The organism is [Clostridium] citroniae WAL-17108 (assembly GCF_000233455.1).
Classification (GTDB): Bacteria; Bacillota; Clostridia; order Lachnospirales; family Lachnospiraceae; genus Enterocloster; species Enterocloster citroniae.
Genome location: NZ_JH376420.1, coordinates 511,518 through 569,188, shown reverse-complemented (window position 1 = coordinate 569,188; position 57,671 = coordinate 511,518). Strand labels below are relative to the sequence as shown.

51 protein-coding genes and 1 other RNA gene (2 of these 52 cut by a window edge) are annotated in these 57,671 nt (G+C 50.7%); 42 read left to right on the top strand and 10 right to left on the bottom strand.

Translation table 11 applies throughout. The annotated features are described in order from the left end of the window. Nucleotides 1–1,094, bottom strand: partial view of a dihydropyrimidinase gene (gene hydA, locus HMPREF9469_RS02475; RefSeq protein ID WP_007858831.1) — the 5' portion only. The gene continues 292 nt to the left of window position 1, outside the view; only the first 1,094 of its 1,386 coding nucleotides appear in the window; it begins with the start codon at nt 1,092–1,094; its stop codon lies beyond the left edge, outside the window. A 93-nt stretch (nt 1,095–1,187) separates the two neighbouring features. Further along, on the bottom strand, nt 1,188–1,925 hold the full coding sequence (locus tag HMPREF9469_RS02470; protein WP_007858829.1) for an isochorismatase family protein: 738 nt from the start codon (nt 1,923–1,925) through the stop codon (nt 1,188–1,190). 250 nt (nt 1,926–2,175) lie between these two features. Between HMPREF9469_RS02470 and HMPREF9469_RS02465 the strand changes: the two genes are divergently transcribed. From HMPREF9469_RS02465 to HMPREF9469_RS02455, 3 genes are all read left to right on the top strand, one after another. Beyond that, on the top strand, nt 2,176–3,651 hold the full coding sequence (locus HMPREF9469_RS02465; protein ID WP_007858827.1) for a helix-turn-helix domain-containing protein: 1,476 nt from the start codon (nt 2,176–2,178) through the stop codon (nt 3,649–3,651). A gap of 74 nt (nt 3,652–3,725) precedes the next feature. After that, on the top strand, nt 3,726–4,586 hold the full coding sequence (locus tag HMPREF9469_RS02460) for a DegV family protein (protein ID WP_007858825.1): 861 nt from the start codon (nt 3,726–3,728) through the stop codon (nt 4,584–4,586). Nucleotides 4,587–4,609: 23 nt separating this feature from the next. Next, nucleotides 4,610–5,899: a CapA family protein gene (locus tag HMPREF9469_RS02455; RefSeq protein WP_007858823.1), complete on the top strand. Its 1,290-nt coding sequence runs from the start codon at nt 4,610–4,612 to the stop codon at nt 5,897–5,899. A gap of 108 nt (nt 5,900–6,007) precedes the next feature. Here the strand turns inward: HMPREF9469_RS02455 and trpB are convergent, their stop codons facing one another. Continuing rightward, nucleotides 6,008–7,225 carry a tryptophan synthase subunit beta gene (gene trpB / locus HMPREF9469_RS02450; protein ID WP_007858822.1) on the bottom strand — a complete coding sequence of 406 codons (1,218 nt, stop codon included), beginning with the start codon at nt 7,223–7,225 and terminating at the stop codon, nt 6,008–6,010. A gap of 133 nt (nt 7,226–7,358) precedes the next feature. Here trpB and HMPREF9469_RS02445 point away from each other — a divergent pair, with 133 nt between their 5' ends. The 4 genes from HMPREF9469_RS02445 to HMPREF9469_RS02430 all read left to right on the top strand — a co-directional run bounded on the left by HMPREF9469_RS02445 (nt 7,359) and on the right by HMPREF9469_RS02430 (nt 9,283). Then, nucleotides 7,359–8,054: an aspartate/glutamate racemase family protein gene (locus tag HMPREF9469_RS02445; protein WP_007858821.1), complete on the top strand. Its 696-nt coding sequence runs from the start codon at nt 7,359–7,361 to the stop codon at nt 8,052–8,054. A 167-nt stretch (nt 8,055–8,221) separates the two neighbouring features. Next, entirely contained in the window at nt 8,222–8,581 is a 360-nt protein-coding gene (locus HMPREF9469_RS02440) for a DUF2089 domain-containing protein (RefSeq protein WP_007858820.1), read from the top strand. A 40-nt stretch (nt 8,582–8,621) separates the two neighbouring features. Beyond that, nucleotides 8,622–9,008: an SHOCT-like domain-containing protein gene (locus HMPREF9469_RS02435; protein WP_007858818.1), complete on the top strand. Its 387-nt coding sequence runs from the start codon at nt 8,622–8,624 to the stop codon at nt 9,006–9,008. A gap of 11 nt (nt 9,009–9,019) precedes the next feature. Continuing rightward, nucleotides 9,020–9,283 carry a hypothetical protein gene (locus HMPREF9469_RS02430; protein WP_007858816.1) on the top strand — a complete coding sequence of 88 codons (264 nt, stop codon included), beginning with the start codon at nt 9,020–9,022 and terminating at the stop codon, nt 9,281–9,283. 87 nt (nt 9,284–9,370) lie between these two features. Here the strand turns inward: HMPREF9469_RS02430 and HMPREF9469_RS02425 are convergent, their stop codons facing one another. Continuing rightward, on the bottom strand, nt 9,371–10,567 hold the full coding sequence (locus HMPREF9469_RS02425) for an NADP-dependent isocitrate dehydrogenase (protein ID WP_007858815.1): 1,197 nt from the start codon (nt 10,565–10,567) through the stop codon (nt 9,371–9,373). Between the two features lie 93 nt (nt 10,568–10,660). Next, a complete protein-coding gene (gene mnmL / locus HMPREF9469_RS02420) occupies nt 10,661–11,665 on the bottom strand; it encodes a tRNA modification radical SAM protein MnmL/YtqA (protein WP_007858813.1) in 1,005 nt (334 codons plus the stop codon). A 434-nt stretch (nt 11,666–12,099) separates the two neighbouring features. Here mnmL and HMPREF9469_RS02415 point away from each other — a divergent pair, with 434 nt between their 5' ends. After that, on the top strand, nt 12,100–13,395 hold the full coding sequence (locus HMPREF9469_RS02415; RefSeq protein ID WP_007858812.1) for a galactokinase: 1,296 nt from the start codon (nt 12,100–12,102) through the stop codon (nt 13,393–13,395). Between the two features lie 91 nt (nt 13,396–13,486). Then, nucleotides 13,487–14,230 carry an SIR2 family NAD-dependent protein deacylase gene (locus HMPREF9469_RS02410; protein ID WP_007858811.1) on the top strand — a complete coding sequence of 248 codons (744 nt, stop codon included), beginning with the start codon at nt 13,487–13,489 and terminating at the stop codon, nt 14,228–14,230. 91 nt (nt 14,231–14,321) lie between these two features. Here the strand turns inward: HMPREF9469_RS02410 and HMPREF9469_RS02405 are convergent, their stop codons facing one another. Together HMPREF9469_RS02405 and HMPREF9469_RS02400 are read right to left on the bottom strand one after the other, a co-directional pair. Then, a complete protein-coding gene (locus HMPREF9469_RS02405) occupies nt 14,322–15,779 on the bottom strand; it encodes a nicotinate phosphoribosyltransferase (RefSeq protein ID WP_007858810.1) in 1,458 nt (485 codons plus the stop codon). A 183-nt stretch (nt 15,780–15,962) separates the two neighbouring features. Then, nucleotides 15,963–16,163, bottom strand: a complete 201-nt coding sequence (locus HMPREF9469_RS02400; RefSeq protein ID WP_007858809.1) for a hypothetical protein — start codon at nt 16,161–16,163, stop codon at nt 15,963–15,965. A gap of 300 nt (nt 16,164–16,463) precedes the next feature. On the opposite strand from HMPREF9469_RS02400, the gene HMPREF9469_RS02395 reads away from it, so the two are divergent. The 9 genes from HMPREF9469_RS02395 (at nt 16,464) to HMPREF9469_RS02355 (ending at nt 30,048) form a co-directional block, all read left to right on the top strand. Further along, on the top strand, nt 16,464–17,129 hold the full coding sequence (locus HMPREF9469_RS02395) for a hypothetical protein (RefSeq protein WP_007858808.1): 666 nt from the start codon (nt 16,464–16,466) through the stop codon (nt 17,127–17,129). Between the two features lie 11 nt (nt 17,130–17,140). Continuing rightward, nucleotides 17,141–17,770, top strand: coding sequence for a hypothetical protein (locus HMPREF9469_RS02390; RefSeq protein WP_007858807.1), 630 nt, complete (start codon nt 17,141–17,143; stop codon nt 17,768–17,770). A gap of 3 nt (nt 17,771–17,773) precedes the next feature. Next, complete coding sequence (locus tag HMPREF9469_RS02385) at nt 17,774–18,514, top strand: hypothetical protein (RefSeq protein WP_007858806.1); 741 nt, start codon at nt 17,774–17,776, stop codon at nt 18,512–18,514. A 629-nt stretch (nt 18,515–19,143) separates the two neighbouring features. After that, on the top strand, nt 19,144–22,278 hold the full coding sequence (ileS, locus tag HMPREF9469_RS02380) for an isoleucine--tRNA ligase (RefSeq protein ID WP_007858805.1): 3,135 nt from the start codon (nt 19,144–19,146) through the stop codon (nt 22,276–22,278). Nucleotides 22,279–22,338: 60 nt separating this feature from the next. Beyond that, nucleotides 22,339–24,792, top strand: coding sequence for a glycogen/starch/alpha-glucan phosphorylase (locus HMPREF9469_RS02375; protein WP_007858803.1), 2,454 nt, complete (start codon nt 22,339–22,341; stop codon nt 24,790–24,792). A 111-nt stretch (nt 24,793–24,903) separates the two neighbouring features. Next, entirely contained in the window at nt 24,904–25,758 is an 855-nt protein-coding gene (gene metF / locus HMPREF9469_RS02370) for a methylenetetrahydrofolate reductase [NAD(P)H] (RefSeq protein WP_007858801.1), read from the top strand. Between the two features lie 28 nt (nt 25,759–25,786). Further along, nucleotides 25,787–26,437, top strand: a complete 651-nt coding sequence (locus tag HMPREF9469_RS02365) for a vitamin B12 dependent-methionine synthase activation domain-containing protein (protein WP_007858799.1) — start codon at nt 25,787–25,789, stop codon at nt 26,435–26,437. 53 nt (nt 26,438–26,490) lie between these two features. Next, nucleotides 26,491–27,525 (top strand): threonine aldolase family protein, encoded by a 1,035-nt coding sequence (locus tag HMPREF9469_RS02360; protein ID WP_040415384.1) that lies wholly within the window; start codon nt 26,491–26,493, stop codon nt 27,523–27,525. Between the two features lie 57 nt (nt 27,526–27,582). Next, complete coding sequence (locus HMPREF9469_RS02355) at nt 27,583–30,048, top strand: homocysteine S-methyltransferase family protein (RefSeq protein ID WP_007858795.1); 2,466 nt, start codon at nt 27,583–27,585, stop codon at nt 30,046–30,048. 26 nt (nt 30,049–30,074) lie between these two features. On the opposite strand, the gene HMPREF9469_RS02350 is transcribed toward HMPREF9469_RS02355, so the two are convergent. Then, complete coding sequence (locus tag HMPREF9469_RS02350) at nt 30,075–31,322, bottom strand: GGDEF domain-containing protein (RefSeq protein ID WP_007858793.1); 1,248 nt, start codon at nt 31,320–31,322, stop codon at nt 30,075–30,077. Nucleotides 31,323–31,601: 279 nt separating this feature from the next. Between HMPREF9469_RS02350 and HMPREF9469_RS02345 the strand changes: the two genes are divergently transcribed. Together HMPREF9469_RS02345 and HMPREF9469_RS02340 are read left to right on the top strand one after the other, a co-directional pair. Further along, on the top strand, nt 31,602–31,832 hold the full coding sequence (locus HMPREF9469_RS02345; RefSeq protein WP_007858791.1) for a hypothetical protein: 231 nt from the start codon (nt 31,602–31,604) through the stop codon (nt 31,830–31,832). 283 nt (nt 31,833–32,115) lie between these two features. After that, a complete protein-coding gene (locus HMPREF9469_RS02340; protein WP_007858789.1) occupies nt 32,116–32,928 on the top strand; it encodes a DUF368 domain-containing protein in 813 nt (270 codons plus the stop codon). Nucleotides 32,929–32,962: 34 nt separating this feature from the next. Here HMPREF9469_RS02340 and HMPREF9469_RS02335 read toward each other — a convergent pair whose 3' ends face one another. Beyond that, on the bottom strand, nt 32,963–33,853 hold the full coding sequence (locus HMPREF9469_RS02335) for a DegV family protein (RefSeq protein WP_007858787.1): 891 nt from the start codon (nt 33,851–33,853) through the stop codon (nt 32,963–32,965). 251 nt (nt 33,854–34,104) lie between these two features. Between HMPREF9469_RS02335 and HMPREF9469_RS02330 the strand changes: the two genes are divergently transcribed. From HMPREF9469_RS02330 to HMPREF9469_RS02245, 18 genes are all read left to right on the top strand, one after another. Next, nucleotides 34,105–34,788: an HAD family hydrolase gene (locus HMPREF9469_RS02330; protein WP_007858785.1), complete on the top strand. Its 684-nt coding sequence runs from the start codon at nt 34,105–34,107 to the stop codon at nt 34,786–34,788. A gap of 31 nt (nt 34,789–34,819) precedes the next feature. Further along, nucleotides 34,820–35,839, top strand: coding sequence for a metal ABC transporter substrate-binding protein (locus HMPREF9469_RS02325; RefSeq protein ID WP_045092653.1), 1,020 nt, complete (start codon nt 34,820–34,822; stop codon nt 35,837–35,839). A gap of 66 nt (nt 35,840–35,905) precedes the next feature. Then, entirely contained in the window at nt 35,906–36,682 is a 777-nt protein-coding gene (locus tag HMPREF9469_RS02320; protein WP_007858782.1) for a metal ABC transporter ATP-binding protein, read from the top strand. After that, on the top strand, nt 36,679–37,500 hold the full coding sequence (locus HMPREF9469_RS02315) for a metal ABC transporter permease (RefSeq protein WP_007858780.1): 822 nt from the start codon (nt 36,679–36,681) through the stop codon (nt 37,498–37,500). The genes HMPREF9469_RS02320 and HMPREF9469_RS02315 overlap by 4 nt, the downstream gene beginning before the upstream one ends. 139 nt (nt 37,501–37,639) lie before the next feature. After that, nucleotides 37,640–39,013 (top strand): TrkH family potassium uptake protein, encoded by a 1,374-nt coding sequence (locus HMPREF9469_RS02310; RefSeq protein WP_007858778.1) that lies wholly within the window; start codon nt 37,640–37,642, stop codon nt 39,011–39,013. A gap of 53 nt (nt 39,014–39,066) precedes the next feature. Beyond that, a complete protein-coding gene (locus tag HMPREF9469_RS02305; RefSeq protein ID WP_007858776.1) occupies nt 39,067–39,723 on the top strand; it encodes a potassium channel family protein in 657 nt (218 codons plus the stop codon). 284 nt (nt 39,724–40,007) lie between these two features. Then, nucleotides 40,008–40,850 (top strand): MerR family transcriptional regulator, encoded by an 843-nt coding sequence (locus HMPREF9469_RS02300; RefSeq protein ID WP_007858773.1) that lies wholly within the window; start codon nt 40,008–40,010, stop codon nt 40,848–40,850. Nucleotides 40,851–40,964: 114 nt separating this feature from the next. Next, nucleotides 40,965–42,005 (top strand): NAD(P)H-dependent amine dehydrogenase family protein, encoded by a 1,041-nt coding sequence (locus tag HMPREF9469_RS02295; RefSeq protein ID WP_007858772.1) that lies wholly within the window; start codon nt 40,965–40,967, stop codon nt 42,003–42,005. Between the two features lie 235 nt (nt 42,006–42,240). Continuing rightward, nucleotides 42,241–43,392, top strand: coding sequence for a CobW family GTP-binding protein (locus HMPREF9469_RS02290; RefSeq protein WP_007858770.1), 1,152 nt, complete (start codon nt 42,241–42,243; stop codon nt 43,390–43,392). A 10-nt stretch (nt 43,393–43,402) separates the two neighbouring features. Beyond that, nucleotides 43,403–44,359: a TIGR03943 family putative permease subunit gene (locus HMPREF9469_RS02285; protein ID WP_007858758.1), complete on the top strand. Its 957-nt coding sequence runs from the start codon at nt 43,403–43,405 to the stop codon at nt 44,357–44,359. Between the two features lie 304 nt (nt 44,360–44,663). Further along, nucleotides 44,664–46,754 (top strand): BglG family transcription antiterminator, encoded by a 2,091-nt coding sequence (locus tag HMPREF9469_RS02280; RefSeq protein ID WP_007858756.1) that lies wholly within the window; start codon nt 44,664–44,666, stop codon nt 46,752–46,754. Between the two features lie 32 nt (nt 46,755–46,786). Next, entirely contained in the window at nt 46,787–47,257 is a 471-nt protein-coding gene (locus tag HMPREF9469_RS02275) for a PTS sugar transporter subunit IIA (RefSeq protein WP_007858754.1), read from the top strand. Further along, nucleotides 47,258–47,575 (top strand): PTS fructose transporter subunit IIB, encoded by a 318-nt coding sequence (locus HMPREF9469_RS02270; protein ID WP_007858752.1) that lies wholly within the window; start codon nt 47,258–47,260, stop codon nt 47,573–47,575. Nucleotides 47,576–47,590: 15 nt separating this feature from the next. Further along, complete coding sequence (locus tag HMPREF9469_RS02265) at nt 47,591–48,688, top strand: PTS fructose transporter subunit IIC (RefSeq protein ID WP_007858750.1); 1,098 nt, start codon at nt 47,591–47,593, stop codon at nt 48,686–48,688. 71 nt (nt 48,689–48,759) lie between these two features. Continuing rightward, nucleotides 48,760–49,647 (top strand): ketose-bisphosphate aldolase, encoded by an 888-nt coding sequence (locus HMPREF9469_RS02260; protein WP_007858748.1) that lies wholly within the window; start codon nt 48,760–48,762, stop codon nt 49,645–49,647. Further along, a complete protein-coding gene (locus HMPREF9469_RS02255; RefSeq protein WP_007858746.1) occupies nt 49,634–50,824 on the top strand; it encodes an iron-containing alcohol dehydrogenase in 1,191 nt (396 codons plus the stop codon). The genes HMPREF9469_RS02260 and HMPREF9469_RS02255 overlap by 14 nt, the downstream gene beginning before the upstream one ends. 343 nt (nt 50,825–51,167) lie before the next feature. Continuing rightward, nucleotides 51,168–52,877 (top strand): DEAD/DEAH box helicase, encoded by a 1,710-nt coding sequence (locus tag HMPREF9469_RS02250; RefSeq protein WP_007858744.1) that lies wholly within the window; start codon nt 51,168–51,170, stop codon nt 52,875–52,877. A 206-nt stretch (nt 52,878–53,083) separates the two neighbouring features. Next, on the top strand, nt 53,084–53,830 hold the full coding sequence (locus tag HMPREF9469_RS02245) for an alpha/beta fold hydrolase (protein WP_007858741.1): 747 nt from the start codon (nt 53,084–53,086) through the stop codon (nt 53,828–53,830). 15 nt (nt 53,831–53,845) lie between these two features. On the opposite strand, the gene HMPREF9469_RS02240 is transcribed toward HMPREF9469_RS02245, so the two are convergent. Next, nucleotides 53,846–54,940: a DUF362 domain-containing protein gene (locus HMPREF9469_RS02240; RefSeq protein ID WP_007858739.1), complete on the bottom strand. Its 1,095-nt coding sequence runs from the start codon at nt 54,938–54,940 to the stop codon at nt 53,846–53,848. Nucleotides 54,941–55,102: 162 nt separating this feature from the next. Here HMPREF9469_RS02240 and ybaK point away from each other — a divergent pair, with 162 nt between their 5' ends. The 4 genes from ybaK to ssrS all read left to right on the top strand — a co-directional run. Then, on the top strand, nt 55,103–55,570 hold the full coding sequence (ybaK, locus tag HMPREF9469_RS02235; RefSeq protein ID WP_007858732.1) for a Cys-tRNA(Pro) deacylase: 468 nt from the start codon (nt 55,103–55,105) through the stop codon (nt 55,568–55,570). Nucleotides 55,571–55,624: 54 nt separating this feature from the next. Further along, nucleotides 55,625–56,071, top strand: coding sequence for a cytidine deaminase (gene cdd, locus HMPREF9469_RS02230; protein ID WP_082082592.1), 447 nt, complete (start codon nt 55,625–55,627; stop codon nt 56,069–56,071). A gap of 16 nt (nt 56,072–56,087) precedes the next feature. Further along, on the top strand, nt 56,088–57,413 hold the full coding sequence (locus HMPREF9469_RS02225; protein ID WP_040415377.1) for a pyrimidine-nucleoside phosphorylase: 1,326 nt from the start codon (nt 56,088–56,090) through the stop codon (nt 57,411–57,413). 92 nt (nt 57,414–57,505) lie between these two features. After that, a non-coding RNA gene (gene ssrS, locus HMPREF9469_RS31025) (6S RNA) lies at nt 57,506–57,671 on the top strand (it continues 11 nt past the right edge of the window).

Here is a 57,671-nt window from a genome sequence, read left to right as displayed (position 1 = left end):
GTGGCAAACAGTTCCACAAATTTCTGCCGGGTGATCGTTCCCGTGCACACGCCGTAGGTCCACAGCAGGGCCAGACGGTCCTGGACGCCGGGGCAGCCGTTGGGTATGTTGGAAAAGTTGGTTCCTTTCTTTTTGGCTCCTTCAAACCCGCCGTCCAGGGCGCAGTGGTCGGAACCCACGGCAGTGAGCCATCCTTCCCGCACCGCCTGCCACAGGGCGTCCACGTGTTCCTGGGGCCTCAGCGGCGGCGAGCAAATGTACTTGGCTCCCTCAAAACCGGGCTGGTCAAGATAGTCGGTGGTAAGGGTCAGGTAATGGGTGCATGTTTCGCCAAAGACAGGCCATCCCTGGCTGTGCGCTTTGCGGATCGCCTCCATGGCTTCCTTTGCGCTCACATGGACCACAAAAAGAGGGCAGTCCGCGGCCTTGGCCAGGGCGATGGCGCGGCCGGTGGCCTCCTCCTCGGCAATGGGAGGACGGGCATGGTAGTGATACACTGGGGCGGTCTTTCCCTGGCTCAGATAATGGTTAGTCAGGATGGTTATGATATCTGCATTTTCCGCATGGACCATCATGGTAACGCCTGCCTCTTTGGCGTTCATCATGGCGTTTAAAATCGCCTCGTCATCACAGTAAAAAGCAGTTCCCTTATATGCCATGAAAAGCTTCAGGGTGGCCACCCCCACTTCGGGCAGATGCCTGACTTCCTCAAATACGGATTCCTTGGGGTCCATGATCACTGCATGGAATGCAAAATCCACAGAGGAAATGTCTTCTGCCTTGGCGGCCTGTTGGCGGATGGCATCTAGCAGGGGCACGTCTTTTTCCTGGGGGGCAAAGTCCACAATGGTTGTGGTCCCGCCCACGGCCGCAGCTTCAGCGGTTTCAAAAAGCCGGCCTCCGAAGGAGCCGTAGTGGACATGTTCATCCACGCCTCCCGGCAGGATGTATTTGCCCGCGGCATCCACGGTACGGTCTGCATCCATATTAAGATTGGATCCAATCTGGCGGATGGTCTCTCCTTCAATGTAGAGGTCGCCGGTGAATTCACTGGTAGCTGTGAGAATCGTTCCATTTTTAATCAGAAGGCTCATGATAACTCCTTTCATGGATACATGATGCGCCCGGGTCCCAGGCGCGGGACCGGCGTATCATGATCAGACAGCTTACTTGGCCGGATTGGATGATTACTGATCCATGGACCTTTCATGCTTGGTGTAAACGTTAGAATCGATCCCTTCCAGATATTCAACCACTTCATCTACAGGAACCACATCGGCAAACTTGGCTTCCATATCAAACAGGTTCCACTCGATCACGCCCGGTACACGGTCGCCCACAGTACCCTCGGGTACGATGGTCTTAAACCCGTAACCGGTGGAATCCATGACCGTATGGCGTACACATGCACAGGAGGTGGCGCCCATGACAATGAGGGTATCCACGCCCAGGAAATTCAGGGTCTGGGCAAGATGGGTTCCAAAGAAATTGGACGCATATTTTTTATGGATGACCGGCTCCTCCGGAAGTGGTTTAAGCTTTGGATCGATCTCCAGCCACTCAGAGTTGATATCCAGGGCGCTCATAGGGATCTTTTCATCCCAGCGGGGAAGATCCCACTGCTGCTTGCCTACATATCCTGTGGTGGTATGGAAAATAGGAACCCCTGCCTTGCGGCCTGCTTCCAGCACCTTCAGGGCATTGGCGCATACTTCCTCGGAATGGTCACAGGTAAAGGGGTGTCCTTCACTCATCCATGCCTTGGCCATATCCACGGTGGTGATGGCCGGAGCTTTTCCAAAACCCATTTTACGCATGAATCCGCGTTCTTTATAGATCTTGCGCGCCTCTGCAAATGCTTTTTTAAGAAGTTCCTCATCAAACTCATAATGATCCACAAATTTATAATCCTTGTTCTCTGCCATGAAATATGTACTCCTTTCTTAACGAAACGCTGACGGGTATGGAATCTGTTCCGGATCAGATCCATGAAATAGTGAAGATAACCAATAATAAGCCTATTATCATAATGTTTTTGTGCACTTTGCTGTCGTAACTATAGTATAACAATGTCATTTCAATTTGAAAAGGGACTTTGGACCTTTGTCAGATACTGTACCGTGACAGCTGCCTGTCATGTGAAACAAGCATTTAATGATTGGAAGGAGATCTGCCATGACAGAGAAGAAGCTGTCCACCCTGGGTTATCTTATGGACAGGCTGGGCCTTTCCACAGCGGGACTGGCCCGCAGGCTCCATGTGGATGCCAGCCTGGTGAGCAAATGGCGCAGCGGCAGCCGCCGCCTCAATGTGAAGTCCGTATATTTTGAGGAGATATGCGCCATGCTTTTAGAGCAGGACGGCACGGCCTTAGATGATGCCCTGCATTCCCTGGTCCTGCTTAAGGACAGTGAGGATTCCCCGGACACTGCGGTGCTCCTTCGGCGGGTCCTCACCGACCGGCATTTTACGGTTCCCAGGGCATTTACCCTGAGGACAGAGGCGGTGTGTACGGCGGAGATCGCAGTGTATACCAGCGGCGAAGGGCGGCGGCAGGCCATATCAGACCTGTTGGATGTGGCTGAGGCCATGGAGATGCCGGGAGAGATGCTTTATGTGGATTCCGAGCAGAGCAGGTGGCTGCTGGAGGATCCGGTCTATGCACAGGAGTGGGTCGGGCGGATGCTGGGGCTTTTGGACCGGGGATTTATCTTCCGGGCGGCCCTTCACTTTTCCGTGTCAGTGGACGGATTTGTATCATTTTTCCACCTGTGCAGCCCTCTGATCTTCCACCGCAATGCCCACTGGTTTTACCACCAGTATTATGATGAAAATATATACTGGTTTTCCTTTTTTATCCTGGAACATGCCATGAGCGTTTCTGGGATGTCCATGTCCACGGAACAGACCTCCACCACGGTCTACACGGATGCGTATTCCATACTCCAGCACAGGAATGTGTTCCATATGGTGCTGACCAGCTGCCGGCCCATGTTCATGGATCTCTCCACCTATATGGGACGGGAGGCTGTAAGCAGGTTAAACAGTTCTGTGCGCCAGGGCGAAAAGCTTCTTTCCTATCTGCCGGCGCCTGCATTTATGACAGTGGAGGAAACGCTGTTAAATGATATCCTGCAGGAAAATGAAGTCACAGGCCAGGCAGCTTCCCGGTGCAGGGAGATCAACCGGCTTCTCAGGGCAATGACGGAGCGGCATCTGGCGGCAGGGGAGGAGATCATACAGATCCTGCAGCTGGATGAGATGCAGCGCCGGATCCGCACCCGCTATATAAGCACCAGCCTGTCGCTGATTTGCAAAAAGCAGGTGGTGATCTCCCCGATCCACTGTGCCAGGGGGCTGGAGGAATTAGCCGGCCGCATGGAGCGGTATCCTTTCTGCCGCCTGTTCCTCACAGACGGCACGGACCATATCTGCCTGCCGGACATCAACTGCTGGTGCCACGGCACATCCTGGATGGTCCAGATGGACGCACATGGCTTTCGGGTCTGCCATGAGTCCACACTCTCCGGCGCAGCCTATATAACGCTGGAACAGGGATGGCGCAGGGTTCCTCCGGGCCGCAAGGATCCGGCAGCTGTCCTGTCCGTGCTCCGGTCTCTGATTACATATATTAAGGATTGCATTTTATAATACATACTGTTATAATAAGTAGTAATCAATACTACATGTTAAAATGCATGGATAAGAAACCGGAGGACTTTTGTATGACCTACAAGATTATTGGGGACAGTTGTCTTGATTTGACTGATGAGTTAAAGAAGGATCCAAGATTCCAGATGATACCGCTGACATTGCAGGTTGGAAGCGCGCTGGTAGTGGATGACGAGACATTTGACCAGAAGAAATTTATAGATTTGGTAAAGGCCTGCCCGGAATGCCCGAAGACGGCATGCCCTTCACCGGAGACATTTAAGGAAGCATATGAGGAAGCAGATGCAGAGGGAGTGTTTGTGATCACTCTTTCAGGCCATCTCAGCGGAAGCTATAATTCGGCGGAGCTGGCCAGGAAGCTGTTTGAGGAGGAGCGGGCTGAAAAGGGTCATGGGGATCAGGAGAAGAGGGTGGCTGTGATCGATTCACTGTCCGCATCCTCAGGTGAACTGAACATTGCCATGTATATCCAGGCCCTGTGCGAAGCTGGTCTGGAATTTGACCAGGTGCTGGAAAAGGCTCTTGCGTACAGGGACAGTATGAAAACATATTTTGTTCTGGAAAGCCTGGATACGCTCCGCAAGAACGGAAGGCTTTCAGGGCTTCAGGCATTTTTTGCCACGGCCCTGAACATTAAGCCTGTGATGGGCGCTGATTCAGGAACTATCATCAAGCTGGACCAGGCCAGAGGAATCAATAAGGCGATTCAGAGAATGTGCGATATTGCGGTGAAGGAAGCCGGGAACACCGTGGATAAGATCGCAGTGGTATGTCATGTAAACCACCCCCAGCGGGCAGAGTACATGAAATCAGAGCTGGAGAAGCGAGGGACTTTTAAGGATATTGTGATCACCACAGCAGCCGGAGTGGCTACTGTGTATGCCAATGACGGCGGCATTATCCTGGCAATATAACTTGAGATGACAGGAAGTTGTGAATGAGAAGAAGCTGGATATTGGCAGTGGTGCTTGTACTGGGAGTGCTGCTGTCGGGAATAACAGGATACCTGATATGGCATACGGTGCATAACAGCTATGTGAAGGCCGAAGTGATGGATGGCGGTCCGGGGGCATCAGGCAATGCCGGTCCGGCAGACGGCTCCGGCCAGGACAGCGCCGGCCTTCACGGCAACCAGGGCGCGGGCGGACAGGGAGAAGGATCCCGGGGCATCGGCGGACCGGAAGGTTTTCAGGATGGCCGGCAGGACGCCGGACAGGGAGTGGAAGGCCTTGACAACGGTGGTGAAGAAGGTAGTATGACAGAGGATGGCGGAGCGGATCCAGAGCCGAAGGATTCCACCATCCGTTTTGTGTTTGCCGGCGATATCCTTTTATCAGACCATGTGCTGGCGGCCTATAACAAGACCGGGACCATTGGCAGTGTTGTGGACCAGGGCTTGAGGGACGTGATCGATGGCAGCGATGTGTTTATGGCAAACCAGGAGTTTCCGTTCAGCAACAGGGGAAGCGCTGCCGCAGATAAGCAGTTTACCTTCCGCCTGCCTCCGGAGAAGGTGTCCTTGCTAAAGGAGATGGGGATTGACATTGTAACCCTTGCCAATAACCATGCTCTGGATTTTGGTACGGATGCCCTGCTGGACACCTGCGACACGCTGGATGAGGCGGGAATATACCGGGTAGGGGCAGGCGCAAACCTGGAGGAAGCCAGGAAACCTGTGATCATGGAGATCAAGGGAAAGACCATAGGATTTCTGGGCGCATCCAGGGTGATACCCGTGGGTTCCTGGAATGCCACGGCCACAAGCCCGGGCATGCTGACCACCTACGATCCCACCATGCTGCTAGAGGATATCAAGAGCGCAAAGGAAACATGTGATTTTGTGATTGTGTACGTGCATTGGGGAATTGAGCGGGACGAGTATCCCCAGGATTACCAGCGCACCATGGGAAAGCAGTATATTGACGCGGGGGCGGACATGGTGATCGGCAGCCATCCCCATGTGCTTCAGGGCATGGAATACTACAATGGTAAACCCATTGTGTACAGCCTGGGCAATTTTGTATTTGGAAGCAGCATCCCTAAGACAGCCCTTCTCACAGCTGACTGGGATGGAGAGAACCTGTCCCTTGTGTTCGTACCCGGGACATCCTCGGGCGGCTACACGCGCCCATTGACGGGAGAAGATGAAAAGCAGGCATTTTACCAGTATCTCACGGGACTCTCTTATGGGGTAGTGATCGATGGGGAAGGGTGCAGGCAGGAATAAAAAGATTTGATCCTATATGGATATATTAAGGGCGTGCAGCACGAATCCCATCGTGTGCACGCCCTTTTGTCATAGATGGCCGGTGCGGTATCCTGAGTCCGATCAGGATCAATCCACAAACTGCTCCCCATAGCCGTAATGCTCAACCACATAGTCGATATCCTTATCGCCTCTGCCGCTTAAGCAGACCAGGATGGCACCCTGGCGCATTTCCCTGGCCCTGCGCATGGCATAAGCAACCGCATGCGCACTCTCAATGGCAGGGATGATCCCCTCATACCGGGACAGCTTAAAGAAGGCGTCCATGGCTTCCTCATCGCTGACCGTATCGTATTTGACCCTTCCAAGATCATGAAGGAAGGCGTGCTCCGGGCCCACGGAAGGATAGTCCAGGCCGCTGGCAATGGAGTAGACCGGGGCCGGCTCACCATTTTCATCCTTGAGCATAATGCTCTCAAATCCATGCATGACGCCTTTTTCACCAAACTTCATGGATGCCGCGTGGTCACCCAGATGTTCTCCCTTGCCAAGGGGTTCCACTCCGGTGATGTCCACCGGGTCATCTAAGAAGGGTATGAACATCCCGATGGAGTTGCTTCCTCCTCCCACACAGGCGCAGACCTCATCCGGGAACATTCCTGTCATCTCGTAGAACTGGTCCCTTGCCTCATAGCCCACCACGGATTGAAAATCCCGCACCATCAGTGGGAACGGATGGGGACCCAGGGCAGAGCCGATGCAGTAGATAGAGTCCTTATAGTTTTTTGCATAGGATTCAAATGCGGAATCCACTGCCTCCTTCAGAGTCTTAAGCCCATGGGTAACCGGAACCACCTTGGCGCCCAGTATCTTCATCCTGGTCACATTGGGGGCCTGTTTTGCAATATCCACTTCACCCATGTGGATCTCGCACTCCAGTCCGAAAAACGCGGCGGCGGTAGCCAGGGCCACCCCGTGCTGTCCGGCTCCTGTCTCCGCGATCAGGCGCTTCTTTCCCATGAACTTTGCCAGAAGTCCCTCGCCCATACAGTGATTCAGCTTGTGGGCCCCGGTGTGGTTTAGATCCTCGCGTTTCAGATAGATCTGGCAGTTGCCGATCTTCTTGGAGAGACGCTCGCAATGGTACACAGGGGTAGGCCTTCCCTGGAATTCCCTGCGGATCCTTCGCAGTTCATTGATAAACTGGGAAGAATGGCAGATGGTCTGGTAGGCGTCTGCAATTTCCTCAAATGCGGGAATCAGTTCCGGGGTCAGGTAGGCGCCGCCGTAAGCGCCAAAACGCCCGTCTTTGTCCGGATAGTTTTTTAGGTATGTTCTGTAGTCCATAAATTTCTCCTTTTTCAAATCGTTATGAATCCCATTATATCTTTAATGGACGGGCTTTTCAATCCATATTATTTGTAGTATCCTGATATTCAGGGAAACATTTTAAAAAATCATTTTCAGGAGGTGTTTTTATATGAAAAAACTGGGTCTGGTAGGGGGCATGGGGCCGGAGTCCACGATCCCTTATTACCGTGGGATCGTCTATGGCGTCCGTGAACGGATGGGGGAAAATGTAATGCCGTTTTTGTCCATGGAAAGTGTAAACGTGTTTGATATCCTGGTATTCTGCAGGGAGAGGCGATATGATGACCTGGCTGAATATCTGTTAAAGGCGATCGGGAACCTGGCCGCGGCAGGGGCTGACTTTGCCGCCCTGTCAGCCAATACGCCTCATATTGTATTTGACCAGGTACAAAAGCAGTCGCCCATTCCGTTGATCAGTATTGTGGGGGCTGCCTGCGGGGAGGCGGTCAGGCGGAATCTGACGAAAATCGGTTTAATGGGAACCATATTTACCATGGAGGAGGATTTTTTTAAAAAGCCATTTACAGATAAGGGGATCCAGATCGCAATTCCCAGGGAAGATGAGATGGAGTACATAAACAGAAAAATCTATACCGAGCTGGAATTTGCAGATGTCAGGGAGGATACCCGGCAGGAATTTCTGTCCATTGTGCGCAGAATGAAGGAGGAGGATGGGATCCAGGCTATCGTTCTTGGATGTACGGAGCTGCCGTTGATCCTTAATGACCATATTTCCCCTGTTCCCTGCCTGGACACCATGAAGATACATGTCAGGGCCTTGGTAAAGGAAATTATAGATGGATAAGATTGAGAGCAGATTATAAATAAATAAAACCAAGAGTGAATGAAATTCAGTATAAATATTAATATAATCAATAAAATAATTAAAAATATTAATATTTATATTGACATTTATGAGATTGTGGTAGTATACTGACATCAGGCAGCAGGGAAAAGAAGGGAAGTGATGAGATGAAAAAGGTTATCAGCCGTTGTCCGGTATGCAACAGTGAGCTGACCGTGGCAAGGCTTAAGTGTGATTCCTGCGATACGGTGATTGAGAACAATTTTAAACTCAGTAAATTTGATTATCTCTCCGATGAGGAACTGTATTTTACAGAGACATTTATCCGGTGCAGGGGGAATATCAAGGAAGTGGAAAAGGCCATGGGGATATCGTATCCCACGGTACGCTCCAAGCTGGAAGCAGTGATCAAGAAGCTGGGATATGAGACGGGAACCGATGATCAGGCGGCCAGAAAGGAAGAGATCCTAAGGGCGCTGGAGAATGGGGAGATAACAGCAGAACAGGCCATTGCCCAATTAAAGTAGCAGCCAGAAACCACGATTTCAAGAATAAGGAGCATTCATTATGGATGAAAAACTAAGAATATTAAAGATGATAGAGGAAGGCACCATCACGGCGGAGCAGGGAGCGGAGCTGATCGCGGCCATGAATCTGGATTCACAGGCACCGGAGACAGGGATCGAACGGATCAACTATGATAAGAAGATGTTTCGCATTATTGTGGACAGCGTTTCCGGGGACAAGGTCAAGGTCCAGTTTCCTGTTGGAGCCATTAAGAAGGTACTGAAGGCAACGGGCAAACTTCCCATACCGGAAAAGGATCTTCAGGGTGTGGATCTTGCCAGTATGATGGAAGCCATTTCCGAATGTCTGGATGATGAGCTGGAAGGGGACTTTGTCAATGTGGAGGCTGCGGACGGCTCCACTGTAAGGGTATATGTTGACAAATAGGGGCCGAAGATATGATTGTTAAGATCAGGACAAAGGGGATGCGCCTGTTTCTGCCTGTGCCGGTGAAATTTATGGGTTTGGCCATGAGATGGATGCCTGAAAGGATTATGGAGGATATCAGGGCCAATATACCGGAGCCATATGGCGGCCTGGTTACAAAAGATCATATCCTTATGGTGCTGGAAGAATGCCTGGATGTGATCAAAGAAAGCAAGGGCCTGGAAGTAATCCATGTGGAGACAGGGGACGGCACATATTTATCAGTTAAACTGTAAAAAGCGATATACGGGACTTAAGAATACCGCCCGGTCACTGGATTCCAGCGGCCGGGCGGTGTTTTTGTATATATGCTTATTTTAGTATTAAAGCCTGCGTGCAATGGCCTTGATAAAGTCCTCGCTGTTTAACACAACCGGATCCGGCAGGGAAGTGATAAGGGCCAGGTCCTTGGTCATTTCGCCGCCCTCAATGGTATCCAGGGTGGCCTTCTCCAGTTTGTCGGCAAATTCCATCAGATCTTGATTGCCGTCCAGTTCGCCCCGTTTCCTCAGTGCGCCGGTCCATGCAAAGATGGTTGCCACTGAGTTGGTGGAGGTTTCCTCGCCCTTTAAGTGCTTATAGTAATGGCGCTGTACTGTTCCGTGGGCTGCTTCGTACTCGAAGTTACCGTCCGGGGATACCAGAACAGAGGTCATCATGGCCAGGGAACCAAAGGCCGAGGAGATCATGTCGCTCATCACATCACCGTCATAGTTCTTGCAGGCCCAGATATAGCCGCCCTCAGATTTCATAACGCGGGCAACGGCATCATCAATCAGAGTGTAGAAATAAGTAATGCCCGCATCCTCAAACTTCTTTGTATATTCACTGTCAAAGATCTCCTGGAAAATGTCCTTAAAGGTATGGTCATACTGTTTGGAAATGGTATCCTTGGTGGCAAACCAAAGATCCTGCTTGGTATCAAGGGCATAGTTAAAGCAGCTTCTGGCAAAGCTTTCAATGGACTTGTTAACATTGTGCATACCCTGTACGATTCCGGGGCAGTTAAAGCTGTGGATCAGCTCGCGGCTTTCAGTCCCGTCCTCTGCCGTGTATACCAGTTCCACCTTGCCGGGGCCGGGGATTTTCATTTCAGAAGCCTTATACACGTCACCGTAGGCATGTCTTGCAATGGTGATGGGCTTTTTCCAGCATTTTACACAGGGCTCGATCCCTTTTACCACAATGGGGGCGCGGAACACGGTCCCGTCCAGGATGGCACGAATGGTGGCATTGGGGCTTTTCCACATATCCTTCAGATGATACTCCTCCACGCGGGCTGCGTTGGGGGTGATGGTAGCACACTTGACAGCCACACCGTACTTTTTGGTGGCGTTGGCGGAATCGATGGTTACCTGATCATTTGTCTCATCCCTGTATTCCAAACCCAGGTCGTAGTACTCTGTCTTCAGATCTATGTACGGCAGGATCAGGTTGTCTTTGATCATCTGCCAGAGAATCCTCGTCATCTCATCGCCGTCCATCTCTACAATGGGGGTGGTCATCTTAATTTTGTCCATACTATGTCCTCCTGATTTTTTGCATTATGTTATAGTATACAACGAATTACAGGTTAGAACAAGTTTAAAACTCTAAAATTTTTAAGCTTGTTTTCACCTGTTTTTCCCCTGCCATGTGTCCCTTTCCCTAAAACGCTGATGAAGGGTGTTGAGCACAAGGCGCTTGTTGCCGCTCCACAACGGGGCGATCAAAAGCTTTTTCGGGCCGTCACCGGTGATGCGGTGTATGGTCATCTCAGGCGGAAGAAGTTCCACGCAGTCTATGACAAGATCAATATATTCACTCATTTCCAGGACCGGAAAGGGGGCGCTGCGGTAAAGCTGGGACAGGTCCGTGCCCTCCAGTATGTGGAGCAGCTGTAGTTTGATGCCGTCAATGGCGGCGGCCTGGCCTGCACCTGGCCGCCCGGAAACGGCTGGACCAATGCCTGCCAGCCCGGAATTGGCCTGGCCGGCGCCTGTTATCCCTTCAGCCAGATATCTGACCGTGTCCAGCATCATTTCCCTTGTCTCGCCCGGCAGTCCCAGGATCACATGGACAATGACCGTTAACCCCGCCTTTTTGAGCCGGTCCACCGCTGATTCAAACACGGGCAGGGGATAGCCGCGGCGGATGAACTGCGCCGTGGACTGGTGGATGGTCTGCAGGCCCAATTCCACCCACACGGGCTTGATGGCGGCAAGTTCTTTTAACAGTTCCACCACCTCCGGTTCCAGACAGTCCGGCCGGGTTGCAATGGACAGGGCCGCGATCTCCGGATGACAGATGGCTTCCGTGAAGACAGAGCGCAGGCGGGAGACAGGCCCATAGGTATTGGTGTAGGACTGGAAGTAGGCGATATATGCGCCCTTGCCCGTCATTTTTCTCCGTACCTGGGCTTTGGCGGCCTCGATCTGTGCTGTAACGGATTCCATGGCAGGGGATGCAAAATCCCCTGATCCCCCCGCGCTGCAGAAAATACATCCGCCCGTGCCCAGCGTCCCGTCCCGGTTGGGACAGGTCATGCCTCCGTTCAGCGAGAGCTTATATACCTTTTGTCCAAATTGTTGTTTCAGTTCATAATCCAGGGAATGATAAGGTTTACCGTTCCAGTCCATAGGGCGCCGCCTTTCCGGTTATTTTCTTTTTGGATTATACCAGGAAAGAGGGAGTATTTCCATAAAAACTGTTTGGAACCTGTGAAATCAGGTAGTCAGAAATGATACCCAACCCAGCTTGACAGTCTTTCGCGCCTGCTCTCGGAATATGCCCTTACGGTATATGACGATCAGCCCTATTGGCCCACCGGGGACTATTGCACCATGATCTGCGCAGCCTGATCATCTCCGAAGAGAAGAACGAGGATCACACGCAGCCGGACAGTGTCTGGAGGCCATCAAAATAGGCAGTAGGCGGGAGCAGAAAGCATTTCCATAAAAATTCATACAATGCAGTAAAATATTCTATTGTGGTCCGGGCTGCTGTTGTGTTAAACTGATCACAGACAGGGGACAGCCCCTGATTTTGTGTATGATTAAAGGAGAGGTAAGGCATGAAGGTAAATGATACCATCCGGTTGATGGAAAGTGAAAACACAAAAAAACTTCTGGCTAAGCTGTACGGAGAGGACGCAGTGGCTGAGAACATGGCACGGTACCAGGAACTGCTGAAAGGATATGAGAAAACATTTGGAGACAGCGGGGATGTGCTTTTGTTTTCATCACCGGGACGCACGGAGATCAGCGGAAACCACACGGACCATAACCATGGAAAGGTCCTTGCGGGAAGCATTAACCTGGACTGTGTGGGAGTGGCTGCAAAGAACAGCTCCAACTATGTACATATTGTCAGTGAGACGTATAATCAGGACTTTACCATTGACTTAAACCATCTGGAGCCCAGCGATAAAAAGGCAGGGACCGTGGACCTGGTAAAGGGGCTGTTAAAGGGATTTGAGGAGTCGGGTTATGATGTGGGAGGCTTTAATGCATACATTACCAGCAATGTGATCAGTGCGGCAGGCGTCAGCTCCTCGGCTGCTTTTGAGATGCTTTTGTGCTCCATGCTCAACACATTCTTTAATGAGGGACGCATGGACAATGTGGCATACGCCCATATTGGAAAATATTCAGAGAACAACTACTGGGATAAGGCGTCAGGCCTTCTGGACCAGATGGCCTGCGCGGTGGGTGGCCTGATCACCATTGATTTTGTGGAGCCTTCAGCGCCGGTAGTGGAGAAAATCGAGTTTGATTTCGGATCCCAGAACCACAGCCTGATCATTGTCCAGACCGGCAAGGGCCACGCTGACCTGAGCGCGGACTACTCATCCGTTCCCAGCGAGATGAAGAAGGTGGCCCAGTATTTTGGCAAGGAAGTGCTGGCCCAGGTGTCGGAGGAAGAGGTGATCCGCAGCCTGGCAGCGGTGCGGGAGTTTGCGGGGGATCGTTCCGTGCTTCGCGCCCTTCATTTCTTTGAGGAAAACAAGAGGGTGGAAGCAGAGGTGGCTGCGCTGAAGGAGAACCGCTTTGGGGATTTTCTGGCCAACATCACAGCATCGGGAAACTCTTCCTGGAAATGGCTTCAGAACTGCTTTACCAACAGCAATTACCAGGAACAGGGCATCACAGTGACCCTGGCATTGACCGAATTGTTTATTGCCGGGAAACAAAAGGGCGCCTGCCGTGTCCACGGCGGAGGGTTTGCCGGTGTGATCATGGCCATGCTTCCCAATGAACTGGTGGATGAGTATGTTGAATACATTGAAAACTGTACGGGAAAGGGCAGTGCTTTTCGTATGAGCATCCGTCCATACGGGGCGATCTGTATCAATGACCATATGGGATGATGCGGGTCTGCTTTCCCCAAAAATATGGTGGCGGACAGCAGGATAATAGGGTATAATAAGGTCAGAAAATGATAGAGGGGGGAGCATTTGTATGATAGGTAAAGAGACATTGAAACTCCTGAAACAGACATTGGCTGACAGCAGTTATACGGTGGCTGTCTGTGGGTCCGGTATGATGGAAGAGGGCGGCATACTGGGACTGAAGGAGGAGGGGAGGGCATACGAGATTGAACAAACGTATGGCGAGTCCCCGGAGGAATTGTTCCACATATCCTGTTTTTCCAGGAGGCCGGAAATCTTTTATGATTTTTATAAAAAGGAGATCCTGGAAAAGGTTCCCAGCATGACACCGTCAGTGGAAGCCATGGCCGAGATGGAACGGCAGGGCAGGCTTCAGTGTGTTGTGACCACCAGTATTTTTGATCTTCCAAAGGCGGCCGGAGTGGAAAATGTGATCTACCTCCACGGAGGGATCTATGATAACACATGTACCCATTGCGGCAAAAAATATTCCATGGAATACATGAAGAATTCAAAACACATTCCCCTTTGTGAGGACTGCGGGCACATCATACGCCCGGGCACCTTCCTTTACGGGGAGATGGTGGACAGCGGGCTGATGAGCCGGACCGCGGAGGAGATATCCAGGGCCGAGGTGCTTCTGGTACTGGGAACATCCCTCCGATCCGAGGTGTACAGTCATTACATACGGTATTTTCAGGGAAAGAAGATGATCATCATCCACAGGGCGCCCAGGCCCCTGGATGAGAAAGCCGACATGGTGGTCTATGACCTTCCCCAGAATATACTGCCTCTGCTGGTGGAGGAAGAATAAAAGATAAAAGCTGAAAATCAAATCCGGACAGGAACAAAGCCGCAGGCCAGTAAATCAATTGGCCTGCGGCTTTGCTGTTCGTTGCGCTGTCTCAGTTCCTGTGGTAGGAATCCAGCAGCTGGTTTTTTATGTGCCACAGCTCATTGGACAGGTCCACATGGACTTCGTGAGGATTGATCAGACGTTTGGACTCATCCCACAGGGTTTCCAGCTCCCGTCTGCAGTAGGCCTGGATGTCCATTACCTTGGGTGAATCATAGACGCATTTGCCCTCCAGGAACACAGGGACCAGCAGTTCCCTGAGCGTATAGGAATCCGGTGCCAGCATGGTCTTTTTCCAGGTCTCAATGGGGTCAAAGAGAAGGAGGGAGTTGCCTGTGTTAAACTCTTCGCCGACCAGGCAGATCAGATCGGCTATGATCTTGCCCGTGGCCTTGTCGTAAATGCGCTGGATGGTTTTATTGCCCGGATTGGTGATCTTTTCTGCATTTTCCGAAAGCTTGATCTTGGGAATAAACTGGCCGGTGGCCTTGTCCTTTACTGCCGCCAGTTTGTATACACCGCCGAAGGAGGGGCAGTCCTTTGCCGTGATCAGGTTGGTGCCCACACCCCAGGAGTTGATGGTGGCGCCCTGCATCTTCAGGGAGTTGATCAGGTTCTCGTCCAGGTCGTTGGAGGCGGAGATCACCGCGTCCGGGAAGCCGGCATTATCCAGCATTTTTTTGGCCTTTTTGGAAAGGTAGGCGAGATCGCCGCTGTCCAGGCGTATGCCGTAAAAAGTCAGGGGGATACCGGCCTGGCGCATTTCCCTAAATACCTTGATCGCATTTGGGACGCCGGAGTTTAAGGTGTCGTAGGTGTCCACCAGAAGGATGCAGGCGGTTGGATACAGCTTCGCGTAGGTGCGGAAGGCCGTGAGTTCGTCCGGGAAACTCATGATCCAGCTGTGGGCATGGGTGCCTTTTACAGGAACATCGAACATCTTGCCGCAGAGCACGTTGGAGGTGCCGATACACCCTGCGATCATGGCCGCCCTGGCGCCGTAGGTTCCTGCGTCAGGCCCCTGGGCGCGGCGCAGGCCGAACTCCATGACCCCGTCTCCCTTGGCAGCGTATACGATCCGTTCCGTCTTGGTGGCGATCAGGCTCTGGTGGTTGATGATATTAAGAAGGGCTGTCTCCACCAGCTGTGCCTGCATGATGGGGGCAATGACTTTTACAAGGGGTTCTCTTGGGAAGATGATGGTCCCCTCGGGAATGGCGTAAATATCACCTGTAAAACGGAAGTCCCTCAGATAGTCCAGGAAGTCCTCCTCAAAGATCCCCAGGCTGCCCAGATAAGCGATATCGCTTTCATCAAAATGCAGGTCTCGGATATATTCGATCACCTGCTCAAGGCCTGCACAGATGGCAAACCCGTTGCCATGGGGATTGGTACGGTAGAACATGTCAAAGATAACGGTCTCGTTGGCGTCCTTTTCCTTAAAATAGCCCTGCATCATAGTCAGCTCATACAGGTCTGTAAGTAATGTAAGATTTCTCTGTTCCATATAGGTTCCTCCCTGGTGCGTGGCCGGGAGCTGTCCGCATTTGGTGCGGTCCGGCTGGATTTTGGCGGCTGCGCTTGTATGTTGGTTAGTAGTATAGCACAAATTTTACAAAAGGCAAATGAAATGTTAAATTCTTAACAATCTATAAAATAAAAGCAGGGAATGGATCTCCCTGCTCTCAGATCAGTTTCCGGTTTTGTAATCCTCCCTGGCCCAGTTGGGGGCATTGATCGGGCCGGCCTTGGCGTTCCCGTTTTTAGCCGCACCCTGTATCTCAGGAACCTGGGCCTGTTTGTTTTCCGGGTGATGCATGTTCTGGTGATTTTCCGTGCCGTGATTTTTGGGATCATAAGGATCAGGCCTTCTCATACCTGCTTTTGCCATGACGTTACCTCCTGTATTGCATTTTAGCACCGCGGGATGATTATTTCACCCATATGCGCGCCTGGTTTTAGTTTTTGCAGTACGGTAAAAACTATACCGGATCCCCTTATGAATTATGTGGAATCAGGATAAACGAATGAGTAAAAAAATTATGAACAAAAATTAATTTCTGTTATAATAGAGAAGAGAGGATGAGAATGGTTTTGGCGGAATGTAAAAAGATTAATCTAGACGTATATTAAAGAATGTTTTATAATCGAGTTAATGGAGTATCTGTTCAACCAATGTGAGGTGAGGATTATGGGCAAAAATTATGAATTTCCGGTGGGATTTAGATTTGACAGTGATCTAGATTTGTTTAAAATTGCGATTGATTATACGAAGGAATTATTAGACGAAGACAAAATAATAATTGTATATGGATTTATGAGAGATATTACGATCAAGTTTTTACTTACGGAAAGAGAATATGAGGAGAAATATACTGAACTGAGCTGGACGGATTACAATGATATATTGAAATCGGAGATATTGACCATTTTGGAGCAGAATTATAATGAACCACTGGAAGTTGAAAAGGGATTAATTAAATATTTAATAGAAGAAAAAGTTGATGAGGACAGTATAAAAAGTATTAGTGAATTCAAGTTGGAAAAGAGAAGGTATGCGTACCAAAAATTATACAGTCAAAAAGAAAAAAACAGATATTTTCTAAAACAAAACACAATCAGCCATAAATTATCCGATATTGATTATGATTTTAATAGAACTATAGATGAAGACGGCAGTGTTGCCTATGCCAATATAAAAATAAAGACAGATGATGTACTTGTGGATATAAATTTACCAAAACAATTGATGAATATCATATCATCGAATCGTTCGGAGGAAATATCATTTATTTGTGATAAATATGATCTTGAATATCTGATTGATGAATTGAAAAGAATACAAGAAAAATTATAGAAGGTGATTACATGCCGCAAAAATTGCTGAAATATGATGAATCAGTTGATATGGAATACTCTGGTCTTCAGAATCAGTTGTATAATACAATTATGCAGTTGAAAATACAGGAACAGGATACCAGAATTAGTAATTTGGAATTGGGTTTGGATGAAATTGCTGCAAAATTAAACAAAGCTAAATATGTGTATATTCCTGAAAATCAGCCTATGTCTGACTTCAATATGAACCAACAGATTAAAAATGACCTGTTAAAGAGTTCGATGTTTTGGAATATAGAACTCAAGGAAAATAAATTAGAATCAAAGTCAGGTTTGCTTAAGCAGGTAGTTGAGGAATTAATTGATAATGATGATATTCATTTCCAGGTACAATGTGCAGCTAAAATTGTTGGTGAAGTACGTAGTTTATTAAAAGTGATACCAAAAGAAAAAGATAATTATAAAAGGCAGCTGCTTTTGTTGCTGCATGAGGCAATTAAAAGGAATTATTCTAAGGGGCTATTTACAGCAGAACAGATCGCTGTTATTACTAGAATGGTAAAAAAATGTGAAGACAGGTATATCTCTAAACAACAGTATTATCAATATGATAAAGAGTTATACAATTGCGGGATAGAAGTTTTTCCTGCCTGGGAGTAATTTATGAATGTATTATTGGACACAACAATTCAGATAAACAGGATATTCAAACCAGTTGAAAAAGCGCAGATAGAAGCTTTTCTTCGTGCAAATGACTGCTATTGTTCATCTTATGTTTTAGGTGAGTTTAAAGCAAATGTAATAAATGATTTTGTGACTTTGTATAGTATCATGCAGATTGAAGAAAATTTGACTGAAGTATATCAAAAGATCGCAGATGTATATAGTAACAGATCTAAGACAAGGATGTTATATCTGGTGAATGACCTGTCCAGGGAGTTTGATAAAGATTTTGATTTGATTAAGGAATATTTGGAAATTTATCCTGAAAAGCTTTTATTTCGTTTCTATTATGGTATCAATGAAGAATTATTGGATCAAACCCAGTGTGCCAGGGCAAAAGCAAATTTAATAGCAGAAAAGGGGAGCATGCAATTAGATGGGATCAGGTGTCGAAAGACAGATGACCAATGCGGGATAGAAACGTTTTGGAAAAAGAATCAAAGTCTTGTGAGAGGTCTGGAGAATCATGCAGATGTTCCGGCAAAGATGTTACCAGTATTAAAATGTTTAAATGATTCGGATGAGATACCTAAGGGTAATGCTTGTAAAAGCCTTGGAGATTGTATTATTGCCATTGAATCATTAGAGCTGGAAGATGGTAACGTTGCCACAACTAATAAAAAAGATTTTAAACCAATATGTGACCATATTGGAGCCAGTCTTATTGAAGCTAAACATTAGAGATAGATAATTAGATAAGAATCAATCAGCCTGTTTATTGATATGATTTTGGAGAAATTAAAATCAAAATGTTCGTTTTTCAGGATTGATGAAAAAATGATCCGATAATGCAGTTGATTCGTCATGACTCGCACCTCGCGGTATGATTAAAATATGAATTGGGAATATTATAGTATATGATGGAAACTTCTGTTTTATAACATTTTTATTTGTTATACGGTTTCAGTTGACATTTTTCACGCCCATTATTATAATAAAGAAGTTAAATAACAAAAGCTGTGATGGAGACAGTAGGCCTGCAGGAACGTTTCAGAGAGCCGGGGAGGGTGGGATCCCGGTACAAGTAGCGCAGAACTGAAGATCACTCCGGAGCTGTCCGGCCGAGATATTTGCGGCGCCCGCCCTTTGGTAAGCCGGATCGCATTTCCTGCGTTAAGGGAACTCATATGATGGTATGCAGTAATAGGTGGTTAAACGAAGGAAGTTTTATGGCTTTCGTCCTGTTAAGGACGGGAGCTTTTTTGTTCTATGGGTATATCACTTCCATGGGACCTCAGTCATCATAACACATACCGGAATCACTGGATCAAAGAACAAATGGATCAATTTAGGAACGGAGGAATACAAAGATGTATGACAAAGTCTCCACAGACCTGAAGTTTGTGGAAAGGGAAAAAGAAGTAGAAAAATTTTGGGAAGATGAGCATATCTTTGAAAAGAGCATTCAGATGCGCGAGGGATGCAAGCCTTACGTGTTTTATGACGGGCCGCCAACTGCCAACGGCAAACCTCATATCGGCCATGTGGAAACACGTGTTATTAAGGATATGATCCCCAGATACCGCGCTATGAAGGGCTATATGGTGCCACGCAAGGCGGGATGGGATACCCATGGACTTCCGGTGGAGCTGGAAGTGGAGAAGAAGCTGGGGCTGGACGGCAAGGACCAGATCGAGCAGTACGGACTGGAGCCCTTTATTAAGCAGTGTAAGGAAAGTGTCTGGAAATACAAGGGCATGTGGGAGGATTTCTCCAACACCGTTGGTTTCTGGGCCGACATGGATGACCCTTATGTGACCTATGAGAATAATTTTATCGAGTCCGAGTGGTGGGCATTAAAGCAGATCTGGGACAAGGGCCTTTTGTACAAGGGCTTTAAGGTGGTTCCCTACTGTCCCCGCTGCGGCACCCCTCTGTCCTCCCACGAGGTGGCACAGGGATATAAGGATGTAAAGGAACGCTCCGCCATTGCACGCTTTAAGGTAAAGGGGGAGGATGCCTATATCCTGGCATGGACCACCACGCCGTGGACCCTTCCCAGCAACCTGGCGCTGTGCGTGAATCCGGTGGAGGATTACGTCAAGGTTAAGACAGGTGACGGTTATACCTACTATATTGCCCAGGCCCTGGCAACCCAGGTGTTGGGCGAGGATTACGAAGTGCTGGAAACCTACAAGGGCAAGGATCTGGAATTTAAGGAGTATGAGCCTTTGTACGACTGCTCGGTGCCTCTGTGTGAGAAGCAGCACAAGAAAGCATACTATGTGGTGTGCGATACCTATGTCACCCTTACAGACGGTACGGGAATCGTACACATTGCCCCTGCGTTTGGTGAAGATGACGCCAATGTGGGACGCAAATACGGCCTTCCCTTTGTACAGCTGGTGGATGCCAAGGGCGATATGACGGCTGAGACACCCTTTGCAGGAACCTTTGTAAAGGATGCGGATCCCTTGGTGTTAAAGGATCTGGAGTCCAGGGGACTTCTGCTGGCAGCTCCTGCATTTGAGCACAGCTATCCCCATTGCTGGAGATGCGGGACTCCTCTGATCTACTATGCGAGAGAATCCTGGTTTATCAAGATGACGGCGGTAAAGGACGACCTGATCCGCAACAATAATACGATCAACTGGGTGCCTGATTCCATTGGCAAGGGCCGTTTCGGCGACTGGCTGGAGAACATCCAGGACTGGGGTATTTCCAGGAACAGGTACTGGGGCACGCCTCTTAACATCTGGGAGTGCCAGTGCGGATACCAGCACTCCATTGGCAGCATTGAAGAGTTAAAGAGCATGTCCGACAACTGCCCGGAGGATATTGAGCTTCACCGTCCTTACATTGACAATGTAAACATCCGGTGCCCCAAGTGCGGCAAGTCCATGAAGCGTGTGCCGGAGGTGATCGACTGCTGGTTTGACTCAGGAGCCATGCCATTTGCCCAGCATCATTATCCATTTGAGAACAAGGAATTATTCGAGTCCCAGTTCCCGGCCCAGTTTATCTCCGAGGCAGTGGACCAGACAAGAGGATGGTTCTACTCCCTTCTGGCGGAATCCACCCTGCTGTTTAACAAGGCGCCTTATGAAAATGTAGTTGTTATGGGTCTTGTGCTGGATGAGAACGGACAGAAGATGAGCAAGTCCAAGGGCAATGCGGTGGATCCCTTTGATACCCTGGCAGCCCACGGCGCGGATGCGATCCGTTGGTTCTTCTACACCTGCAGCGCTCCCTGGCTTCCAAAGAGATACCAGGATAAGGCTGTGACAGAGGGACAGCGCAAATTTATGGGCACTCTGTGGAACACCTATGCATTCTGGGTGCTCTATGCCAACATTGACAATTTTGACGCCACCAAGTACAACCTTGAGTACGACAAGCTGCCGGTCATGGACAAATGGCTGCTGTCCAAGATGAATTCCATGGTAAAATGCGTGGATGAGAACCTGATGAACTACCAGATCCCTGAGGCTGCAAGGTCTCTCCAGGAGTTTGTGGATGACATGAGCAACTGGTATGTGCGCAGAAGCCGCGAGCGTTTCTGGGCAAAGGGAATGGAGCAGGATAAGATCAATGCCTATATGACACTGTATACCGCCCTTGTGACAACTGCCAAAGCAGCGGCTCCCATGATCCCGTTTATGACAGAGCAGATCTATCAGAACATTGTGAGAAAGATCGATGGAGACGCGCCTGAGAGCATTCACCTGTGTGATTTCCCGGAGGTGAAGGAGGACTGGATCGATGCCAGCCTGGAGGCGGACATGGACGAGGTGTTAAAGACGGTTGTCATGGGCCGTGCGGCAAGGAATACGGCTAATATAAAGAACCGTCAGCCCATTGGTCAAATGTATGTAAAGGCCGACCATGCGCTGTCTAAGTTCTATGTGGAGATCATAGAAGATGAACTGAATGTAAAGCAGGTGATCTTCTCTGATGATGTGAGGGCATTTACCTCCTACACATTTAAACCGCAGCTTAAGACCGTGGGACCCAAGTACGGCAAACTGCTGAACAGGATCCGCCAGACCCTGACAGACATTGACGGCAGCGCTGCCATGGACACACTGAATGAAAAAGGCGCCCTGACCTTTGACTTTGACGGACAGGAAGTGGTCCTTACCAAGGATGACCTTCTGATCGATGTGTCCCAAAAGGACGGGTATGTGACGGAGGAAGACAACTACGTGACCGTTGTGCTGGATACCAATCTGACACCGGAGCTGATCGAGGAGGGCTTTGTCCGTGAGATCATCAGCAAGGTACAGACCATGCGCAAGGAGGCAGGCTTTGAGGTGATGGACCATATCGCCGTGTACCAGGACGACAATGACAAGATCGCAGAGCTTTTAAAGGCCCATGCAGATGAGATAAAGGCGGAAGTTATGGCCGATACCATCTTCCTGGGAGGCATGGGAGGTTATGCCAAGGAGTGGAGCATTAACGGTGAAAAAGTAATGCTCGGTGTTGAAAAGACCATGAAATAATGGTAATATGGGAGGCGGGGTTTAAGCACCCCGCCTATATGAGGATGGAGGATAATGCTGATGAATAAAGGATTCGATAAGGCCACATTCAAGCGGAGCGTCATAGACAATGTTAAGAACATGTTCCGCAGGACCATTGATGAAGCCACGCCGCAGCAGGTGTTCCAGGCGGTTGCGTTTGCAGTAAAGGACGTCATTATAGACGAGTGGATCGCATCCCACAAGGAATACGAGAAAAAGGACGTTAAGACAGTGTATTATCTGTCCATGGAGTTTTTGATGGGCCGGGCCCTGGGCAACAATATTATCAATATCTGTGCCCATGATGAAATCAAGGAAGTATTGGATGAACTGGGATTTGATCTGAATATGATCGAGGACCAGGAACCGGATGCAGCCCTTGGCAACGGCGGTCTGGGCCGCCTGGCCGCATGTTTCCTGGATTCCCTTGCAACTCTGGGTTATCCGGCTTACGGGTGCGGGATCCGTTACCGTTACGGTATGTTTAAACAGAAGATTGAGAATGGGTACCAGATCGAGGTGCCGGATGAGTGGCTGAAGGACGGCAACCCCTTTGAGATCCGCCGCCCGGAATACGCCCAGGAGGTCAAGTTCGGGGGATATGTGCGCATTGAGAATGTGGGAGGCGTGAACCATTTTGTGCAGGACGGTTACCAGACCGTGCGTGCGGTGCCCTATGACCTGCCGGTGATCGGCTATGGCAACAATGTGGTGAATACCCTTCGTATCTGGGATGCGGAACCGGTGAATACATTTAACCTGGATTCCTTTGACCGGGGAGATTACCAGAAGGCAGTGGAGCAGGAAAATCTGGCAAAAACCATTGTGGAGGTCCTCTACCCCAATGACAACCACTACGCGGGCAAGGAGCTGCGCCTGAAACAGCAGTATTTCTTTATTTCCGCCAGTGTACAGCGGGCAATTACAAAATATAAGGAGAAACACGAGGACATCCGCAAGTTCCATGAAAAGGTGGTGTTCCAGCTGAACGATACCCACCCCACAGTTGCCATACCGGAACTGATGCGTATCCTTTTGGACGAGGAAGGGCTGACATGGGAGGAGGCATGGGATGTAACCACCAGGACATGTGCCTATACCAACCACACCATTATGTCGGAGGCCCTGGAGAAGTGGCCCATTGAGCTGTTCTCACGCCTGCTTCCGCGTATTTACCAGATCGTGGAGGAGATCAACCGCAGGTTCCAGAACCAGATCCAGTCCATGTACCCGGGCAACCAGGATAAACTGCGCAGCATGTCCATCATTTATGACGGTCAGGTGAAGATGGCATACATGGCCATTGCGGCCAGCTTTTCCGTGAACGGTGTTGCCAGACTGCATACAGAGATCTTAAAGAACCAGGAACTGAAGGATTTTTACCAGATGATGCCTGAAAAGTTTAATAACAAGACAAACGGCATTACGCAGAGAAGGTTCCTGCTTCACGGCAATCCCCTTCTGGCCGACTGGGTCACCTCCAAGATCGGGGATGAGTGGATCACAGACCTTCCGCATATCAAGAAGCTGGAGATCTATGCCGATGATGAGAAGTGCCAGCAGGAATTCCTGAATATCAAGTACCAGAATAAAATACGCCTTGCGAAATACATCAAGGAGCACAACGGGATCGATGTGGATCCGCGCTCCATCTTTGATGTGCAGGTAAAGAGACTTCATGAGTATAAGCGCCAGCTGATGAACATACTTCATGTGATGTACCTGTATAACCAGCTAAAGGATAACCCGGAGATGGATATGGTACCCAGGACCTTTATCTTTGGCGCAAAGGCCGCCGCCGGTTATAAGCGGGCCAAACTCACCATCAAGCTGATCAACTCCGTGGCGGATGTGATCAACAATGACAAATCCATCGGGGGCAAGATCAAGGTGGTGTTTATCGAGAATTACCGCGTATCCAACGCAGAGCTCATCTTTGCGGCAGCTGATGTAAGTGAGCAGATCTCCACGGCCAGTAAGGAGGCATCCGGCACGGGCAACATGAAGTTTATGCTCAACGGTGCCCTGACCCTGGGCACCATGGACGGAGCCAATGTGGAGATCGTGGAGGAAGTGGGCCAGGAATATGCCTTTATCTTCGGCATGTCCTCAGATGAGGTGATCAATTACGAGAATAACGGCGGATATTACCCCATGGATATTTTCAACAATGACCAGGAGATCCGCAGGGTGCTGATGCAGCTGATCAACGGCTACTATGCGCCTGACAACCCAGAACTGTTCCGGGATATCTACAATTCCCTTCTGAATACAAAGAGCAGCGACAAGGCGGACACCTACTTTATCCTGAAGGATTTCCGTTCCTACGCCCAGGCCCACGAAAGGGTGGATCAGGCATTCAGGAACGAGAAGTGGTGGGCAAAGGCAGCGATCCTCAACATTTCAGGCAGCGGTAAGTTTACCTCGGACAGAACCATTGAGGAGTATGTAAGGGATATCTGGCACCTTGAAAAGGTGACAGTGGAAATGTAATACATTCCGGTGCTGCTGTGCGGTACTGAATATGCTCCGGCAAGCCTGAAACATGGAGGCAGCCGGGGCATTTCTGTAAAAGCAGGATACGGGAAGGAGAGGACGATAAGAATGAAGATACGCGATATACTGGCTCAGGGAAGGCCCACCCTGTCTTTTGAGGTGTTTCCTCCCAAAACAGAGGATGCCTATGATACGGTGGAGCGGGCAGCTGCAAAGATTGCAACGCTGAAGCCTGATTTTATGAGTGTTACATACGGGGCAGGCGGAGGGACCAGCGATTATACGGTGGGGATCGCTTCCGATATACAAAAATCAGGGGTGACACCCCTGGCCCATCTCACCTGTGTGTCATCCACGCGGGATAAGGTACACTCCGTGCTGGAGGAACTGAAAAACCACGGCATTGAAAATGTACTGGCCCTGAGGGGAGACATTCCGGCTGACGGCCGGACTCCGCGGGAATACCATTACGCTTCGGAACTGATCCATGAGATCAAGCAGTCGGGGGATTTCTGTATTGGGGCCGCCTGTTACCCGGAGGGCCATGTGGAATCAGCCAACAAATCCGTGGACATGGATTATCTCAAGGAGAAGGTGGAGGCCGGCTGCGATTTTGTGACCACCCAGATGTTTTTTGACAACAGCATCCTTTACAGCTATCTGTACCGCATCAGGGAAAAGGGGATCACGGTTCCTGTGATCGCGGGGATCATGCCGGTGACCAGCGCCAAACAGATCAAACGCATTACCCAGATGTCGGGCACTTACCTGCCTTCCAGGTTCCTGGCCATTGTGGACAAATTCGGAGATAACCCTGCAGCCATGAAGCAGGCAGGGATCGCATATGCCACGGACCAGATCATTGACCTGATCGCCAACGGCGTCAGGGGAATCCACGTTTACTCTATGAATAAGCCGGATGTGGCCATGAAGATCAGGGAAAATCTTTCTGAGATACTGTAGAGGCAGGGAGTTTTAGTCGGAGGGAACGATGAATACAGATGACATTAACCGGGGGGAAGTGCTCCGGTATCTGGGCTATGGGAGACATGAGGCGGATCAGGCCGTGATGGGTCTGGTGGAGGAGTGTATCGCACAGCTGTTAAAGGAAGCTCAGCCCCGCTGTCTGTACAGGGAGTATCCTTTGATCCTGGGGCCGGAGGACGCGGTGGACGGCGGCTGTTTCCAGACCGTGAGCAGGAATCTGTCAAGGAATCTGAGGGACTGCGGCCAGATCATTGTGTTTGCCGCCACCCTGGGTACGGGAGCGGACCATCTGATCCAGAAATACAACAAACTTCAGATGAGCAAGGCGGTGATCATGCAGGCGGCTGCCACGGCCATGATAGAGGAATACTGCGACCAGGTGTGTACGGGCATTAGGGAGGAGTATGAATCCGGGGACCGGTATCTGCGGCCCAGATTCAGCCCCGGGTACGGGGACTTTCCCCTGGACTGCCAGCAGAGGCTGTTGGACAGCCTGGAGGCAGGCAAAAGGATCGGGATCAAGCTGACGGACAGCCTTCTTATGATGCCGTCCAAATCAGTGACAGCGGTGATGGGAGTCAGCAAGAAGCCTTACCGCTGCGATGTGAAGGGCTGCGAATCCTGCGGGAAAAGGGATTGTCTTTACAGGCGGTGAGCCGGGGACGAATGGGAATCATGAAGATTGAATCAGGCAAAGGGGATATTATAATGATACGTTTTAACTGTGATTACAGCGAGGGCGCACATGAGCGCATTTTAAACAAACTGATGGAGACAAACCTGGAGCAGACTCCGGGATACGGGGAAGACCCCTATTGTGAGGAGGCTGCCGCGATCATCAGGGAGCTTTGTCAAAAGGAAGATGCCGGCGTCCACTTTCTGGTGGGCGGCACCCAGGCTAATGCCACAGTAATCGCATCCGCCCTCAGACCCCACCAGGGTGTGGCGGGAGCCGTGACCGCCCACATCAATGTACATGAGACGGGGGCAGTGGAGGCAACCGGGCATAAGGTCCTTTCGCTGCCCTCCGCTGACGGCAAGATCACTGCGTCCCAGGTGGAGGAACTGTACCTGGCCCATATTAACGATGAAAGCTTTGAGCATATGGTGCAGCCGGGAATGGTATATATATCCAATCCCACGGAGCTGGGGACCATCTACACAAGGGCTGAGCTGGAAGCTCTTTACAGGGTGTGCAGAACATGGGGCCTGTACCTGTTTGTGGACGGCGCCCGTCTGGCATACGGACTGGCGGCAGAGGGCAATGATGTGGATCTTAAGGTTCTGGCTTCCAACTGTGACGTGTTCTACATTGGGGGAACCAAGGTGGGCGCCCTGTTCGGTGAAGCGGTGGTGATCACCAATGAGGAGCTGAAAAAGGATTTCCGCTACCACATTAAGCAGAGAGGCGGAATGTTGGCAAAGGGAAGGCTTCTGGGGATCCAGTTTGGAGAACTGCTGCGGGACGGTCTGTACATGGAACTGGGACGCCATGGGGACAGGATGGCGGATAAGATCAGAAAGGCATGCCGGGACAAAGAGATTCCCTTCCTGGTGACCAATACCACCAACCAGGTATTTCCCATTATGCCTGATGCCCTGTTGGAGCAATGGAAGGATAAATACAGCTATACCAACCAGGGCCGGGTGGATGAGACCCACACGGCCATCCGGCTTTGTACCAGCTGGGTTACCAGCGAGGAGCATGTGGATGCCCTGGTAAAGGATATATTAAACAGCTAACACCTGGAGTGTATTTGGAACATGCTCCGGGATGGATACTGCTTGGGAGGAATGACAATGAGACTATTAGAGGAAATGAAAGTACGCCGCCTGTTCTGTGACGGCGGAATGGGAAGCATGCTTCAGGCCCGGGGACTTCAGGCAGGGGAAATGCCTGAGATGTGGAACCTGACCCATCCTGAGATTGTAAGGGATATCCACAGGCAGTACCTGAAGGCAGGGGCTGATATCATGGAAACCAACACCTTTGGAGCCAATGGGCTTAAATATAAGGACAACCTGGAGGAGATCATTACTGCGGCGGTGGGACACGCAAAGGCGGCAGTGGAGGAAGCGGGACATGGCTATGTTGCCCTGGACGTGGGGCCCACGGGAAAACTGTTAAAGCCCCTGGGAGACCTGGACTTTGAGGATGCGGTAAGTCTGTACAAGGAAGTGGTGGCTTACGGTGTTAAGGCCGGGGCCGACCTGGTGTTCATTGCCACAATGAGCGACAGCTATGAGCTGAAAGCGGCGGTGCTGGCTGCAAAGGAAGCCGGGGTGGATCCGGTGACAGGTGAAAATATTCCCGTGTTTACCTCAGTGACCTTTGATGAGAAGGGAAAGCTTCTCACAGGAGGAAATGTGGAATCCACGGTGGCGCTGTTAGAAGGCCTGCGGGTGGATGCCCTGGGAATCAACTGCGGACTGGGACCGGAGCAGATGAAGGGGATCCTGAAGGATATCCTTGAAGTGACTTCCCTTCCTGTTATGGTGAATCCCAATGCCGGACTTCCAAGAAGCGAGAACGGGAAAACGGTCTATGATATCAACGAAGACCAGTTTGCCCAGGTCATGAGGGAGATCGTAGACATGGGAGCCGCCGTGGTGGGAGGATGCTGCGGCACCACTCCGGACCACATACGGGAGACTGTTAAGCTCTGTAAGGACATCCCCGTAAGATGGCCTGAGAAAAAAAGGCGCACGGTTATTTCCTCCTATGCCCAGGCCGTGGTGGTGGACAGGAAAACGGTCATTATCGGGGAGCGGATCAACCCCACGGGCAAATCTAAATTCAAGCAGGCTCTCCGGGACCATAACCTGGAATACATCCTCAGGGAAGGGGTGAGCCAGCAGGACAACGGAGCCGATGTGCTGGATGTGAATGTGGGTCTGCCTGAGATAGATGAGCCTTCCATGATGGAGGAGGTGGTAAAGGAACTTCAAAGCATTATCGATCTTCCGCTGCAGATCGACACCTCCAACATCGAAGCCATGGAGCGGGCCATGAGGGTTTATAACGGCAAGCCTCTGATCAACTCCGTCAACGGAAAGGCGGAGGTTATGAGCCAGGTGTTTCCTCTGGTTGCAAAATACGGCGGCGTTGTGGTGGGATTGTGCCTGGATGAGGGCGGGATCCCGGAGACGGCAGAGGGCCGTATTGCAGTGGGCCGTAAGATCATTGATACAGCTGCGGATTATGGGATCGGGCCGGAAGATATCATACTGGACGGCCTGTGTATGACTGTGAGTTCGGACAGCAGGGGGGCCCTGACCACACTGGAGACCCTGCGGCGCATCCGGGATGAACTGGGGGGCAAATCGGTGCTGGGGGTGTCCAACATTTCCTTTGGCCTTCCCCAGAGAGAGATCATCAATGGGGCCTTTTTTACCATGGCCATGGAGGCCGGGCTGAATGCGGCTATTATCAATCCCAACTCCGAGGCCATGATGCGTGCTTTTTACAGCTTTAATGCCCTGATGGACAGGGATCCCCAGTGCGGCCGGTATATAAGCATCTACAGCGGCCAGGCATCCGGCCTTGGGCGGACCATAGGAAAGAACGGCGCGGGCCAGGCGGCAGGCAACGGCGGCCAGGCGTCCGGCGCATCATCGGCTTTGTCCGGCGGGGAAGATGCCGGAGCGCTCCTTACCTCGGCCATTGAGCGGGGACTGAAGGATGCGGCCCACCAGGCAGTGGGTGTTCTGCTGGAGAAAAGGGATGCCCTGGACATTATCAATGACCACATGATCCCTGCCCTGGACCGGGTGGGCAAAGGGTTTGAAAAGGGAACCGTCTTCCTTCCACAGCTCCTTATGAGCGCTGAGGCGGCAAAGGCGGCCTTTGAGGTCATTAAGACCAGGATGGACCAAAGCGGTCAGGTGCAGGAGAAAAAAGGCACTGTCATTCTGGCAACCGTTAAAGGCGATATCCATGATATCGGAAAAAACATTGTAAAGGTGCTTTTGGAAAATTACGGGTATGATGTAATGGATCTGGGGAAGGATGTGCCTCCGGAGAGGATCGTGGAGGAGGCTGTAAAGGGAAAGGTTCCCCTTGTGGGGCTCAGCGCCCTTATGACCACCACGGTGCCCAGCATGGAGGAGACCATCCAAAAGCTCAGGGCAACAGCGCCAAACGTCAAGGTGATGGTGGGAGGGGCAGTGCTCACAAAAGAGTATGCCCAGACCATAGGAGCCGACATGTACTGCCGGGACGCCATGGCATCTGTCAATTATGCGGAGAGCATTTTTGTCAGGTAAAAACACAAAAATAAAGCCCCATGGGTTTAGAGACGGGGCAGTTCATAGGATGCGGCGGCACACTGGACCACAGTAGGTGCTGCCGTGTCCTTATTTTGTTCAGGGGGCAGCTCGCGGAAGGAGACCATATTTTTGCCGTGGTTTTTTGCATAATATAGTTCATCATCAGCAGCCTGTACCATATTGGGGTATGTTTCCAGGGAGGTGGGGATGGCGCTGCATATTCCCACACTGATGGTCACATAGGGAGAAATGCTGTGGTTGGCTGAAGGGATCCTTAAGTCGGTTACAGACAACCTGAGACGGTCCGCCACCTGGACGGCGTCCTCCGGTTTGATCCCATACAGGAGGATCTCAAACTCCTCTCCGCCAAAGCGGCAGATCAGATCCTTTTCCTGATGGATGTGGGTGGCCAGCGCATCCGCCACCCGTTTCAGGCATTCATCCCCCGCCACGTGGCCGAATGTGTCATTGTACTGTTTAAAGTAATCAATATCCACCATAATGACAGCCACAGGGATCTGAAGCCGAATGGCCCCGGGCATCAGCGCCTCCAGGCCCAGGGCAAATCCGTTTCTGTTAGGTATATGGGTCAGGGGGTCATTGTCAGCCCTGCTCTGAAGGTAGACCTGTTCGTCACGCGCTTCCCGCAGCATACGCAGGTTGTTTCCGATAATGCGGCAGCGGACCTGGGACAGGAACAGGCTGATAAAGCTGTAAAGGAACAGGTTGGAGTACAGGGCCACCGGCGCCCGCTGTGTCACAAAGGAAGGAAGAGCCAGTCCCGCTGTGACGAATACGGCGGTGGCTGCCTCGGTAAACGTAAAGAAGGGCCCTGCTGCAATATAGATATAGAACATAAGCACACTTTCCGCAGTCATCCTGCTCTTCAGGCAATAATGATTGATCAACAGACAGAATAAGCCAAGCAGTGAGGTGAACACATAGGTATGGTATTGTATCATACGGCGTGTCCTCCGGTTGCGCTCCAATTTGAATATATGTTCACAGTAGAACAGATTGCTTACCATGAACAATAGGAACAGGACGATGGCCATGCTGATGGGTGAGATCAGCCTGCTGCTTATGTCCACGGCCAGGTAACTGACCAGATTCACCAGTTCCAGTACAATGAGGAGAACGGAAAAGTTCAGTGTCTGGCTGATGTTCATGGTCTGGACCGTGTCAAACAGTTCCTGTACATGTCTGAATGTTGTCTCGCATCTGAAAAGCGGAAAAGCTGTACTTATGTTTTTTTTCACATTGTTTAGCATGATGTAATATCCCCTGTCATATAATACTAACTGCCAAGTCCCTCTTAACAGCAAACAGGGCGGCGGTTACATAATAATACAAATATATTCACGATGCGCAATGTATATAACTTAAAAAAGTGTAAAGAAGTGCGAAATTTGTCACCATTTTCTGGAAATGTCCCCAATTACTCCCTGACACAGATGGTTATAAATGTGATAATATGGTTTTGTAACAAAAAAGAAATACTTTTGTAATATTCAAGAGAATATTACAAGCACAGAAAGAGAGGACAAACTATGTTACCAATTTCAACAATGGCAGTTGCCGCAATGTTAGGTTCTGCATGCGGTACGAATATGGCAACCATGAATGATTATAATGCAGGGCTTTACAACGGATCCAACAATCCTCAGAATGTATGCTACCAGCACGGAAACCAGGATCTGGACTGCATTCTGTCCCAGATGGGTGTCAGCGCACCGTCCGGTAATTCCTGCAGCGGATTTTCCAACGGAATGGGATTCTAAGCAATCCTTATTGATGTGGAACTGATGTATCTGTAAACGAATACACCTGCAAACCAACAAACTATATATACCTACAAACTTAGATACGAACAAAACTAATATACCTACATAATCATATTCCCTTATAAAATTTCCCCGCCTGTGTCTGTTTCACGGCGGGGAGTTTTTTTGCCCTTCTGCAATAAGAACGCGGCTTCCGGCATAATATATACAGAAAATTAATTCCCATTTGGCGGTCCATGGGTTACAATGATCCGGATAATGGAAAAAAAGGAGTCTGAGAATGAATAGAGATCATCTGATTACGATATTAAAAGGAATGTGGATCGGCGGCACCATGACGGTCCCGGGAGTCAGCGGAGGTTCCATGGCCATGATCATGGGCGTGTATGACAGGCTCATTTCCTCGGTCAGTTCCTTTTTCCGCAATCCGGGAAAGAGCATGTCCTTTCTGGTGCGGTTTGTACTGGGGGCCGGGATCGGGATGGTGGTATTTTCCCGGTTCATCAGTTTTCTTTTTACCACCAGGGCGGATGTGCCTCTTCGGTTCTTCTTTCTGGGAGCTGTGGCTGGGGGAGTGCCCATGATATATAAGGAAGCGGGAATTAAAAGGATCAGTTTGGGAGCAGTGGCCTATCCTGTCATAGGGATCCTGGCCGTTGTGATACTGGCCCTGCTTCCTACCGGTCTGTTTGAACCAAACGGCAGCTTTGGCATAGGCGCAGCGCTCATTCAGCTGGCCGGGGGGATCATCATAGCGGTGGGCCTGGTGCTGCCCGGGATCAGTGTTTCCCAGATGCTCTACATGCTGGGGATCTATGAGGGGATCATTAAAAATATAAGCACCCTGAACATATTGCCCCTGATTCCCCTGGGAGCAGGCGTGGTGGGAGGGATCTTCCTGACCACCAAGGTGCTGGAACAGCTGATGGAGCGCCATCCCCAGCCCACCTATCTGATCATCTTAGGTTTTATGTTCGGGTCCCTGCCCGAACTGTTTCCGGGCATTCCTTCAGGCTCGGATATGGTGTACAGCATCCTGTGTGCAGCCCTGGGCTTCGCTGCCCTGTATAAGATGGCGGGGAAGGAAGCCTAGGAATGTCCGCGCGTTCCCAAAGCGTGTCTAAACATCAGTCCACGCGCTCATCACCCCAGAAAAACGCGCCTACGGTTCCGGGACCGGTGTGGGAGCCGATCACGGTTCCTATGTCCATAATGGGCGGCGCTCCGTTCAGATGGGGAAAGGTCTCTTTGATCAGGGAAGCCACGGCCTGGGCATCGTCAGGGCAGGAGGAGTGGCAGATGAAACATTTCCCTGAATAACCTGTCTTGTCCTGGGCATGGGTCTTCATGCGTTCCACCAATTCCTTTATGACTTTTTTCTTGCCCCGGCACTTGTCCCGGGGGATCAGCTTGCCCTCGTGATCTATGTTCATCAGGGGGCAGATATTCAACATGTTGCCGAAAAAGGCTGCAGAGACTGAGATTCTTCCGCCTCTCCTTAAATGGGTCAGGTCCGTGGTGAAGAACCAGCCCTGCAGCCTTAATTTATGTTCCTTGATCCAGGTGACCAGTTCCTCATAGCCGGTCCCTGCCTGCATTTTTTCCCAGGCAGTGTCCAGGAGGAGGCCATAGCCAACAGATGCCTGCAGTGAATCAATAACCTCGATCCGCCGGTCAGGATAGCGCTCCTGCATCTCATCCCTGGCTATGACAGCCGAATTATAGGTTCCTGAGATTCCGGTGGACAGGGTCAGATGAATGATATCCTTCCCCTCCCTAAGGATGGGATCAAACATGGCCTCATACTGTTCGGGATTTACCTGGGAGGTGGTGGGCATGGCGCCATCCCGGATCCTTTGATAAAAATCCTCAATGGCAATGGACTTTCCCAGATCATCATCGTACTCTTTATCTTCCATCCGGAAATGGAAGCAGGCATAGGGGATATCCCGTTCTGCCAGGTATTGCTCAGGCATGTCAGCAGTGGAACAGCAGGTTATTACATATGAAGTTGTCATAATGTGCTCCTTTTAATAAGTCAATGGTTGACGTGTTTTATGGACAAAGTATAGCATGGTGCAGGGGATAGTGTCAAATAAATACAGCTGGCTGCGGGCTGCGGACGGATAAACAGGATATGTGTAAGAGGACAGGGCTTGTACTGGTAAAACGAGGAAAATTGTGCTATGATGTACTTTGTGCTGTGATACAGGGCGTATTTGTGTTGTGACACCCTGGAGTATACGAATGGAAAGGAATGGCAATCATAATGTATAAATGCTGTATATTTGATCTGGATGGAACATTGGTAAATTCCATATATGCCATACAAAAATCCGTGGATCTCACCCTGGAACAGTGGGGGATGAGGCCGGTATCCGTGGAGGAGTGCAAGGTTTTTGTGGGGGATGGATATAAGAAGCTTTTGGAGCGGGCGCTGAAGGCGTGCGGGGATGAAGGGCTGGATCATTACCAGGAGGCCCTGGAACAATATCCGGATATTTTTAAAGGGTGCTGCATGTACCGTGTGGACGCCTATGACGGGATCAGGGAAATGCTGGCATTTTTAAATGAACATAACATCCTATCCGCAGTGCTTTCCAACAAACCCCACCCCAGGACGCTGGACAATGTGGAGGGCGTGTTTGGAAAAGGCTGCTTTGACCTGGTGTATGGGGAGAGGGAGGATAAGGGAATCAGGAAAAAACCGGCCCCGGATGGAGTCTGGGCCATTATGAAGGAGCTGGGGGTGACCGGGGAAGAGGTGCTGTATCTGGGAGATACCAATACGGACATGCGTACCGGGAAACATGCCGGTGTGGACACAGTGGGCGTTACCTGGGGATTCAGGGACAGGAAGGAACTGGAGGAGTTTGCTCCCAGGTTTGTTGTGGACCATCCATCCCAGGTGATACAGATTATAAAGGATGTGAACGGGATTGGACAGGAATAAATCGGGCAGGCTAAAAGTGCTGGTCTGGATCATGGCAGTTTTGACAATCGCCGAGATAGTTCTTGGGATATGGGGGGCAAGGGGCAGGAGAGGGATGGAGCAGGCGGCGGAAAAAAGGGATGACAGGCTGTGTGTGGTCACCACCATTTTCCCCTACTATGATTTTGTGCGCCAGATCGCAGGGGACAGGGTGGATCTGAAGCTGATCGTCCCGGCCGGCATGGACAGCCACTCCTTTGAACCCACCCCGGCCGATATGATCGCCATGCAGGAAGCGGACGTTATAGTATTTAACGGCGGGGAGATGGAGCACTGGGTGGACCAGGTCCTGGACTCCCTGGATACCAGCAATATGGTATTGCTCACCATGATGGATTATGTGGATACAGTGGAAGAGGAGCATGTGGAGGGAATGGAGGACGCCCATGACCACGGAGCAGAGGACCATGAACACGGGGATGAGGCAGACATCCATATGGAGGATGCCCACCGGTTTGAAGCCGATGGCCATGAGATGGAGATAGAGTATGATGAGCATATCTGGACCTCCCCGGTGAATGCCCAGGCCATTGTAAAGATCATAAGCCAGACCCTTCAGGAGGCGGATCCGCAGGGGAGCAGCTTTTACCAGGAAAATACAGATGCATATGTCAAGGATCTGAAGGATCTGGATGGAAGGTTCAGGCAGGTGGTTTCCCAGGCAAGAAACCATATGATTGTGGTGGCGGACAAATTCCCTTTCCGGTATTTTGCAGATGAGTACGGACTCACCTACAGGGCTGCATTTTCAGGCTGCAGCACGGATACGGAGCCCAGCGCCAAGACCATTGCCTATCTCATAGACAAGGTGAGGGAAGAGGGGATCGGGGCAGTGTACTATCTGGAACTGTCAAGCCACCGCACGGCGGAGATCATCAGTGAGGAGACCGGGGCAGCGCCCCTCCTTCTACATTCCTGCCACAATGTGGCCAGAAGACAGTTTGATGAAGGGGTAACCTATCTCCAGCTGATGAACCGGAACGTGGAGAATCTCCGCATAGGGCTGGAGTAGCTGCGCCATGGGAATGCAGACTGTCTGCCCGGCAGTACAACGGAAGAAATAAAAAAGAGGTATGAGATGACACCTTTGATAAAATGTGAACATGTAGATTTTGGATATGATAACCAGGATGCGGTGGTGGACGTGAATATGGAAGTCAACCCCGGCGATTACCTGTGTATTGTGGGGGAAAATGGTTCAGGCAAGAGTACCCTGATGAAAGGACTCCTGGGGCTTTTAAAGCCCACGGCAGGAAGGCTTGAGGTGGCGGATGACTTAAAACGTACGGGGATCGGCTATCTGCCCCAGCAGACCGCTGCCCAGAAGGATTTTCCGGCCACGGTATATGAGGTGGTGCTCAGCGGCTGCCTCAGCAAAAGGGGGCGGCTGCCCTTTTACTCCAGAGCTGAAAAGGATATAGCGGACCGGAACCTGGAAAAGCTGGGTATTACCCCTCTTAGGGACCAGTGTTACCGGGAATTGTCGGGAGGGCAGCAGCAGAGGGTGCTGATCGCCAGGGCGCTTTGCGCCACCACAGAACTGCTGATCCTGGATGAACCCATCACCGGGCTGGATCCCATGGCGATCCAGGAGTTTTATACAATGCTGCGCAGGCTGAACCGCGAGGACGGGGTGGCCATTCTCATGGTTTCCCATGATTTGAGAAATGCGGTGGAGGAGGCCAATAAGATCCTCCACCTTCAAAAGCGGGTCATGTTCTACGGACCTGCCCATGATTATATGAACAGTAAGGCGGCAGGCCACTTCTTCCATGAGAAGGAGCAGGGAAAATGCAAGCCCACGGCGGGCTGCCATGTTCTAAACGTTCACGTACACAGGGAGGAAGAGTCATGAGTGTGATCAGCGAGATGTTATCTTACCCCTTCCTGGTGCGGGCCCTTGTGGGCGGAATGCTGGTGTCCCTGTGCGCCTCCCTTTTGGGAGTGAGCCTGGTGCTGAAGCGGTATTCCATGATCGGGGACGGGCTTTCCCATGTGTCCTTTGGAGCCTTATCCATTGCCCTAGCCATGGGCTGGTCACCGCTTAAGGTGTCCATTCCCGTGGTGGTGCTGGCCGCATTCTTCCTCCTTCGGATCACGGAGAACAGCAGGATCAAAAGTGACGCGGCCATTGCTCTGATCTCAGCCAGCGCGCTGGCCATCGGTATCATCGTCACATCCCTTACCACAGGGCTTACCACGGATGTGAGCAGCTATATGTTCGGAAGCATCCTGGCCATGAGCCGGGAGGATGTGGTGCTCAGCGCAGTGCTGTCCCTGGTGGTGCTGATCCTGTTTGCGGTGTGCTATAACAAGATATTCGCAGTGACGTTTGATGAGAATTTTGCAAAAGCCACTGGTGTAAATGTGGGCTTTTATAATGTGGTCATTGCCGTGCTCACAGCGGTTACCATTGTACTGGGGATGCGTATGATGGGGGCCATGCTGATCTCCAGCCTGATCATATTCCCATGCCTCTCATCCATGCGGGTGTTTAAAAGCTTCGGGGGCGTGGTGGTGTCATCGGGCATCCTTTCCGTACTGTGCTTTTTAATAGGGATGACTGCATCCTACCAGTTCTCAACACCTGCGGGCGCCAGTGTGGTGGTGGCCAATCTTCTGGTGTTTATGCTGTTTATGGCATGGCAGTCCCTGGGCAGGCTGCGGGCCTGAGAAAATAATATGTGCGGACAGTTGGCGGTAGACATACCATGGAACAAGTGATACAATGCTGTTCAGTGGGAAGGATTTCCATGAAAATGCCTCTGCCATGTTCTGTAAACGCGCACATGGGAGACTGAATGAGGGGAACATGAAAGAGAAGTTATTTGAATCAAAACCAAAGCATTGCCGACTAAAAAAACACATATCCCAGACGCAGTTTATCGCCTATGGGTTTTTCCTGATCATCATGACAGGCACCTTTCTTCTGATGCTGCCCATATCCAGCAGGGATGGACAGAGCGAGCCTTTTCTTAACTGTCTGTTTACCGCCACCAGCGCGTCCTGCGTTACCGGCCTGGTGGTGGCGGATACGTGGACCCAGTGGAGCATGTTTGGACAGGTACTGCTGCTGATCATGATCCAGCTGGGAGGACTTGGATTCATCAGTATCGGCATCTTTCTCTCCATTGTGCTCAGGCGTAAGATCGGCCTGAAGGAGCGGGGGCTGATGGAGGAAAGCGTGAACACGCTGCAGATCGGCGGTATGGTCAAGCTGGCCAGAAGGATCATTATGGGTACGGCCATCTTTGAGGGGGCGGGTGCTGTTATACTGTCACTGCGGTTCATCCCGCAATACGGCTTGTTCCGCGGGATCTGGTATGGGATTTTCCACTCCATCTCAGCCTTCTGTAATGCTGGTTTTGACCTGATGGGACATGCTGAGCAGTACAGCTCCCTGTGCGGTTACACGGGGGACTGGGTGGTCATAGGCACCATCTCGGCCCTGATCATCATTGGCGGTATCGGATTTATCGTGTGGGATGATCTGTATAGGAAGAAATGGGATTTCCGCCACTACATGCTGCACACCAAGATCGTTCTGGTGACAACAGCCACGCTTCTGGCAGTGAGCACCGTGCTGTTTTATCTCATGGAGCGGGATAATATCCTTGTGGGCATGAGCGGGTCTGAGAAGTTCTGGGCCTGTTTTTTCAGCGCGGTAACGCCCAGGACAGCGGGTTTTAACAATGTGGACACGGCTGCGCTCACAGACGGCAGCAAGTTTATGACAGCTATTTTGATGTTTATCGGAGGAAGCCCGGGGTCCACGGCAGGCGGAATCAAGACCAGTACGCTGGCAGTCCTGCTTTTATATGTACACTCCAATATCCGCCAGACCTACGGTGTGGAGATATTTGGCCGCAGGCTTCAGGACGAGTCCATCCGGCAGTCGGCCTGCATCCTTACCATTAATTTAAGCCTGATGCTGACAGCCACTATTTTGATCATGGTGTTCCAGAATCTGCCCATGTCCGATGTGTTTTTTGAGACATGTTCGGCCATCGGCACTTCCGGCATGAGCACGGGAGTGACCAGAAGCCTGAATACATTTTCAAGGATCGTCATTATACTGCTGATGTACTGCGGGCGGATCGGAAGTTTGTCCTTTGCGCTGGCATTTACCAGGTCCAGCCGTAAGCCCCATGTGCAGCTGCCTGCCGAGCGGATCACCATCGGATAACAGGTCCCGTAAAGGCGGGACGGAGCATCAGAAAAAGAGAGAGGTATCTATCTATGAAATCAATTCTTATTATTGGAATCGGAAGATTTGGACAGCATCTGTGTGAGAATCTGGCAAAGCATGATAACCAGATCATGGCAGTGGATATATCAGAGGAAAAGCTGGAGCCCATCCTGCCCTATGTGGTCAGCGCCAAGATCGGAGACTGTACCAATGAGGCGGTGTTAAAGAGCCTGGGGGTTGGGAATTTCGACATCTGCTTTATCTGCATTGGGAATAATTTCCAGAATAGTCTGGAGGTGACCAGCATGATCAAGGAAATGGGAGCAAAATACGTTGTGAGCAAGGCCAACCGCAATATCCATGCAAGGCTTCTGCTTAAAAACGGGGCCGACCAGGTGGTCTATCCGGACCGGGATGTGGCTGAGAAGACGGCTGTGCGCTACAGCGGCAACAATGTGTTTGACTATACGGAGCTGGCTGACGGCATATCCATCTTTGAGATCCGTCCCCTGGATTCCTGGGTCGGGAAATCCATCAAGGATCTGAATATACGGCGGGTCTACGGTATTTCCATCATCGCCTTAAAACAGAGCAGCGGCCACATGAAATTTATGCCGGGCGCCGACTATGTGATCGAGGACGGTATTCATCTTATGGTGATCGGTAACCAGGAGGATGCGGAGCGGATTGTCAAAAAGCTGAGTTAAGGTTAAGGCCAGCTGTTAGAAACGGTCAACGATCATAAAACATGCTGCGGTGTGAAACCTGCGGTATCTGTTTTCAGCCGGTATTGATCCGGGACGGTTAAGGCTGATGAATAGATGCCGCAGGTTTTTAACGCTATAATTGTTAAAATATATACAATCATGATCTGGAAAAAGGGAAGAACCTTATTGCTGGTATAAGGTTTTTTTGGTATAATTATTCCATAAATTTGCGGTATTGTCTGGATAAGTTATATATAATACATAATTATGGAGAGGTGATCAGTGTGAAAGAACTGTCAATAGGACAGATGGCCAGGCTGAACGGAGTGTCGGAACAGGCATTGCGGCTTTACGACAAGGTGGGGCTGTTTTCACCCATGTACCGGGACAGGGAGAATGGATACCGCTATTACGATATCCGCCAGAGCGCCCAGTTGGACATGATCCAGCACATGAAAGCCCTGGGCATGTCCCTTAAGGATATCAGGGAGCAGATGAAGCATTTTGACCCGGATATGCTGAGGAATATCCTGTACCGGAATCTGGATGCCATTGACCAGAAGGCTCAGGAACTGATGTACCGGAGAAGGGCCATCGAGCGCACCCTGGAGAGCTATGAGTGGTATGAAAATGCCCCTCCGGACGGCACCATTGTGCTGGAATATATTCCCCGCAGGCTGACCTACATGACAGATTCCGGAGTAAACTTCTATGATTATGGGATTGACGTGTATGAGAAAATACTCAGGGAGCTGAAAAAGAACCTGATCGCCAACCAGCTGTCCCCCATTTACTTTTATAATGCAGGCACTGTGATGAAAAAAGAAGCCCTGTTAGCCGGCCGGTTCTGCTCCACGGAAATCTTTGTTCTGGTGGATAAGGGATTTGTAAAGGAAAGTCTCATAACCCAGATACCGGCCAGCACGTATCTGTGCATTTACTGCAACAGTTTTGACAAGGAGAAGGATTATATAGAGCGGCTTCTTGAGGAAATACGAACCAGGGAATACCGGATCACAGGGGACTATATCTGCGAGGTGGTGGCGGAGGTGCCCATGGATATGCAGGAGCGGGGGATGTTCCTGCGGCTTCAGGTGCCTGTATCCCTGAGGGCAAAAGACGTATAAAAACCACTATTGACTCCATACCTTGTATAAGCCTTATAATAATGGCAGAAACTATTGATGCCCTTGTACTTTGAGGGCAATGAGAGCTAAGATACAGGAAAGGGGTCAAATATCATGATGAATTGCGAAAAAATCCGTGTGGTACAGTATGGCTGTGGAAAGATGGCAAAATATATCCTGCGCTATCTGTATGAAAAAGGGGCTGAGATCGTAGGGGCAATTGACGTGAATCCCGCTGTGGTGGGAATGGACGTGGGGGATTTTGCGGGCATTGGATGCAAGCTGGGAGTGACCATCCGTGATGATGCGGATGCGGTCCTGGATGAGTGTGATGCCGACATTGCAGTGGTAACCCTGTTCAGCTTCATGGAGGATGTATATCCCCATTTTGAAAAATGTGTATCCAGGGGCATCAATGTGGTAACCACCTGTGAGGAGGCGATCTATCCATGGACCACGGCATCCTCCATCACAAACAAACTGGATAAGCTGGCAAAAGAAAATAACTGCACCATCGTGGGCGCAGGTATGCAGGATATATATTGGATCAACATGATCGGTTGTGTGGCCGGGGGCGTGCACCGCATTGACCGGATTGAGGGCGCTACCAGCTACAATGTGGAGGATTACGGACTGGCATTGGCAGAGGCCCATGGAGTGGGTCTGACACCGGAGGAGTTTGAGGCAAAGATTGCCCATCCGGAGACGCTGGAGCCCTGCTATGTGTGGAACTCCAATGAAGCCCTGTGCAACAAGATGGGATGGACCATTAAATCCCAGACCCAGAAATGTGTACCCTATTTTTACCCCACGGATCTTTATTCCGAGACCATGGGATACACCATTCCAAAGGGCAACTGTATTGGTATGAGCGCAGTGGTAACCACCGAGACCTTCCAGGGACCTGTGATTGAGACACAGTGTATCGGAAAGGTATATGGGCCGGATGACGGCGACCTGTGCGACTGGAAGATCATAGGGGAGCCGGAGACCACATTCTTTGTGAAGAAACCGGCCACTGTGGAGCACACCTGCGCCACGGTTGTAAACCGTATTCCTACCATTCTCAATGCGCCGGCCGGATATATCACCGTTGAAAAGCTGGAGGACGTGGAGTATCTGTCCTACCCGATGCACATGTATCTGGATTTCTGATCAAAGGAATCCTCCTTAAGATATTGAACGGATCAGTCTGTCTGGACAGGCGGGGAACGCACCCCGCCTGTCTTCTTTTGTTGTGCGCAGGCCCTGTTTGTGAGAATGATTCATCACAAGATGTCTTGACTTTAGGCGGCTATTGTGCCACAATAGTCAATTGATAGGTTTTAATCATGCCCTGTTTCCGCCGGTCGGAACAGGGGTCCGGATATTTAGAAAGAAGGAAGAGAAAATGACAAAGATTGATATTATTTCCGGTTTCCTGGGAGCGGGAAAGACCACGTTTATTAAGAAGCTTCTTGAGGAGGCGATTGCCGGAGAAAAGGTTGTGCTCATTGAAAATGAATTCGGGGAGATTGGAATTGACGGAGGATTTCTCAAGGACTCTGGCATTGAGATCAGGGAAATGAACTCCGGCTGTATCTGCTGTTCCCTGGTAGGGGATTTCGGCACCTCCCTGGCAGAGGTGCTTACTAAATATAAGCCGGAACGCATCATCATCGAGCCTTCCGGAGTAGGCAAGCTGTCCGATGTGATGAAGGCTGTGGTGGATGTGTCCGCTGACATGGATGTAGAGCTGAACAGCGCAGTGACCATTGTGGATGCTGCCAAGTGCAAGATGTATATGAAGAATTTCGGCGAGTTCTTTAATAACCAGATAGAAAATGCAGGCACCATTGTGCTCAGCCGTACGGATATCACAGATGCCGCAAAGGTCCAGAAGGATGTGGACATGCTTAGGGAGAAGAATGGCGCAGCTGTGATCATTACCACACCTCTGTCTGATCTGAGCGGGGACCAGCTGCTGGAGATCATTGGAAAGCACGACACCATGTTGGATGACCTTTTGGCTGAAGTGAGAGCGGAACGCCATCATGATGATGAGGAGTGCGAGGGCCATCACCACCATCATGACCATGAGGAGTACGGGGGCCATCACCACCATCATGACCATGAGGAGTGCGGGGGCCATCACCACCATCATGACCATGAGGAGTGCGGGGGCCATCACCACCATCATGACCATGAGGAATGCGAAGGCCATCACCACCATGACCACGATCACCATGATCATCACGGCCACGATCACCACCACCATGCAGACGAGGTGTTTACAAGCTGGGGAATGGAGACCATTGTACCGGTGACATACGACCAGCTGGAGGATGTATTAAAGAGACTGTCCACAACCAAGGAGTTTGGTGATGTGCTCAGGGCCAAAGGTATGCTGCCCACTGAGAATCCCGGGGAATGGCTATACTTTGACCTGGTTCCGGAGCAGTATGAGATCCGGGAAGGAAGGCCGGATTACACAGGCAAGGTCTGCGTGATCGGAGCAAGCCTGGAGGAAGAAGCACTAAACATCGTGTTTGGAAGAGGCTGAGGATAAGATTATGGCATATGAGATTGAAGACGATATCATGCCGTTGTTTCTGATCAACGGATTTCTGGAGGCAGGTAAAACCCAGTTTTTGGATTTTACCATGCAGCAGGACTATTTTAAGGCAGAGGGAAAGACCCTTCTTATCGTGTGCGAGGAAGGGGATACGGAATATGATGAGAAAAAGCTGAAAAAGAATAAGACAGCATTGGTATACGTGGATTCCCTGGAGCAGCTGACCCCTCAGTACCTGAATGAACTGGAGGTGATCTACCAGCCGGAGCGGGTGCTGATGGAGTGGAACGGCATGTGGAACCAGGACGAGCTTAAACTCCCTGCCGACTGGACTATTTATCAGCAGATCACTATCATTGACGGTTCCACCTTTGAACTGTATGTGCAGAACATGAAGCCGCTGTTGGGCGCCATGCTCCGCGGTTCCGAGCTGGTCATCATGAACCGGTGCGATGATATCCCTGACGAGAAACTCACCGCATACCGAAGAACCATCCGCGCCATGAGCCGTGAAAGTGAGATCGTGCTGGAGGACAAGGAAGGCGAGATCGAGCAGGCCACGCTGGAGGAAGACCTTCCCTATGATATCAACAGCAGTGTGATCCGGATAAAACCCGAGGATTATGGTATCTGGTACATTGACTGTATGGACCAGCCGGAGCGGTATAAGGACAAGGTGGTGGAATTCACAGCCATGGTGCTAAAGTCACCCAAGTTCCCCAAGGAGCAGTTTGTGCCCGGGCGTATGGCCATGACGTGCTGTGAGGCGGATATGACCTTTCTGGGATTTATGTGCAAGTGGAAGGATGCCGAAAATTTCAAGACAAAACAGTGGGTCCGGGTCCGGGCCAGGATCGGTGTGGAATACCAGAAAGATTACCACGGCGAGGGACCGGTCTTGTATGCTGAGAGTGTGGAACCGGCGGACGAGATAAAGGATGTAGTACAATTCTAGGCAGTTCAGTGCCCCGTACCCTGAAGCGGGAGACATTGATATAATACAATAACCGAAAGAGGCAGATGTAGGTTGATCCAGTGATTGGATCAGCACACATCTGCTTCTTTTTTTCCTATTACCAGTATATACCATTCCTGGCAAGCCCCCCCGCATTGCACGGATTTCTTGATTCCTGTATGATACTCACATCTGTCCCTGATATATAAGGAGTGGTGCTCTCCCTGTGAATCAGGATTAGGAAATGTGTCAAAAAAACAGAAATATTTAAAAGGAATGTGTCAAAAAGATGAACGGAGGAAAAATGGCAGACTGCTATAATGTGGATATGAAACAGAGAATTCATGGGAGAAAGGAGAAGATATATGTGACCAGCAGACAGATGGATATCTTATATTATCTTCACGAGCAGGACGGATTTGTGACTGTCTCGGATATCTCCGGTGTGATTCAGGTGTCTGTAAAAACAATACGCAATGAGTTGATCGTGATACAGGAGGCGATAGAGCAGGAGAATCTTGGACGGTTAGAAAAAAAGCCCCATGAGGGGGTCCGGCTTTTGGTGGAGGACAGGGACTGGGAAAAGCTGAAGCGGCTGCTGGAGGACAGGAGCCCTGTTACGGACCAGCTGGATGTCAAAAGCCAGATCATATATTTTCTTTTAACCAGGGGAAGCCTGGGACTGGGAGAAATACAAAAGGAATTGTATACGGGCCGCTCATCGGTGGAGAGGCTGATACCCGAACTGCAGAACTGGTTTGGGGGATTTGGAATCCTGTTTGAAAAAAAGCGGGGAAAGGGGTTTCAGATCGAATACGGGGAATACCAGTGGCGTATGGCCATGTGGAACCTGTTCCTGATGATGAAGCGAAAGAGCAGGAAAGAACTGTTTAACAGGGGACAGGGAGCCGGACAATCGGGGGAATACATATTAATTGAAGATTTCCTCAAGGGCTTTGACACCAGCGGGATCAATAAGGAAATTTATTCCCTGGAAGAGTATTACGGCTTCTCCTTTGCATATGAGGCACATATCCAAATGTTCTTTTTGCTGTCACTGTGCATTGTCAGGTCCAGGAAAAAGCAGTTTGTGACCATGCCAAAGCCGCAACGGTGCAAGGTGGAGGGCAGGTTTTCCGCCCGGATCAAGGGAAGGCTGATTGAGGCCCTGGAGCGCGGATACAGGATCAAGCTTCCGCCCTGCGAACAGGAGTTTATTGAATTTATCATCGATATCTCGGATATACAGAATTTTCAGGACATGGACCGGATGCTGGAGTGCCAGGCGGATCATATGGAATTGTGTTATTTCAGTATACGGCTGATCTCCCTGGTAAGCGATATTGTGAATGTGGATCTCAGGCCTGATCTGTTCTTTTCCGAAGGCCTGTTCCTTCAGCTGCGCTCCATGATCGCCAGGCTCAGATACAATGTAAAGACTGTAAATCCCCTTTTAAAACAGGTAAAGCAGAAATACCCCAATATATTTGCAGCCATCTACGCGGTGGGGGTTTATTTTGAAAAAGAATTAAACCTGGAGCTGAATGAACATGAAATGTGCAGCCTGGCCCTGCTTCTTGGGGGAGCCATTGAGCGGAGCCTGTCTGCTGTGACAGCTTGTGTGGTCTGCGATTACGGGATCGGCATATCCCAGCTTTTGCGGGAGCAGCTGGAACGGACCGTCAGTGATATCAGGATTGCGGACGTGCTCTCTGTCAGGGATCTGAAAAAAGTCGGCAGTATTCCCTGCGACCTGATCATTACAACCGTACAGATCAAAAGCCCTTACTTTGGGAGAGAGGTAGTGGTGGTGGACCATCTCATGACTCAGTATGACGTCAGGAATGTAGAAAATAAGATGAAGCAGGTCAGGCGGAGAAAACTGAAGACAAAACAGCCCTGTAACCAGCTTTGCATACAGAAAAACCTGTTTTATGAAGAGTTTATACACCTGCAGATGGAAGCAGAAGACAAAGGACAGCTGATAAAGGTTCTCTGTAAACAGCTTACAGATGCCGGATATGTAACGGATGGGTTTGAGAGGTCCGTGCTGGAGCACGAAGTCACAGCGCCCACAGCACTGGGGGAGGGAGTGGCCATTCCCCATGGATACGCCAAATATGTGATCCGCCCCACCGTGGCAGTGGCTGTTTTAAAGCAGCCGGTCAGGTGGCAGGAGGATGTGGATGCGGATGTGATCTTCCTATTGGCATTTAATCTGGATGAGGCTGCCGGGATGAAGGAGGAAACCATTAAGTTTTACAGTGTGTTCCTGGACCTGCTGGATTGTCAGGAGGAAGTGGAAGCAATCAGGAAGATGGAGCATGGGAGGGATCTGGCTGAACTTATGAATCAGAGGATCAGGGAGGCGGTAAATTGTGAGGACAGATCATGACATAATTTGGATGAAAAGGGGAGGATGGGAAAATGGTGACATCTATGACCATAGAAAATGTGATCAAACGGTCATGCATCAACCTGCATATGAAAGGCAGGAATAAAAAAGAGATCATTGAGGAGATGGCCGACATGTTTGACCGGGCCGGCGTTCTGGCTTCCAGGGACCTGTTTATACGGGCCGTGTATGAGAGGGAGGGGGAGGGGCCGACAGGGATCGGGAACCAGGTGGCCATTCCCCACGGCAAATCGGATGCGGTGCTGAAAACAGCAATGGCTGTTGGCAGAGTGGACCAGGGAGTGGAGTGGGAGACCCTGGGAGAAGGGGATACAAGGGCATTTGTTATGTTTGCCGTCAATAGCGGGGATAAATCAGAACTGGTTTCACTGTTGTCTCAGGTTGCAGTTGCGCTTTGTGACGATGATGTAATAGAAACACTATTAACAACTGAGAGTGAGGAGGAGATATTCACTCTGTTTAACAGAAAGGGGGAAACGTAAATGAAGATTGTCGGCATTGCAGCCTGTACCGCAGGGATTGCCCACACTTACATGGCCAGGGAAAAGCTGATCAAGGGGGCAAAGGCCAGAGGCCATGAGTGCAGGGTAGAGACTCAGGGGACCATTGGCACGGAGTACAAACTGACGGAACAGGAGATTGCAGAGGCGGACGTGGTGATCCTGGCAGTGGATGTAAAGATATCCGGCGAGGAGCGGTTTAAGGGGAAGCCGGTGATACGCGTTGGCACGGCGGCTGTTATCAAAAACGCCATCGGGTTTATTGAAAAGGTAGAAAAGGCAATGGAAAACAAAGGATAAAGGAGAGGGAACGATATGAAAGAACGCGGTGTTATTGCATTGATCAAAAAACATGTGCTTACGGCAATTGGCTATATGATTCCGCTGGTGGTAGCGGCCGGGCTTTGCATGGCCTTAGGACAGTTCATAGACGGGGATGTGAGAAACTCTGTATCAGGGATCGGATATTACCTTTACAAAGCAGGCGGCTTTGGAATGTCGGCAGTGGTGCCTGTGATCACAGCAGGCGTTGCCTACTCCATAGCGGACCGTCCGGGAATTGCACCTGGCCTGATCCTTGGATTTATCTGCACCGAGATCAAGGCAGGCTTTATCGGCGGCATTGTCGCAGGCTTCCTGGTAGGGTATCTGGTTCTGGCAGTAAAGAAATATGTAAAGCTTCCCAAAGCAATGCAGGGACTTATGCCGGTCATGGTAATTCCCGTGCTGGTAACGGCAGCTGCATCCGTCCTCATGTTTACAGTGGTGGGGCAGCCCTTTGCATGGCTTCAGGTAACCCTGACAGAGGCGATCTCCAGCCTGCAGAGCGGGTCAAAGTTTGTGTTTGGGGCCGTACTTGGGGGAATGGCGTGCTTTGATTTCGGAGGCCCTGTGAACAAGACCATGTCAACATTTGTCAACGGACTTATGATCGATGGGGTCATAGAACCGGAGGCAGTGAAGTTTGTGGGTTCCATGATCCCGCCCTTCGGCATTGCCATCTCCTGCCTGCTCACCAGGAATAAATACACCAGGGCGGAGAAGGAGGCGTTAAAGGCAGCTGTTCCCATGGGATTTTGTATGATCACGGAAGGCGTGATCCCCATAGCGGCCAGGGACCTGATCCGTGTGGTATTCTCCTGCGTGTGCGGTTCCGCGGTGGCCGGCGGACTGTCCATGATCTGGGGCTGCGGTTCGCCTGTACCCCACGGAGGCATGCTTTCTGTTCCCCTGTTCACAAACCCGGTAAAATTCTGCCTTGCCCTTGCCATCGGAAGTGTGATAACAGGCGTCATCCTGTCTCTGATCAAAAAGCCGGTGACAGAAGATGATGAGAGCTTTGAGGATTTGGGCAATGTTATGGACACAGCCGGGAACGGTGATGGCGGTGATATTAAGATTGAGACATTTTAATCATTGGGATTTTGTAAATCTGAGTACCAGGAGATTCTTAGAGTACTATTAAAAAAGGGAGGAAGAAGCTTATGCTGATCAATATGAAGGAAATGCTTGAGGTTGCGGAACAAAACCATTTTGCCGTGGGAGCATTTAATGCCACGGAAAGCTCACTGTTCCGCTCAGTGGTGGAGGAAGCGGAAGCGCAGGATGCTCCGGCCATTGTGCAGGTGGCGCCCGGAGAATTTGACTTTGCCACCAGGGAGTTTTATACCTATGTGCGGGAACGCCTGGCAGGCAGCAGGGTGCCATTTGTGCTCCACCTGGATCACGGAAAAAATATGGAGCAGTGCATGAAGGCCATTCAGGCCGGTTTTACCTCTGTGATGCTGGATGGGTCGGAGCTGCCCTATGAGGAAAATGTCCGGGTCACCAGGGAAGTTGCAGACCTGGCTCACATGGTGGGAGTTTCCGTGGAAGGGGAAGTGGGAACCATCGGGGTTATGAGCAATTCTGAGGAGGGGGGAGTGGAGCACGTAACCTATACGGATCCCGGTGACGTGGTAGATTTTGTGAATAGGACCGGAGTGGACTGTCTTGCCATTGCCATCGGCACGGCCCACGGCATTTATCCCAAGGGATTTGTACCAAAGCTGCAGCTGGAGCTGCTGGAGGAGATCAAAAAGGTTTCCTCAGTTCCGCTGGTGCTCCATGGCGGCAGCAACAACCCGGATGAGGAGATCAGAAGGGCGTGCCGGATCGGGATCCGCAAGGTGAACATTTCCAGTGACTTTAAATATGCGTTTTTTAAAAAGGTAAACCAGGTAATTGAGGAGACAGGAGGATTTATCCCGGCCAAAGTGCTGACCCCTGGAATCTGTGAAGCCAGGAAGGTCATCCGGGAAAAAATGGAGCTGTTCGGCTCTCTGGGAAAGGGCGGATTATACAGGGAGGAAAAGGGAAATGATCAATTTTGAATTTTCAAATACGACTGAGATCATCTTTGGCAGGGATACACAAAAACAGGTGGGAGAAAAGATAAGGAAATACAGCGACTGTACCAAAGTACTGCTGGTATACGGTTCTGACCGGATCAAAAGGGACGGCTTGTTTGACGCGGTGCGCGGATCACTGGAGGAGCAGGGAATCGGTGTCCTGGAACTGGGAGGCGTGAAACCCAACCCAAGGCTGGGGCTTGTACGTCAGGGGATCGACATTTGCAGAAAGGAAAACATTTCCTTCATTCTGGCCGTGGGCGGAGGCAGCGCCATTGACACCGCAAAGGCAATAGGAGTGGGAGTGCCCTATGAGGGGGATGTGTGGGACTTTTATCTGGGAAAAAAGGTGCCGGAAAAAACCCTTAAGACAGCTGCTGTCTGCACCATACCGGCGGCCGGAAGCGAGGCTAGTCTCAGCTCCGTTTTAACCAATGAGGACGGATGGTATAAAAAGAGCATTAACCTGGATCTGATCCGGCCCGTATTTTCAATCATCAACCCGGAACTGACCTTTACCCTTCCGGCATATCAGGTTGGATGCGGTGTGGTGGACATGATGACCCATATCATGGAGCGGTATTTTACCAATACCACCCATGTGGACCTTACGGACAGGCTCTGTGAAGCTGCGCTGAGAAGCATTATCGCCAATGGGGTCAGGACTTTGAAGGAACCGTATAATTACGATACAAGGGCAGAGATCGTATGGGCAGGTACTCTGGCCCACAATGGACTGCTGAACACGGGACGGGTCCAGGACTGGGCGTCCCACAGGATCGCCCTGGAAATGAGCGGCAAGTATGATATTGCCCATGGGGCCAGCCTGTCCATCGTATATCCGGCATGGATGGAGTATGTATACAGTCACGACAAAAAACGTTTTATGCAGTTTGCGGTCCGGGTCTGGGATGTGGACCTGGCATACGGGGAGGAGGACGCCATCTGCCTGGAGGGAATCCGGAGGATGAGGGAGTTTTTCAAGCAGCTGGACATGCCCATTACCTTTGAGGACGCGGGACTTCCGGCGGACGCTTTTGAGGAGATGGCGGACAAAGCCACATACGGCGACATCATACCGGTGGGCAACTTTGTCAAGATAGGAAAATCACAGATGATAGATATATACCGGCTCTGTACAAAAGAGGGCGCTTTATAAGCGAGCTTAACGTCCATATCCCCGACAATTTTCCCGCCGTCTGAACTGTTACCAAAAATATAGATTGCCGTATTGACAGCCGCCCCAATATCTGCTATAGTTAATTACCGTGGGAAGCGAGAGGATGAAAGGCCCGAGACGTGCCTGTAAAGCCTCTCGCTTTTTGTGTGAAAAGGATATTCGTTTTTGTGAAAAACGTTAAATTTGCGGTGCAAGATGAATAGACGTGTGCCTGAAAATGGGTTTCAGACACGCATTGCGGTAATGTAGGGGAAATGCACAAGGCGGCCTGCCGGCCCTCAGATCAGGGAACGGCAGAGGAAGAAAGGACATAATCAGTTATATGGAGACAGTTAAGTTTGACGAGTTACAGTTAGATGAAAGAATTATCCGTGCTATTACGGAAATGGGATTTGAGGAGGCATCACCGATCCAGGCCCAGGCAATTCCGGTTGCCATGGAAGGCAGGGACATGATCGGCCAGGCCCAGACAGGTACGGGCAAGACAGCGGCGTTCGGAATCCCCCTTCTTCAGAAGGTGGACCCAAAGGTGAAAAAGCTTCAGGCCGTTATACTGCTTCCTACAAGGGAGCTGGCGATCCAGGTGGCCGAGGAGATGCGCCGTCTGGCCAAGTTTATGCACGGCACAAAGGTGCTTCCCATTTACGGAGGGCAGGATATTGTAAAGCAGATACGTTCCTTAAAGGACGGCACACAGGTCGTGGTGGGTACCCCGGGACGTGTGATGGACCATATGCGCCGCAAGACCGTAAAGATGGACCATGTACACACCGTTGTGCTGGATGAAGCGGACGAGATGCTGAATATGGGATTTTTAGAGGATATGGAGACCATCTTAAGCCAGCTTCCGGAGGAGAGGCAGACACTGATGTTCTCAGCAACCATGCCTCAGGCGATTGCCGATATTGCAAAGAAGTTTCAGGATAACCCTGTGACAGTCCGGGTTATCAAAAAGGAACTGACCGTTCCCAAGGTTACCCAGTATTACTATGAGGTGAAACCAAAGAACAAGGTGGAGGTAATGTGCAGACTGCTGGACATGTACGCGCCAAAACTTTCCATCGTATTCTGCAATACCAAGAGACAGGTGGACGATCTGGTGCAGGCGCTTCAGGGCAGAGGATATTTTGCGGAAGGCCTTCACGGAGATTTAAAGCAGATACAGCGTGACCGTGTTATGGACAGTTTCCGTAACGGCCGTACAGAGATCCTGGTGGCCACGGACGTGGCGGCCCGGGGCATAGATGTAGGGGATGTGGAAGCTGTTTTCAACTATGACGTGCCTCAGGATGACGAGTACTATGTACACAGGATCGGCCGTACAGGAAGAGCAGGACGCGAGGGCAAGGCGTTCAGCCTGGTTGTGGGCAAGGAAGTGTATAAGCTGCGTGACATCCAGCGCTATTGTAAGACCAAGATCATTCCCCAGGCCATCCCGTCCCTGAATGATATTACGGAGATCAAGGTGGAGAAGGTGCTGGATCAGGTTATGGATATCTTAAATGACAGTGATCTGACCAAGATGGTAAACATCATTGAGAAGAAGCTGATGGAGGAGGATTATACGTCCCTGGATCTGGCGGCAGCCCTTCTTAAGATGAACATGGGTGATGACAATGAAGATGTTATAGACTGTACCATGCCGGCCCGTTCCCTGGATGAACTGGACAGCTTTGGACGCAACGCAGGCCGGGGACGCGGCCGTGAGAGAGGCGCCTCCTTTGGAAGGGGACGCAGAGGCGCTACGGACAGGGCGGCTGTGGACTATGTGCTGGGTGACGGGGATGAGAAGATGGCAAGGCTTTTCATCAATATAGGAAAAGCCCAGAGGGTCACACCGGGAGATATCCTGGGAGCTGTGGCAGGCGAGTCAGGGATTCCCGGCCGTATGGTGGGAAGCATTGACATGTACGATGGCTATACGTTTGTGGATGTGCCGGGACAGTATGCGGATGAAGTGCTGAAGGCAATGTCCCACGCCAAGATCAAAGGAAAGAATGTCCACGTGGAAAAAGCCAACAACAGAAGATAAGAAAATTAATTCAGAAGATAAAGTAGCGGCCCGGCAGAAGATAAACTGCCGGGCCTTTGAATATTTACAATATACTCAGGGTATGTTACCATCAGTGTACAAGGACGCATACGCTCCGGCCGCCGTCTTTTAGCGGCTGGCCTGACGGCATGTTTAAAAGAACTGTAATAGAAATCGTTTAAATGGAAGACGGGAGGCAGATGTTTATGAGCGAAGGATATGTGGACAATCGTTTTGCTTCATTATATTATAAAGAACTGGGACAGGGCATTCCATTGATCATGCTTCACGGCAATGGTGAAAGCCATGAGATCTTCAGCCGTCTGGCCGGCCTGATGAGCCGTTATTACCGCGTGATCCTGATGGACAGCCGGGGCCATGGCGCATCCCATCTAAAGGAAGAAGCCCGTGCCCAGGAACTGACCACATCAGGAATGGCCGAGGATGTGGTGCAGGTCATGGAAGTGCTCCATGTGCCCCAGGCCGTGATCCTGGGCTTCAGCGATGGGGCTAACGTGGCCCTGGAGACGGCCAGCCAGTATCCGGACAAGGTGCTGGCAGTGGTGGCTGTCAGCGGCAATGCCCTGCCCAGGGGAATGAATGCCTTTTTCTATGTTCAGGTCAGGGCAAAATACGCGCTCTGGCATGTGATGGAGAAGATACCCCTGACGGGCCCCATGAAGGAACGGGCAGTGGCAGGCCGCCAGTTAAACGGCCTGATGGCCCACTGGCCAAGGCTTACTAAAACCCAGCTGTCCCGGATCCAGGCGCCGGTACTGATCCTTACAGGACGCCACGACCTGATACGCCCCCGCCATTCCCTGTGGATGGGGGAGCAGATCATGGACGCAAAGGTGGTGTTTGTAAAGGGGGCGGATCACTTTACCCTTCTGAAAAAGGAAAAGGCATATGCCAGCCACATTGTTGCGTGGTTAAGGGAAAAGGGGCTGTAATACGGTTCCCTTTCTTTATTTCCAGTTCTCAGACAGGAACTCCACAATATCGGCAGCCTTGGGCGGACAGCCCTTTAAGGTCTTTGCAAAACAGGAGGTGCACTGGCCCACGCCGATTTCCCCTTCCTTTCCTTTATAGCCCTGTCCGATACAGATGTGGGGCAGCTTTTTGTGAAGGAAGCCGCTGTCGTTTAAACGGTCCAGAGCGTAGATCAGGGAGCCGTAACAGGCGCTGCAGGCGTCCTCAGGGGAGGCGTAGGCGGCCAGGTTCTGTACCCTTCTGGTCATCTTAAAACGGCTGTTGGCCTCGGATGCCTGGTTCAGGTAGATCATATTGGCATGGGCGGTGTCCGTACTCCCTACGCCCAGGCGTTCGGCTATGGTGATATAGGGCACATCCTCAGGCGAATACCCCATGCAGTCACATACAAATGAATCACAGAGCACCGGATCCTTAAATCCCAGCACCCGGTTCATGACCACGGGATTGCCACCTTCCTCAAAATCCAGGTCCCCGCATATATTGTCCACCAGGATAAAGTCATTGCGGGCAATGGTGTTCAGGTGGGCAATGGGGTTGTGCAGGCCCAGGGTGTGGAACCGGCGTTTTTCCGAATTGGGGATAACGCCTTTATTGTTCTTTAAGGCGCATGTGACCGTGGTCTGGCAATGCCCCTTCAGTACGGGCATGTTGATCATGTAGTCCACGGCGGCAGCCTTGTCACAGAGCTTGATCTTCATGCCGGCAGCATCATATTCCTTCCATGTGTCTTTTTGAAGGTCATCAAAGGGAACGTGGTAGCGGCTGCATACCCGGTCATATCCAGCGGCGCGAAACGCTTCCCCGGTGTGGTCACCCACCCATGACCCTTCCATGACCGTGACATGGGTAAAGCCGTGCTCCTGCAAATATTCGATCACTCCCGCCAGCAGCTCTGCGTGGGTGGTAGCTCCGCTGGATGGATCCCTGGCCGTTACCAGGTTTGGCTTTAAGGCCACCAGCTTGTCCCTGTCCCCGATGTCTGAGGCTACATCTGCCTGCTCCAGCACCCGTTTTGCCATATTCTTGTAATCTGTTCCATGAATGATGATGATATCATTTTTTTCCATTCTAAAAGTACCCCTTTCCTCCGGATGTGGTAAATCCATATCATTCCCTATTATAAATGCAAATCCGGATTTTGTGAATAGGGTTTAAGACTGCCATTGACGGATATGCCCAAATAGGGGTATGATGTGTTGGAAAAGAAATGAAGTACAGGAGCAGAGTGTATGGTTAAGACAAATGTAATGAGACTTTTAGATGCAGCCGGGATCACATACGAGACAGGCACTTATGAGGTGGATGAACATGACCTTTCAGGCAGCCATGCGGCGGACCTGATGGGTGCGGACCATGACAGGATGTATAAAACCCTGGTGTTAAAAGGGGAGAAAAAGGGATATATGGTGTGCTGCATCCCGGTGGACGAGGAGCTGGACCTGAAAAAGGCGGCCCGGGCGGCTGGGGAGAAAAAGGTGGAGATGATCCATGTAAAGGACATGCTGGGAATTACAGGATATATCAGAGGCGGCTGCTCCCCCATTGGAATGAAGAAGCATTTCCCAACTTATATAGAAGAGATGGCCCAGGTTTTTGACACCATCATGGTCAGCGCGGGACAGAGGGGAGTCCAGGTCACCCTGTCACCCCAGGACCTGAGGGACTATGTGGAGGGGACCTTTGTTTCCCTTGTATAGGCAGCTTCCTTGTATTATAATAAGATCAGAAGCCGGTCAAAGCATGGGCAGCAGATGGAAAAGGAGATAACGAACATGGATAAACAGAAACTGATACAGATGGCGGTTGACGGCCTTGGCAGATCCTATGCCCCCTATTCCCATTTCCATGTCTCAGCAGCGCTTTTGTGTGCGGACGGGACCGTGTATACGGGGAATAATATTGAGAACGCGGCCTACACGCCCAGCGTGTGTGCGGAACGGTGCGCCATATTTAAGGCAGTGGGAGACGGCAGGAGGGAGTTTGAAGCCATTGCGGTGTGCGGGGGACCGGATGGAGTGATTGAGGACTACTGTCCTCCCTGCGGTGTCTGCAGGCAGGTGATGCGGGAGTTCTGCGATCCCTCGTCTTTTCGTGTCCTGGTGGCTAAGACAGCGGAGGACTACAGGGAATATACCCTGGAACAGCTTTTGCCGGACGGCTTTGGGCCGGATCACCTGACAGGGTCAGGGGAAAGATGAAAGGTGGTGGATGGTTGTGAGGATGTATGATCTGATCGAGAACAAGAAAAAGGGGATGGCACTCACAAAGGAAGAGATTTCCTATATGGTAAAGGGGTTTGTAAACGGAGAAATCCCTGATTACCAGATGTCCGCCATGCTGATGGCAATTTATTTTCAGGGAATGAATGACCAGGAGATCACATATCTTACATTAGAGATGGCGCATTCAGGCGACACAGTGGACTTGTCGCCCATTGAGGGGATCAAGGTGGATAAGCACAGCACCGGAGGCGTGGGAGATAAGACCACGCTGGTGGTGGGACCGGTGGTGGCTTCCCTGGGCGTCAAGGTGGCCAAGATGAGCGGCCGCGGTTTGGGCCACACCGGCGGGACCGTGGATAAACTGGAGAGTATACCCGGATTTCGGACCGCCATTCCCAGGGATGAATTCTTTGATATTGTGCGTGAACAGGGGATCGCTGTAATCGGGCAGTCCGGGAACATGGTGCCGGCAGATAAAAAGCTGTATGCCCTCAGGGATGTGACAGCCACGGTTGACAGCATTCCGCTGATCGCCTCCTCCATTATGAGCAAGAAGCTGGCTGCGGGAAGCGACAGCATTGTGCTGGATGTAAAGACAGGAAGCGGCGCGTTTATGAAGTCCCTGGACGATTCCATCAGCCTGGCTGAAAAGATGGTCTCCATCGGCATCCTGGCAGGCCGCAGATGCTGCGCTCTGATCACCAATATGGATATCCCTCTGGGATATGCGGTGGGCAACTCCCTGGAGATGACAGAGGCCATCCGCACGCTGAGAGGGAACGGACCTGAGGACCTGACGCAGGTGTGCCTGGAACTGGCAGCCAACATGCTCCATATGGCAGACAAGGGAAGTGTGCAGGAATGCCGGGAGCAGGCCGGGAAGGCCATAGAGGACGGCAGTGCCTTGCAATGCCTGGCGGCCATGGTAAAGGCCCAGGGAGGCGATGAGAGCTATATCTGGGAGCCAGAGCGGTTTGAGGAGGCAAAAATGCTCTATGAGGTAAAGGCGCCTGTATCAGGATACATTACCCATATGGACACGGAGGGGATCGGCATTGCTTCCGTCCTTCTGGGAGCAGGGCGCAATACCAAGGATGACTGCATCGACTATTCCGCCGGTATACAATTAAAAAAGAAATACGGGCAGAGAGTGGAGGCCGGGGATGTGCTGGCCGTGCTCCATGGATCTGATCAGGACCGGATCAGGGCAGGAGCGGATAAATTCTTTTCATCCTGCGCCATAGGAGACTTGGCACCGGCCAAAGAACCCCTTATATATGCCAGAGTTTCTGACTATGGAGTGGAAAGATTTAGTTAATGGAAAAACTTCCATAAATGTTCAGAAAAATCAGCTTGAAAAACGCAGATGTTTGGGGTATAATAACACCAAGATAAATGATGTTGATCTGTAACTACCTGGAATGTTCGACACTCTTACCAATTTTGAACCTACATTAGACTCAAGGGATTCCAATATTTTTAAGCGGATGTCAAGCCTCCTTCGAGTGGAAGGCAGATGCTTAAGTGAGGTTGCCCACCTAGCATTGCTAGGCGTCAATAAGTAAGAGACGGCATT

Excerpts from the sequence above, each read along its gene's own strand:
- HMPREF9469_RS02470 (WP_007858829.1), bottom strand. The coding sequence starts at position 1,925 with ATGGCAGAGAACAAGGATTATAAATTTGTGGATCATTATGAGTTTGAT.
- HMPREF9469_RS02465 (WP_007858827.1), top strand. The coding sequence starts at position 2,176 with ATGACAGAGAAGAAGCTGTCCACCCTGGGTTATCTTATGGACAGGCTG.
- HMPREF9469_RS02460 (WP_007858825.1), top strand. The coding sequence starts at position 3,726 with ATGACCTACAAGATTATTGGGGACAGTTGTCTTGATTTGACTGATGAG.
- HMPREF9469_RS02455 (WP_007858823.1), top strand. The coding sequence starts at position 4,610 with ATGAGAAGAAGCTGGATATTGGCAGTGGTGCTTGTACTGGGAGTGCTG.
- trpB (WP_007858822.1), bottom strand. The coding sequence starts at position 7,225 with ATGGACTACAGAACATACCTAAAAAACTATCCGGACAAAGACGGGCGT.
- HMPREF9469_RS02445 (WP_007858821.1), top strand. The coding sequence starts at position 7,359 with ATGAAAAAACTGGGTCTGGTAGGGGGCATGGGGCCGGAGTCCACGATC.
- HMPREF9469_RS02440 (WP_007858820.1), top strand. The coding sequence starts at position 8,222 with ATGAAAAAGGTTATCAGCCGTTGTCCGGTATGCAACAGTGAGCTGACC.
- HMPREF9469_RS02435 (WP_007858818.1), top strand. The coding sequence starts at position 8,622 with ATGGATGAAAAACTAAGAATATTAAAGATGATAGAGGAAGGCACCATC.
- HMPREF9469_RS02430 (WP_007858816.1), top strand. The coding sequence starts at position 9,020 with ATGATTGTTAAGATCAGGACAAAGGGGATGCGCCTGTTTCTGCCTGTG.
- HMPREF9469_RS02425 (WP_007858815.1), bottom strand. The coding sequence starts at position 10,567 with ATGGACAAAATTAAGATGACCACCCCCATTGTAGAGATGGACGGCGAT.
- mnmL (WP_007858813.1), bottom strand. The coding sequence starts at position 11,665 with ATGGACTGGAACGGTAAACCTTATCATTCCCTGGATTATGAACTGAAA.
- HMPREF9469_RS02415 (WP_007858812.1), top strand. The coding sequence starts at position 12,100 with ATGAAGGTAAATGATACCATCCGGTTGATGGAAAGTGAAAACACAAAA.
- HMPREF9469_RS02410 (WP_007858811.1), top strand. The coding sequence starts at position 13,487 with ATGATAGGTAAAGAGACATTGAAACTCCTGAAACAGACATTGGCTGAC.
- HMPREF9469_RS02405 (WP_007858810.1), bottom strand. The coding sequence starts at position 15,779 with ATGGAACAGAGAAATCTTACATTACTTACAGACCTGTATGAGCTGACT.
- HMPREF9469_RS02400 (WP_007858809.1), bottom strand. The coding sequence starts at position 16,163 with ATGGCAAAAGCAGGTATGAGAAGGCCTGATCCTTATGATCCCAAAAAT.
- HMPREF9469_RS02395 (WP_007858808.1), top strand. The coding sequence starts at position 16,464 with ATGGGCAAAAATTATGAATTTCCGGTGGGATTTAGATTTGACAGTGAT.
- HMPREF9469_RS02390 (WP_007858807.1), top strand. The coding sequence starts at position 17,141 with ATGCCGCAAAAATTGCTGAAATATGATGAATCAGTTGATATGGAATAC.
- HMPREF9469_RS02385 (WP_007858806.1), top strand. The coding sequence starts at position 17,774 with ATGAATGTATTATTGGACACAACAATTCAGATAAACAGGATATTCAAA.
- ileS (WP_007858805.1), top strand. The coding sequence starts at position 19,144 with ATGTATGACAAAGTCTCCACAGACCTGAAGTTTGTGGAAAGGGAAAAA.
- HMPREF9469_RS02375 (WP_007858803.1), top strand. The coding sequence starts at position 22,339 with ATGAATAAAGGATTCGATAAGGCCACATTCAAGCGGAGCGTCATAGAC.
- metF (WP_007858801.1), top strand. The coding sequence starts at position 24,904 with ATGAAGATACGCGATATACTGGCTCAGGGAAGGCCCACCCTGTCTTTT.
- HMPREF9469_RS02365 (WP_007858799.1), top strand. The coding sequence starts at position 25,787 with ATGAATACAGATGACATTAACCGGGGGGAAGTGCTCCGGTATCTGGGC.
- HMPREF9469_RS02360 (WP_040415384.1), top strand. The coding sequence starts at position 26,491 with ATGATACGTTTTAACTGTGATTACAGCGAGGGCGCACATGAGCGCATT.
- HMPREF9469_RS02355 (WP_007858795.1), top strand. The coding sequence starts at position 27,583 with ATGAGACTATTAGAGGAAATGAAAGTACGCCGCCTGTTCTGTGACGGC.
- HMPREF9469_RS02350 (WP_007858793.1), bottom strand. The coding sequence starts at position 31,322 with ATGCTAAACAATGTGAAAAAAAACATAAGTACAGCTTTTCCGCTTTTC.
- HMPREF9469_RS02345 (WP_007858791.1), top strand. The coding sequence starts at position 31,602 with ATGTTACCAATTTCAACAATGGCAGTTGCCGCAATGTTAGGTTCTGCA.
- HMPREF9469_RS02340 (WP_007858789.1), top strand. The coding sequence starts at position 32,116 with ATGAATAGAGATCATCTGATTACGATATTAAAAGGAATGTGGATCGGC.
- HMPREF9469_RS02335 (WP_007858787.1), bottom strand. The coding sequence starts at position 33,853 with ATGACAACTTCATATGTAATAACCTGCTGTTCCACTGCTGACATGCCT.
- HMPREF9469_RS02330 (WP_007858785.1), top strand. The coding sequence starts at position 34,105 with ATGTATAAATGCTGTATATTTGATCTGGATGGAACATTGGTAAATTCC.
- HMPREF9469_RS02325 (WP_045092653.1), top strand. The coding sequence starts at position 34,820 with ATGGCAGTTTTGACAATCGCCGAGATAGTTCTTGGGATATGGGGGGCA.
- HMPREF9469_RS02320 (WP_007858782.1), top strand. The coding sequence starts at position 35,906 with ATGACACCTTTGATAAAATGTGAACATGTAGATTTTGGATATGATAAC.
- HMPREF9469_RS02315 (WP_007858780.1), top strand. The coding sequence starts at position 36,679 with ATGAGTGTGATCAGCGAGATGTTATCTTACCCCTTCCTGGTGCGGGCC.
- HMPREF9469_RS02310 (WP_007858778.1), top strand. The coding sequence starts at position 37,640 with ATGAAAGAGAAGTTATTTGAATCAAAACCAAAGCATTGCCGACTAAAA.
- HMPREF9469_RS02305 (WP_007858776.1), top strand. The coding sequence starts at position 39,067 with ATGAAATCAATTCTTATTATTGGAATCGGAAGATTTGGACAGCATCTG.
- HMPREF9469_RS02295 (WP_007858772.1), top strand. The coding sequence starts at position 40,965 with ATGATGAATTGCGAAAAAATCCGTGTGGTACAGTATGGCTGTGGAAAG.
- HMPREF9469_RS02290 (WP_007858770.1), top strand. The coding sequence starts at position 42,241 with ATGACAAAGATTGATATTATTTCCGGTTTCCTGGGAGCGGGAAAGACC.
- HMPREF9469_RS02285 (WP_007858758.1), top strand. The coding sequence starts at position 43,403 with ATGGCATATGAGATTGAAGACGATATCATGCCGTTGTTTCTGATCAAC.
- HMPREF9469_RS02280 (WP_007858756.1), top strand. The coding sequence starts at position 44,664 with ATGGCAGACTGCTATAATGTGGATATGAAACAGAGAATTCATGGGAGA.
- HMPREF9469_RS02275 (WP_007858754.1), top strand. The coding sequence starts at position 46,787 with ATGGTGACATCTATGACCATAGAAAATGTGATCAAACGGTCATGCATC.
- HMPREF9469_RS02270 (WP_007858752.1), top strand. The coding sequence starts at position 47,258 with ATGAAGATTGTCGGCATTGCAGCCTGTACCGCAGGGATTGCCCACACT.
- HMPREF9469_RS02265 (WP_007858750.1), top strand. The coding sequence starts at position 47,591 with ATGAAAGAACGCGGTGTTATTGCATTGATCAAAAAACATGTGCTTACG.
- HMPREF9469_RS02260 (WP_007858748.1), top strand. The coding sequence starts at position 48,760 with ATGCTGATCAATATGAAGGAAATGCTTGAGGTTGCGGAACAAAACCAT.
- HMPREF9469_RS02255 (WP_007858746.1), top strand. The coding sequence starts at position 49,634 with ATGATCAATTTTGAATTTTCAAATACGACTGAGATCATCTTTGGCAGG.
- HMPREF9469_RS02250 (WP_007858744.1), top strand. The coding sequence starts at position 51,168 with ATGGAGACAGTTAAGTTTGACGAGTTACAGTTAGATGAAAGAATTATC.
- HMPREF9469_RS02245 (WP_007858741.1), top strand. The coding sequence starts at position 53,084 with ATGAGCGAAGGATATGTGGACAATCGTTTTGCTTCATTATATTATAAA.
- HMPREF9469_RS02240 (WP_007858739.1), bottom strand. The coding sequence starts at position 54,940 with ATGGAAAAAAATGATATCATCATCATTCATGGAACAGATTACAAGAAT.
- ybaK (WP_007858732.1), top strand. The coding sequence starts at position 55,103 with ATGGTTAAGACAAATGTAATGAGACTTTTAGATGCAGCCGGGATCACA.
- cdd (WP_082082592.1), top strand. The coding sequence starts at position 55,625 with ATGGAAAAGGAGATAACGAACATGGATAAACAGAAACTGATACAGATG.